The 56875-nt window shown below is 59.0% G+C and carries 53 protein-coding genes (2 of these 53 only partly in view); 33 read left to right on the top strand and 20 right to left on the bottom strand.

The genetic code is table 11. From position 1 onward, the window contains the following. The 7 genes from prfB to CKW20_RS18325 all read left to right on the top strand — a co-directional run. The gene (gene prfB / locus CKW20_RS18355) for a peptide chain release factor 2 (RefSeq protein ID WP_141228962.1) occupies nucleotides 1–775 on the top strand; it begins 321 nt to the left of the window's first position. Within the gene, nucleotides 1–775 belong to an annotated coding region that runs on past the window's edge; the region does not span the whole gene. A gap of 100 nt (nucleotides 776–875) precedes the next feature. Then, a complete protein-coding gene (gene lysS / locus CKW20_RS18350; protein WP_095054192.1) occupies nucleotides 876–2378 on the top strand; it encodes a lysine--tRNA ligase in 1503 nt (500 codons plus the stop codon). Nucleotides 2379–2481: 103 nt separating this feature from the next. Then, nucleotides 2482–3198, top strand: coding sequence for a TetR/AcrR family transcriptional regulator (locus tag CKW20_RS18345; protein WP_176466918.1), 717 nt, complete (start codon nucleotides 2482–2484; stop codon nucleotides 3196–3198). 160 nt (nucleotides 3199–3358) lie between these two features. Beyond that, on the top strand, nucleotides 3359–3913 hold the full coding sequence (locus CKW20_RS18340; RefSeq protein ID WP_095054190.1) for a hypothetical protein: 555 nt from the start codon (nucleotides 3359–3361) through the stop codon (nucleotides 3911–3913). Between the two features lie 36 nt (nucleotides 3914–3949). Then, nucleotides 3950–5227: a flavohemoglobin expression-modulating QEGLA motif protein gene (locus tag CKW20_RS18335; protein WP_052967470.1), complete on the top strand. Its 1278-nt coding sequence runs from the start codon at nucleotides 3950–3952 to the stop codon at nucleotides 5225–5227. A 147-nt stretch (nucleotides 5228–5374) separates the two neighbouring features. Continuing rightward, on the top strand, nucleotides 5375–6289 hold the full coding sequence (locus CKW20_RS18330; protein ID WP_095054189.1) for an alpha/beta hydrolase: 915 nt from the start codon (nucleotides 5375–5377) through the stop codon (nucleotides 6287–6289). After that, nucleotides 6286–6615, top strand: coding sequence for a hypothetical protein (locus tag CKW20_RS18325; protein WP_007897662.1), 330 nt, complete (start codon nucleotides 6286–6288; stop codon nucleotides 6613–6615). The genes CKW20_RS18330 and CKW20_RS18325 overlap by 4 nt, the downstream gene beginning before the upstream one ends. Nucleotides 6616–6815: 200 nt before the next feature. On the opposite strand, the gene CKW20_RS18320 is transcribed toward CKW20_RS18325, so the two are convergent. The 3 genes from CKW20_RS18320 to CKW20_RS18310 form a co-directional block, all read right to left on the bottom strand. Next, nucleotides 6816–7604 carry an OmpA family protein gene (locus CKW20_RS18320; RefSeq protein ID WP_095054188.1) on the bottom strand — a complete coding sequence of 263 codons (789 nt, stop codon included), beginning with the start codon at nucleotides 7602–7604 and terminating at the stop codon, nucleotides 6816–6818. A 56-nt stretch (nucleotides 7605–7660) separates the two neighbouring features. Beyond that, nucleotides 7661–8074, bottom strand: a complete 414-nt coding sequence (locus CKW20_RS18315; protein ID WP_052967474.1) for a DUF4398 domain-containing protein — start codon at nucleotides 8072–8074, stop codon at nucleotides 7661–7663. A 273-nt stretch (nucleotides 8075–8347) separates the two neighbouring features. Then, entirely contained in the window at nucleotides 8348–8692 is a 345-nt protein-coding gene (locus CKW20_RS18310; protein WP_095054187.1) for a pilin assembly protein, read from the bottom strand. Nucleotides 8693–9001: 309 nt separating this feature from the next. Here CKW20_RS18310 and ppc point away from each other — a divergent pair, with 309 nt between their 5' ends. From ppc to CKW20_RS18275, 7 genes are all read left to right on the top strand, one after another. Then, nucleotides 9002–11632, top strand: coding sequence for a phosphoenolpyruvate carboxylase (ppc, locus tag CKW20_RS18305; protein ID WP_095054186.1), 2631 nt, complete (start codon nucleotides 9002–9004; stop codon nucleotides 11630–11632). Between the two features lie 289 nt (nucleotides 11633–11921). After that, complete coding sequence (gene adk / locus CKW20_RS18300; RefSeq protein WP_007906266.1) at nucleotides 11922–12569, top strand: adenylate kinase; 648 nt, start codon at nucleotides 11922–11924, stop codon at nucleotides 12567–12569. Between the two features lie 93 nt (nucleotides 12570–12662). Continuing rightward, entirely contained in the window at nucleotides 12663–13337 is a 675-nt protein-coding gene (gene tsaB / locus CKW20_RS18295) for a tRNA (adenosine(37)-N6)-threonylcarbamoyltransferase complex dimerization subunit type 1 TsaB (protein ID WP_095054185.1), read from the top strand. Nucleotides 13338–13604: 267 nt separating this feature from the next. Then, nucleotides 13605–13910 carry a hypothetical protein gene (locus CKW20_RS18290; RefSeq protein ID WP_095054184.1) on the top strand — a complete coding sequence of 102 codons (306 nt, stop codon included), beginning with the start codon at nucleotides 13605–13607 and terminating at the stop codon, nucleotides 13908–13910. Then, nucleotides 13910–14770 (top strand): DUF72 domain-containing protein, encoded by an 861-nt coding sequence (locus tag CKW20_RS18285; protein WP_095054183.1) that lies wholly within the window; start codon nucleotides 13910–13912, stop codon nucleotides 14768–14770. Before CKW20_RS18290 ends, CKW20_RS18285 begins: the two co-directional genes overlap by 1 nt. A gap of 125 nt (nucleotides 14771–14895) precedes the next feature. Then, the gene (locus CKW20_RS18280; protein ID WP_095054182.1) at nucleotides 14896–15717 is read left to right on the top strand and encodes an oxaloacetate decarboxylase; all 822 of its coding nucleotides are present in this window, start codon (nucleotides 14896–14898) and stop codon (nucleotides 15715–15717) included. 2 nt (nucleotides 15718–15719) lie between these two features. Then, nucleotides 15720–16415: an extensin family protein gene (locus tag CKW20_RS18275; protein ID WP_095054181.1), complete on the top strand. Its 696-nt coding sequence runs from the start codon at nucleotides 15720–15722 to the stop codon at nucleotides 16413–16415. Between the two features lie 4 nt (nucleotides 16416–16419). On the opposite strand, the gene CKW20_RS18270 is transcribed toward CKW20_RS18275, so the two are convergent. After that, the gene (locus CKW20_RS18270; protein ID WP_095054180.1) at nucleotides 16420–17046 is read right to left on the bottom strand and encodes an energy transducer TonB; all 627 of its coding nucleotides are present in this window, start codon (nucleotides 17044–17046) and stop codon (nucleotides 16420–16422) included. Between the two features lie 93 nt (nucleotides 17047–17139). Here CKW20_RS18270 and CKW20_RS18265 point away from each other — a divergent pair, with 93 nt between their 5' ends. Next, the gene (locus CKW20_RS18265) at nucleotides 17140–17922 is read left to right on the top strand and encodes a class I SAM-dependent methyltransferase (RefSeq protein WP_095054179.1); all 783 of its coding nucleotides are present in this window, start codon (nucleotides 17140–17142) and stop codon (nucleotides 17920–17922) included. Nucleotides 17923–18042: 120 nt separating this feature from the next. Here CKW20_RS18265 and CKW20_RS18255 read toward each other — a convergent pair whose 3' ends face one another. Beyond that, nucleotides 18043–18687 carry a TetR/AcrR family transcriptional regulator gene (locus tag CKW20_RS18255; protein WP_095054177.1) on the bottom strand — a complete coding sequence of 215 codons (645 nt, stop codon included), beginning with the start codon at nucleotides 18685–18687 and terminating at the stop codon, nucleotides 18043–18045. A 93-nt stretch (nucleotides 18688–18780) separates the two neighbouring features. Between CKW20_RS18255 and CKW20_RS18250 the strand changes: the two genes are divergently transcribed. The 3 genes from CKW20_RS18250 to CKW20_RS18240 all read left to right on the top strand — a co-directional run bounded on the left by CKW20_RS18250 (nucleotide 18781) and on the right by CKW20_RS18240 (nucleotide 24128). Continuing rightward, the gene (locus tag CKW20_RS18250) at nucleotides 18781–19881 is read left to right on the top strand and encodes an efflux RND transporter periplasmic adaptor subunit (protein WP_095054176.1); all 1101 of its coding nucleotides are present in this window, start codon (nucleotides 18781–18783) and stop codon (nucleotides 19879–19881) included. Nucleotides 19882–19887: 6 nt separating this feature from the next. After that, complete coding sequence (locus tag CKW20_RS18245) at nucleotides 19888–22959, top strand: efflux RND transporter permease subunit (protein ID WP_095054175.1); 3072 nt, start codon at nucleotides 19888–19890, stop codon at nucleotides 22957–22959. A 779-nt stretch (nucleotides 22960–23738) separates the two neighbouring features. Beyond that, nucleotides 23739–24128, top strand: coding sequence for a DUF6124 family protein (locus tag CKW20_RS18240; RefSeq protein ID WP_063342627.1), 390 nt, complete (start codon nucleotides 23739–23741; stop codon nucleotides 24126–24128). A gap of 69 nt (nucleotides 24129–24197) precedes the next feature. Here CKW20_RS18240 and CKW20_RS18235 read toward each other — a convergent pair whose 3' ends face one another. The 3 genes from CKW20_RS18235 to plsB are packed head-to-tail and all read right to left on the bottom strand — an operon-like array spanning nucleotide 24198 to nucleotide 27869. Continuing rightward, complete coding sequence (locus tag CKW20_RS18235; RefSeq protein WP_095054174.1) at nucleotides 24198–24887, bottom strand: DUF4197 domain-containing protein; 690 nt, start codon at nucleotides 24885–24887, stop codon at nucleotides 24198–24200. Nucleotides 24888–24914: 27 nt separating this feature from the next. Continuing rightward, nucleotides 24915–25313, bottom strand: coding sequence for a YbaY family lipoprotein (locus tag CKW20_RS18230; protein ID WP_095054173.1), 399 nt, complete (start codon nucleotides 25311–25313; stop codon nucleotides 24915–24917). 51 nt (nucleotides 25314–25364) lie between these two features. Further along, entirely contained in the window at nucleotides 25365–27869 is a 2505-nt protein-coding gene (gene plsB / locus CKW20_RS18225; RefSeq protein ID WP_095054172.1) for a glycerol-3-phosphate 1-O-acyltransferase PlsB, read from the bottom strand. Nucleotides 27870–28033: 164 nt separating this feature from the next. Here plsB and CKW20_RS18220 point away from each other — a divergent pair, with 164 nt between their 5' ends. Next, nucleotides 28034–28243 (top strand): cold-shock protein, encoded by a 210-nt coding sequence (locus tag CKW20_RS18220; protein ID WP_007964248.1) that lies wholly within the window; start codon nucleotides 28034–28036, stop codon nucleotides 28241–28243. A 123-nt stretch (nucleotides 28244–28366) separates the two neighbouring features. Here the strand turns inward: CKW20_RS18220 and CKW20_RS18215 are convergent, their stop codons facing one another. From CKW20_RS18215 to CKW20_RS18200, 4 genes are all read right to left on the bottom strand, one after another. Beyond that, the gene (locus CKW20_RS18215; protein WP_007897129.1) at nucleotides 28367–28744 is read right to left on the bottom strand and encodes a hypothetical protein; all 378 of its coding nucleotides are present in this window, start codon (nucleotides 28742–28744) and stop codon (nucleotides 28367–28369) included. A 61-nt stretch (nucleotides 28745–28805) separates the two neighbouring features. Then, the gene (locus CKW20_RS18210; protein WP_095054171.1) at nucleotides 28806–29615 is read right to left on the bottom strand and encodes a putative RNA methyltransferase; all 810 of its coding nucleotides are present in this window, start codon (nucleotides 29613–29615) and stop codon (nucleotides 28806–28808) included. After that, a complete protein-coding gene (dapE, locus tag CKW20_RS18205; RefSeq protein ID WP_095054170.1) occupies nucleotides 29615–30766 on the bottom strand; it encodes a succinyl-diaminopimelate desuccinylase in 1152 nt (383 codons plus the stop codon). The genes CKW20_RS18210 and dapE overlap by 1 nt, the downstream gene beginning before the upstream one ends. 189 nt (nucleotides 30767–30955) lie before the next feature. Then, on the bottom strand, nucleotides 30956–33547 hold the full coding sequence (locus tag CKW20_RS18200; protein WP_095054169.1) for a glycosyltransferase: 2592 nt from the start codon (nucleotides 33545–33547) through the stop codon (nucleotides 30956–30958). A gap of 287 nt (nucleotides 33548–33834) precedes the next feature. Between CKW20_RS18200 and tcdA the strand changes: the two genes are divergently transcribed. After that, nucleotides 33835–34644 (top strand): tRNA cyclic N6-threonylcarbamoyladenosine(37) synthase TcdA, encoded by an 810-nt coding sequence (gene tcdA / locus CKW20_RS18195; RefSeq protein WP_176466917.1) that lies wholly within the window; start codon nucleotides 33835–33837, stop codon nucleotides 34642–34644. Nucleotides 34645–34744: 100 nt separating this feature from the next. Here tcdA and CKW20_RS18190 read toward each other — a convergent pair whose 3' ends face one another. The 8 genes from CKW20_RS18190 to map all read right to left on the bottom strand — a co-directional run bounded on the left by CKW20_RS18190 (nucleotide 34745) and on the right by map (nucleotide 44130). Further along, on the bottom strand, nucleotides 34745–35155 hold the full coding sequence (locus CKW20_RS18190; protein ID WP_095054168.1) for a SufE family protein: 411 nt from the start codon (nucleotides 35153–35155) through the stop codon (nucleotides 34745–34747). Next, nucleotides 35152–36357 carry an aminotransferase class V-fold PLP-dependent enzyme gene (locus CKW20_RS18185; protein WP_095054167.1) on the bottom strand — a complete coding sequence of 402 codons (1206 nt, stop codon included), beginning with the start codon at nucleotides 36355–36357 and terminating at the stop codon, nucleotides 35152–35154. Before CKW20_RS18185 ends, CKW20_RS18190 begins: the two co-directional genes overlap by 4 nt. Nucleotides 36358–36501: 144 nt before the next feature. Beyond that, complete coding sequence (dapD, locus tag CKW20_RS18180) at nucleotides 36502–37536, bottom strand: 2,3,4,5-tetrahydropyridine-2,6-dicarboxylate N-succinyltransferase (protein WP_048393760.1); 1035 nt, start codon at nucleotides 37534–37536, stop codon at nucleotides 36502–36504. A 33-nt stretch (nucleotides 37537–37569) separates the two neighbouring features. Next, nucleotides 37570–37932 (bottom strand): ArsC family reductase, encoded by a 363-nt coding sequence (locus CKW20_RS18175; protein WP_256585073.1) that lies wholly within the window; start codon nucleotides 37930–37932, stop codon nucleotides 37570–37572. Between the two features lie 351 nt (nucleotides 37933–38283). Then, nucleotides 38284–39036: a peptidase M12 gene (locus tag CKW20_RS18165; protein ID WP_095054166.1), complete on the bottom strand. Its 753-nt coding sequence runs from the start codon at nucleotides 39034–39036 to the stop codon at nucleotides 38284–38286. A 182-nt stretch (nucleotides 39037–39218) separates the two neighbouring features. Next, entirely contained in the window at nucleotides 39219–40421 is a 1203-nt protein-coding gene (dapC, locus tag CKW20_RS18160) for a succinyldiaminopimelate transaminase (RefSeq protein ID WP_095054165.1), read from the bottom strand. 178 nt (nucleotides 40422–40599) lie between these two features. After that, nucleotides 40600–43302 carry a [protein-PII] uridylyltransferase gene (locus CKW20_RS18155; protein WP_095054164.1) on the bottom strand — a complete coding sequence of 901 codons (2703 nt, stop codon included), beginning with the start codon at nucleotides 43300–43302 and terminating at the stop codon, nucleotides 40600–40602. A gap of 45 nt (nucleotides 43303–43347) precedes the next feature. Then, nucleotides 43348–44130 (bottom strand): type I methionyl aminopeptidase, encoded by a 783-nt coding sequence (gene map / locus CKW20_RS18150; RefSeq protein WP_018927020.1) that lies wholly within the window; start codon nucleotides 44128–44130, stop codon nucleotides 43348–43350. A 372-nt stretch (nucleotides 44131–44502) separates the two neighbouring features. Here map and rpsB point away from each other — a divergent pair, with 372 nt between their 5' ends. From rpsB to lpxA, 13 genes are all read left to right on the top strand, one after another. Then, the gene (rpsB, locus tag CKW20_RS18145; RefSeq protein WP_008028964.1) at nucleotides 44503–45240 is read left to right on the top strand and encodes a 30S ribosomal protein S2; all 738 of its coding nucleotides are present in this window, start codon (nucleotides 44503–44505) and stop codon (nucleotides 45238–45240) included. Between the two features lie 190 nt (nucleotides 45241–45430). Then, a complete protein-coding gene (gene tsf, locus CKW20_RS18140; RefSeq protein ID WP_095054163.1) occupies nucleotides 45431–46294 on the top strand; it encodes a translation elongation factor Ts in 864 nt (287 codons plus the stop codon). Nucleotides 46295–46504: 210 nt separating this feature from the next. Beyond that, nucleotides 46505–47248, top strand: a complete 744-nt coding sequence (gene pyrH, locus CKW20_RS18135) for a UMP kinase (protein ID WP_003172271.1) — start codon at nucleotides 46505–46507, stop codon at nucleotides 47246–47248. Next, complete coding sequence (gene frr / locus CKW20_RS18130) at nucleotides 47245–47802, top strand: ribosome recycling factor (protein WP_095054162.1); 558 nt, start codon at nucleotides 47245–47247, stop codon at nucleotides 47800–47802. The genes pyrH and frr overlap by 4 nt, the downstream gene beginning before the upstream one ends. A gap of 13 nt (nucleotides 47803–47815) precedes the next feature. Continuing rightward, nucleotides 47816–48571, top strand: a complete 756-nt coding sequence (gene uppS, locus CKW20_RS18125) for a polyprenyl diphosphate synthase (protein ID WP_095054161.1) — start codon at nucleotides 47816–47818, stop codon at nucleotides 48569–48571. Then, nucleotides 48571–49374 carry a phosphatidate cytidylyltransferase gene (locus tag CKW20_RS18120; protein WP_095054160.1) on the top strand — a complete coding sequence of 268 codons (804 nt, stop codon included), beginning with the start codon at nucleotides 48571–48573 and terminating at the stop codon, nucleotides 49372–49374. Before uppS ends, CKW20_RS18120 begins: the two co-directional genes overlap by 1 nt. Continuing rightward, on the top strand, nucleotides 49371–50561 hold the full coding sequence (gene ispC / locus CKW20_RS18115; RefSeq protein WP_095054159.1) for a 1-deoxy-D-xylulose-5-phosphate reductoisomerase: 1191 nt from the start codon (nucleotides 49371–49373) through the stop codon (nucleotides 50559–50561). The genes CKW20_RS18120 and ispC overlap by 4 nt, the downstream gene beginning before the upstream one ends. 50 nt (nucleotides 50562–50611) lie before the next feature. Continuing rightward, entirely contained in the window at nucleotides 50612–51964 is a 1353-nt protein-coding gene (gene rseP, locus CKW20_RS18110; RefSeq protein WP_095054158.1) for a sigma E protease regulator RseP, read from the top strand. A 72-nt stretch (nucleotides 51965–52036) separates the two neighbouring features. Then, nucleotides 52037–54412, top strand: coding sequence for an outer membrane protein assembly factor BamA (gene bamA / locus CKW20_RS18105; RefSeq protein WP_095054157.1), 2376 nt, complete (start codon nucleotides 52037–52039; stop codon nucleotides 54410–54412). 45 nt (nucleotides 54413–54457) lie between these two features. Further along, a complete protein-coding gene (locus tag CKW20_RS18100; protein WP_007907155.1) occupies nucleotides 54458–54961 on the top strand; it encodes an OmpH family outer membrane protein in 504 nt (167 codons plus the stop codon). Nucleotides 54962–54964: 3 nt separating this feature from the next. Continuing rightward, nucleotides 54965–56020: a UDP-3-O-(3-hydroxymyristoyl)glucosamine N-acyltransferase gene (lpxD, locus tag CKW20_RS18095; protein ID WP_095054156.1), complete on the top strand. Its 1056-nt coding sequence runs from the start codon at nucleotides 54965–54967 to the stop codon at nucleotides 56018–56020. Nucleotides 56021–56128: 108 nt separating this feature from the next. Then, on the top strand, nucleotides 56129–56569 hold the full coding sequence (gene fabZ / locus CKW20_RS18090; RefSeq protein ID WP_007907157.1) for a 3-hydroxyacyl-ACP dehydratase FabZ: 441 nt from the start codon (nucleotides 56129–56131) through the stop codon (nucleotides 56567–56569). Beyond that, nucleotides 56566–56875, top strand: the 5' end (the start) of a protein-coding gene (gene lpxA / locus CKW20_RS18085) for an acyl-ACP--UDP-N-acetylglucosamine O-acyltransferase (RefSeq protein WP_095054155.1). Its footprint extends 467 nt past the window's final position; only the first 310 of its 777 coding nucleotides appear in the window; the start codon lies at nucleotides 56566–56568; the stop codon falls past the right edge of the window. Before fabZ ends, lpxA begins: the two co-directional genes overlap by 4 nt.

Genomic DNA, 56875 nt, shown 5'->3' with positions numbered 1-56875 from the left:
GTCCCTGGAAAAACTCGAATTCCGTCGCATGTTCAGCGGTGAGATGGACGCCAACAACGCCTACCTGGACATCCAGGCCGGCTCCGGCGGTACCGAGGCTCAGGACTGGGCCAACATCCTGCTGCGCATGTACCTGCGCTGGGCGGATAAACGCGGTTTCGACGCGACCATCATGGAGCTGTCGGCCGGTGAAGTCGCCGGTATCAAAGGCGCTACCGTGCACATCAAGGGCGAATACGCCTTTGGCTGGCTGCGCACCGAAATCGGTGTGCACCGTCTGGTGCGCAAGAGCCCGTTCGACTCCGGCAACCGTCGTCACACCTCGTTCTCGGCTGTGTTCGTGTCGCCGGAAATCGATGACAACATCGAAATCGACATCAACCCGTCGGACCTGCGCATCGACACCTACCGCTCCTCCGGTGCCGGTGGTCAGCACGTAAACACCACCGACTCGGCCGTACGGATTACCCACGTACCGACCAACACCGTGGTCAGCTGCCAGAACGAACGTTCCCAGCATGCGAACAAAGACACCGCGATGAAAATGTTGCGGGCGCGTTTGTATGAGCAGGAAGTGCAGAAGCGCAACGCCGCTTCCCAGGCCCTGGAAGACACCAAGTCGGATATCGGCTGGGGTCACCAGATCCGTTCGTACGTGCTCGATGCCTCGCGGATCAAGGATCTGCGTACCAACATCGAACGTAGCGACTGCGACAAGGTGCTCGACGGCGACATCGACGAATACCTGGAAGCCAGCCTGAAACAAGGGCTCTAAGGCACGCCCTACAGGATCTCCACGATCCTGTAGGAGCGAGGCTTGCCCGCGAACCCCGGCGAATGCCGGGGGCAACGAACCTGATGGAATATTTAAAGACATGAGCGACCTAGAACTCGACCCGCAAGCCCTGCAACAGGAAGAAAACTCCCTGATCGCCCTGCGCAAGGAAAAGCTTGCTGCCGAGCGCGCCAAGGGCAATGCCTTCCCCAATGACTTCCGCCGCGACAATTACTGCGAAGATTTGCAGAAGCAGTACGCGGACAAGACCAAGGAAGAGCTGGCAGAGGCTGCAATCCCGGTCAAGGTTGCCGGTCGCATCATGCTCAACCGTGGCTCGTTCATGGTGATCCAGGACATGACCGGACGCATCCAGGTTTACGTCAACCGTAAAACCCTGTCCGAAGACACTTTGGCTGCGGTGAAGACCTGGGACATGGGCGACATCATCGCCGCCGAAGGCACCCTGGCCCGTTCCGGCAAGGGCGACCTGTACGTTGAAATGACCAGCGTGCGCCTGCTGACCAAGTCCTTGCGCCCGCTGCCGGACAAGCACCACGGCCTGACCGACACCGAACAGCGCTACCGTCAGCGTTACGTCGACCTGATCGTCAACGAAGATGTGCGCCAGACCTTCCGCGTGCGTTCGCAAGTGATTGCGCACATCCGCAGCTTCCTGATGAAGCGTGACTTCCTGGAAGTGGAAACGCCGATGCTGCAAACCATTCCAGGCGGCGCGGCGGCCAAGCCGTTCGAGACTCACCACAACGCGCTGGACATGGAAATGTTCCTGCGTATCGCGCCTGAGCTGTACCTCAAGCGCTTGGTAGTCGGCGGTTTCGAGAAAGTCTTCGAGATCAACCGCAACTTCCGTAACGAAGGCGTTTCGACTCGTCACAACCCTGAATTCACCATGTTGGAGTTCTACCAGGCTTACGCCGACTACGAAGACAACATGGACCTGACCGAAGAGCTGTTCCGCGAACTGGCTCAGCTGGTTTTGGGTACCACCGACGTGCCTTACGGCGACAAGGTGTTCCACTTCGGCGAGCCGTTCGTGCGTCTGTCGGTGTTCGACTCGATCCTCAAGTACAACCCCGAGCTGACCGCTGACGACCTGAACGACATCGACAAGGCTCGCACCATCGCCAAGAAGGCTGGCGCCAAGGTGCTCGGCTTTGAAGGTCTGGGCAAGCTGCAGGTGATGATTTTCGAAGAGCTGGTCGAGCACAAGCTGGAGCAGCCGCACTTCATCACCCAGTACCCGTTCGAAGTGTCGCCGCTGGCCCGTCGTAACGACGAGAACCCGAACGTCACCGATCGTTTCGAACTGTTCATCGGTGGCCGTGAAATCGCCAACGCCTACTCCGAGTTGAACGACGCGGAAGACCAGGCTGAGCGCTTCATGGCGCAGGTGGCCGACAAGGACGCCGGCGACGACGAAGCCATGCACTACGACGCCGACTTCGTTCGCGCGCTGGAGTACGGCATGCCGCCGACTGCCGGTGAAGGGATCGGCATCGACCGTCTGGTGATGTTGCTGACCAACTCACCGTCGATCCGCGACGTCATCCTGTTCCCGCACATGCGGCCACAAGCGTAAGTGTTTCAATTAAAAAGCCGCCTATAACAGGCGGCTTTTTATTGCCTGTCTGGTACAAACGTATCAATTGGTTACTTTTGACGTTTAGAGAGGAATACCTGTCGTGAATCGTGCAATGGCTCAAGAGGGTGCAGCAGGTATCGCCACTGCGGTCGCTGAAAGTGTTCAGTACCAAGGCCGCAAGGCCAGCCGACAGGGCAGCGAACAGCGTCGACAGGACATTCTCGACGCGGCGATGCGCATTGTCGTGCGCGATGGCGTGCGGGCCGTGCGACACCGTGCAGTGGCCGCTGAAGCGGGTGTGCCGCTGTCGGCCACTACATACTATTTCAAGGATATCGATGACCTGCTCACCGATACCTTCGCCCAATACGTGGAACGCAGCGCGGCGTACATGGCCAAGCTGTGGGTGAACAACGAAGGCTTGCTGCGCGAGATGGTGATCGGCGGCGACGGCAGCCAGGAGTCGCGCTCGCAACTGGCGGACGATATTGCACGGCTGATGGCCGACTATGTTCACCGACAATTGCTCAATCGTCGCGAACACTTGATGGCCGAGCAGGCATTCCGTCAGGAGGCGCTGCTTAACCCGCGCCTGGCGTTGTTGGTGCGCTCCCATCAGCAAATTCTCCTGCAGGGCACCTGTCAGCTTTTCGAAGTATTGGGTTCCCGTGAGCCACAACAGGATGCCAAAGTGTTGACGGCGATTATCGGACGGATGGAATATCAGGGCCTGCTCAACGATGCCGAGCCTGTGGCCGAAGAGGAAATGCTCGGCATCCTCAACCGCTACATGCATTTGGTGTTGGCGTCGGTGTAACCCGGTACTCCGAACGTTCCCACGCTCTGCGTGGGAATGCCGCCCGGGACGCTCCGCGTCCCTTGCCGACGTGACGCAGAGCGTCACCGGATGCATTCCCACGCAGAGCGTGGGAACGATCAACGCGTAAAAGTCATCGTGTATCGATAGGGAGTGTTGAATGAAAGCCTGGCGCGTCATGGTGATCGCCTTGTCGATCTTGCTGCTCAGTGGTTGCCTGGTGACTTTCAAGGAGCCGCTGCCCGCCAGCGAGCCCGCGCCCCAAGGGCTGCTCGGCAAATGGACGAGCACCAATGCCTGGGGCGAGCCGATGAACCTGGAACTGACGCGCATCGGCGACAATCGTTATCAGGCGGTCAGCTACTTCAAGGCCAAGCCCCATGAGCGTGAAGCCTATCCCTTCACCGTGTCGCGCCATGGCAATCGCTGGTACCTGTCGGCGAAGGTGCCGGCACAGTTCGGCGGGAATTTCACCATCACCGGTTTCGAGCTCAACGATAAGCACGAACTGGTGGTCTACAACCTCGACCTCGAGCAGATCAAACAGGCCATGGGCCAAGAAGCCCTCAGTGGCGAACGTTTCCAGACCGATGACGGCGACGGAGTGTTGATCAACAACAGCCTGGATCAAGTGTTTGCCTACCTCGATGACCCGGCCAATTCCGATGTTTTCGTTGAAGCGGTGCGTTACCAGCGCCTGGCAAAAACCAAATAAACCCAGCACGTAACGGTTTTACTACAGGAGTTTCGGGTGGACGAATACCAGCAGACGATACGCATTTTGTCCGATCGCATAGTGCTGGCGCAGACGCCGATTCGCGTTCTGGATGCGGTCAAGTGGGACGACAGCATTCGCAAGGGGTTCTTCAAAGGCAAGGGCAAGGAAATGCCGGCCGTGGACCGCGACTATTACCTCAATCGACCGCTGGCATTTGATTCCAGCAAAGTGAAGCTGGAATTCCAGAACATCGAGCGCGACATCACCCGCCAGCTCGGCCAGTTCAACCCGGTCGGGCAGATCATGCGCCGCATGTGCAAGGAATACCGGATGGTGGTGCGCATGCTCGAAGCGCGCGGCACCGAGGATTTCGGGCTGATTTCACAGGAATTGTATGGCGCAGCGTCCGATGCATTCCACGCTGGCGACCCGACCCTGGCCGACCTGGGCCTGATGCTCTCCGATTACCTGAACAACATCGATGGCCGTGGCGACCTCAAGGACGAACCGAAAATCCTCACCGCCAAGGAAGCCGTCGACCTGCTGCAACATCGGTTGAACAAGGTGTTTGGCGAAAACGAGGAAACCATTCGGGTATTCGAATCCGACGGGATCGTCGCCGATGCCGCAGCCGGCGCTGACTACATCAAGATCCGCGCCGACGCGATGTTCAACGATCGCGACGTGCGAGCGCTGGAAGTCCACGAAGGGCTGGTGCATGTGGGCACCACGCTCAACGGCCTTAATCAGCCGATCTGTACCTTCCTGTCCAAAGGCCCGCCATCGTCCACCGTGACCCAGGAAGGCCTGGCGATCCTGATGGAAATCATCACCTTCGCCTCCTACCCGAGCCGCCTGCGCAAACTGACCAACCGCACCCGTGCCATTCATATGGTGGAGGAGGGCGCGGACTTCTTGCAGATCTACGATTTCTTCTGTGAGCAAGGTTTCGAAATGGCCGAAAGCTATGGTAATGCCAGTCGGGTTTTCCGCGGCTCGGTGCCGACCGGTCTGCCATTTACCAAAGACTTGTCCTACCTCAAGGGCTTTATCATGGTTTACAACTACATTCAGTTGGCCGTGCGTAAAGGCAAATTGGAGCAGATACCGCTATTGTTTTGCGGTAAGACCACGCTGGAAGACATGCGGACCTTGCGCCAATTGGTGGACGAAGGCCTGGTCGTGCCGCCCAAGTACCTGCCCGACCAATTCCGCGACATGAACGCGCTGTCGGCCTGGATGTGCTTCTCCAACTTCCTTAACCACCTGAGCCTGGACCGGATCGAAGCGGATTATTCCAATATCCTTTAAGGCTGGTGAAATGATCGTTCCCACGCTCTGCGTGGGAATGCCGCCATGGACGCTCTGCGTCCTCTGTGACGCAGAGCGTCACGGGATGCATTCCTACGTGGAGCATGGGAACGATCGGTTTCACACATCATTGCGAGGCTTCACCGGATGAGAATCCTCAGCATCTTTTGCCTGCTCCTGACTCTCGGCGGTTGCGACTCGCTGCTGTTCTACCCCGAGCCCGGCCAGCCGTTCACCCCGGGAAAAGCCAAACTCGAATACCGCGACGTCACCCTGACCACCGCCGACGGCCTCAAGCTGCATGGCTGGTGGCTGCCAGCGAAAAAAGGCGTCGAGGTCAAAGGCACCGTCCTGCATCTGCACGGCAACGGCGGCAACCTGGCGTGGCATTTGGGTGGGAGCTGGTGGTTGCCGGAGCAGGGCTATCAAGTGTTGCTGGTGGACTATCGCGGGTACGGCTGGTCCGAAGGTAAACCGGCGTTGCCGGCGATCTATCAGGACATCGACGCCGCTTTCAAATGGCTCGACCAGGCCCCGGAGGTCAAGGGCAAGCCGCTGATCCTTCTCGGTCAGAGCCTTGGCGGTTCGATGGCGGTGCATTTCCTGGCCCAACATCCCGAGCGCCAGCGGCAACTCAAGGCGTTTGTGCTCGATGGCGTGCCTGCCAGCTACCGCGATGTCGGCCGTTTCGCCTTGAGTACGTCGTGGATGACCTGGCCGTTCCAGGTGCCGTTGTCCTGGTTGGTGCCGGACGGCGACAGCGCGATCCATTCCATGAAGCAGCTCAACGGCGTACCGAAACTGATCTATCACAGCATCGATGATCAACTGGTGCCCCTTTCCAACGGCATCCGACTGTATCAAGCTGCGCCGCCGCCGCGAGTGCTGCAACTGACCCGTGGCGGACATGTGCAAACCTTCGCCGACCCGGTCTGGCGAAAGGTCATGCTGCGCTACCTCGAAGACCCGCAGCATTTCAATGGCTTGCGCCGCCTGGGTGAAATCCCCAATTACCCGGCACCCCCGAATTCTGAAGATGAACCACCAGAGAGTCCGCAATGAGTGAAGAACGTAACGCCATCCCGCTGATCATCACCGGTATCTGCAGCATCCTCGGCACCGTTGGCGCCCTGTGGTGGTACGGCTACCTGCACTTCGCCAAACCCGAAGATGCGCTGCTGCTCAGCGACTTCACCATGCTCAAGACCGTGCCGGGCGAAGACTACAAGGTCTCCCTGGAACCGGCCCCGCAAGTGGCCCAGTGCATTGATGGCGTGCTGGTGCTGTTCGACACCGACCAGAAAGGCCTGACCGGCGTGCTGATCAACAGCAAGAAAAAAGCCGTGCGCTGCATGGGCGAGGAAACGCCGCAAAAACTCGAACAATAAACATCCCCGTAGGAGCGAGGCTTGCCCGCGAAGAACGATGACTCGGTGTATCTGTTAGACCGCGTCATCGTTCTTCGCGGGCAAGCCTCGCTCCTACAGTCCTGAAACAGGTGTAAACCTTATTCAGGGCGGGACAGACGCCATAAAAAAGCCCCGCCTGATCAATTCAGGCGGGGCTTTTAAGTTTCAGCGTGGCCAGCTTACTTGGCGCTGATCGCCGAACGCGGGACGACCGGCTGGTTGTCATTGGAAATGGTCACTTCCACCCGACGGTTCATCGCGCGGCCCGAAACACTGGAGTTCTCCGCAACCGGGTATTCCTTGCCATAACCCTGGGCCACGATACGCGCCGGGTCGACACCCATCTTGATCAGGGCTACTTGCACCGAGGTCGCACGACGCTCCGACAGCGACTGGTTGTACGACGCCGTGCCGGTGCTGTCGGTGTAGCCTTCGACAATCACTTTACGGTCCGGATTTTCCTGAAGGAACTGCGCCAGTTTGTTGATGTTCACCAAACCGTTGGACTTCAGGTCAGCCTTGTTGGTGGCGAACAGCACGTCACCGAAGGTCACCAGGGTGCCGCGATCGGTCTGTTTGGCGTTCAGGCTGTCTTGCAGCTGTTTGATCTGTTGGTCGCGGGCATCCAGACGAGCCTGAGCCCGTTGTGCCGCAGCGTTTTTCAGGTTGTTTTCAGCGGTGCGCAGGGCGATGGTCTGTTTGGCCACTTCAACACGCTGATTGGTCAGGTAAGCCAGTTGGTCGACCTTGGCCTGGTCTTCCCTGTCCAGGTAAGCCTTGTCGGCCTTGTCCAGGTATTCGCTGGCGTCTTTGGTTTCCAGCGCCGCGACTTTGCTGGCTTGTGGGTTGGCTTGCAGGCCGGCGTAGTTGGTACGGGCTTGCTCCAGGTTCGGGTTGGGCGGTGTGGAGCAGGCTGCCAGTGCAACACTTGCGGCCAGGAGGGCGGGGATCATCAATTGTTTGCGCATAATGGTTCGTCCTTTCTATCGATAAGAGTTTCAGGTCTGAAAATCGGGATGCGCGCTTACTGCACGGTGCGCTGACTTTCCTGACGCAGTTCCTGAACACCTTTCTGGGAGTCCTTCACAGCTTGTTCGGCTTTCATCGCCTGGGCCTTGCGCTCGGCGACACGGGCGTCCCACTCGGCTTGCTCGGCCAGCATTCTGGCTTCGTCATACTTCTTGTCGTGCATGGCGATTTCGGCTTGTTTGAGCTTGTCCTGAGCGGCCTTCATTTCTACGGCGGCGAATTCCGTACCGCCGGCGCTTACGGCGTTGTTCACGGCAGATTGGGTCACCGCGTATTGCTCGCTCGGCGGATTGCCAGCGCAACCGGCCAGAACGAAGCTGCTGCCGATGGCCAGGGCAGCCAGTTTGAGACCGCGCAGATGGGTGAACGAGGATGGGGCAGTGCTGGTCTTCATGGTCTTCAACTCCATTGGATAACTCCTGAAAAACAACTGAATCCATCCTGGGCAAGGAGCCGCAACCTTCAATTTCCAGAGTGTTTTTGAAACGGCCGTCCCAGGCGTGGTTACTGGGTGTGACCCGAGGCGTTTTTTAAAAGTTCAGAGAAGATGGCCTATCGCCCGAAAAAACTTTGACCGAACGGACAACGCTCTAAATCGGGAACTTTCGGGTTGTGCAGGGGTATTCCCGGCCCTGAGCGAACCTGGGAATACACATTTTTTGAAGGGGAGCGCGCGCGGTAGTCAGTGTTTTTGCTTGTCGTTATCGGCCGCCAAATCGTGCAAGTGCTGACGGGACAAGGCGAGAAAACGTGGGGTCGGGCCGACATCTTCGTACAGCGGGTCGCCTTCTTCATCAGTGGCCACCACCGTTGACCCTTTCACGTACGGAAAGCTCGCTTCGAGCTCCTCCAGGGCGGCGCCGATCAACTCGCCAAGCAGTTCTTCAGGGTGCCGCTTGGGGTACATCTCGATAATCGCCGCCAGCCGCGCGGCGGCTTCCACGTCCAGACGAATTGTGTAACCCGTGTCGGTCAGGCGACCCTTGGCGTTTTCTTCCCAGTGCTTGGCGAGTTCGCGGATTTTCATGATGACCTCATTGCGCACCTGCTCGTGGCAGGCCGGGTGAGTGTCCGGCGGTGGCCGGCGGCAAGCCGTTGTACGGCTTCTTTGTTGAAACTAGCTTCAGTTGAAGTCCCTTCGTCTGCTTGTAAGAAGCGCTTTACGACGGCACTCTCTATGACAGAGCTTCTAACAACAAAGCATAGCCGCCAATGCCAGTGTAGGAGCCAGGCTTGCCGGCGAAGGCGTCCTTGAGAGCGCCTTCGCCGGCAAGCCTGGCTCCTACGAAAAGCTGGCATTGAACATAGCCGCCGGATTTTCGCTGGAGAATTGCTGATGACCGATATTGATGCACGCTTGCGCGAGGACGTTCACCTGTTGGGTGAGTTGTTGGGCAACACCATTCGTGAACAATACGGGGACGACTTTCTCGACAAGATCGAGCAGATCCGCAAAGGCGCCAAGGCCGACCGTCGCGGTTCGATGGACGCCGAACTCAGCGCCAGCCTCAACCAGTTGAGCGAAGACGAGTTGCTGCCGGTGGCGCGGGCGTTCAACCAGTTCCTCAACCTGGCCAATATCGCCGAGCAATATCAACTGATTCACCGCCGCGAAGAGTCGCAGCCCGCGCCATTCGAGGCCCGGGTGTTGCCGGAATTGCTCGCTCGCCTGCTGACTGCGGGCCATGACGCCGAGTCCCTCGCCCGGCAGTTGGGGCGGCTGGAAATCGAACTGGTATTGACCGCGCACCCCACCGAAGTGGCGCGTCGCACGCTGATTCAGAAGTACGACGCGATCGCCGCGCAACTGGCCGCTCAGGACCACCGTGACCTGACCAGCGCCGAGCGCGAGCAGATCAAGACGAAGTTACAGCGCCTGATCGCCGAAGCCTGGCACACCGAAGAAATCCGCCGCACCCGCCCGACGCCAGTGGACGAAGCCAAGTGGGGCTTTGCGGTGATCGAGCATTCGCTGTGGCAGGCGATTCCCAACTATCTGCGTAAGGCCGATCAGGCCCTACATGCTGCCACCGGCCTGCATTTGCCACTGGAGGCGGCACCGATTCGCTTTGCTTCGTGGATGGGCGGCGACCGTGACGGCAATCCCAACGTCACCGCCGCCGTGACCCGCGAAGTGTTGCTGCTGGCGCGCTGGATGGCCGCCGATTTGTATCTGCGCGATGTCGATCACCTCGCCGCCGAGTTGTCGATGCAGCAGGCCAGTGACGAGTTGAAAGCCAAGGCCGGCGACAGCGCCGAACCTTACCGCGCAGTGCTCAAACAATTGCGTGAACGCCTGCGCGCGACCCGCAATTGGGCCCACGCATCCCTGACGGCAACCACGCCCGCGTCGGCCGATGTGCTGCAAAACAATCGTGACCTGTTGGACCCACTGGAGCTGTGCTACCACTCGCTGCATGAATGCGGCATGGGCGTCATCGCCGACGGCCCGTTGCTCGATTGCTTGCGCCGCGCGGTGACGTTCGGGTTGTTTCTGGTGCGCCTCGATGTGCGACAGGACTCGTCGCGCCACACGGCCGCCATGACCGAAATCACCGACTACCTCGGCCTGGGCCGTTATGAGGATTGGAACGAGGAAGAGCGCATCGCCTTCCTGATGCGCGAACTGAACAATCGCCGCCCGTTGCTGCCGGCGTACTTCAAGCCGTCTGCCGACACCGCCGAAGTACTGGCGACGTGTCGGGAAATCGCCGCGGCGCCGGGGGCTTCCCTCGGCTCGTATGTGATTTCCATGGCCGGCGCCGCCTCCGACGTGCTCGCCGTGCAATTGCTGCTCAAAGAATCCGGCGTATTGCGGCCGATGCGCGTGGTGCCGCTGTTCGAAACCCTCGCCGACCTCGATAACGCCGGCCCGGTGATCGAAAAACTCTTGCTGCTGCCGGGCTATCGCTCGCGCCTGCAAGGGCCGCAGGAAGTGATGATCGGTTATTCCGACTCGGCCAAGGACGCCGGCACTACAGCGGCGGCCTGGGCGCAATATCGGGCGCAGGAGCGTTTGGTCGACATCTGTCGCGAACAGCAAGTGGAACTGCTGTTGTTCCACGGTCGCGGTGGCACCGTGGGCCGCGGTGGTGGTCCGGCGCACGCGGCGATTCTGTCGCAGCCGCCGGGGTCGGTGGCGGGGCGTTTCCGCACCACCGAGCAGGGGGAAATGATTCGTTTCAAATTCGGCCTGCCGGACATCGCCGAGCAAAATCTCAATCTGTACCTCGCGGCGGTATTGGAAGCGACCTTGCTGCCGCCGCCTCCTCCTGAACCTGCCTGGCGCCATTTGATGGACGAATTGGCCGCCGATGGCGTCAAGGCTTACCGCGCCGTGGTGCGGGAGAATCCGCAGTTCGTTGAGTATTTCCGCCAGTCCACCCCGGAGCAGGAGTTGGGGCGTTTGCCTTTGGGCAGCCGCCCGGCCAAGCGCCGCGCGGGCGGGATCGAAAGCCTGCGCGCCATTCCATGGATCTTCGGCTGGACCCAGACGCGCCTGATGTTGCCGGCCTGGCTCGGGTGGGAAGCGGCGCTGAGCAAGGCGCTGGAGCGTGGCGAGGGCGAGTTGCTGGGACAGATGCGCGAGCAGTGGCCGTTCTTCCGTACCCGCATCGATATGCTGGAAATGGTGCTGGCCAAGGCCGACGCCGATATCGCCCAATCTTACGATGAGCGCCTGGTCGAGCCGGATCTGCTCCCTTTGGGTGCGCATTTACGCGACCTATTGTCGCAGGCCTGTGCGGTGGTCTTGGGGTTGACCGGTCAGTCGCAGCTACTGGCACATAGCCCAGCCACCCTTGAATTCATCCGCCTGCGCAACACTTATCTCGACCCGCTGCATCTATTGCAGGCCGAATTGTTGGCACGTTCGCGGCAGCAGGATGTGGCCCAGGGTAGCCCGGTAGAACAGGCGTTACTGGTGTCTGTGGCGGGGATCGCCGCCGGTTTGCGAAATACCGGCTAAGGTTTTTGTCGTGGGGGACAGGCACCCGGCGCGAGCGTCGAGTGCCTGTTGGCGAGCGGTCGAAAAGGTCTGTCACGCGACAGTTAATGATGGGGTTGCGACTTGGGTTACCCCTTCGCAGGGTCTCATCAGGCGCGGGTTTCTCCGACTTTCGGCGGCTTGTGTGGGCAGGGCCTGCTGTGTATCTTGATCAGCCTTTGGCCGTTTGGGCGGTCGCGATCCTATTTTTGAGATTGGCCCCACGAGGCGAATCTGACGTTATCTATATAAAAAATTGAGGAGCACATCGATGCGCGTCATTCTGCTGGGAGCTCCCGGGGCCGGTAAAGGTACTCAGGCTAAGTTCATCACCGAAAAATTCGGCATTCCGCAAATCTCCACCGGCGACATGCTGCGTGCTGCTGTAAAAGCCGGTACCGAGCTGGGTGTTAAAGCCAAAGGCATCATGGATGCCGGTGGTCTGGTCTCTGACGATCTGATCATCGCCCTGGTCAAGGACCGTATCGCGCAGCCTGACTGTGCCAACGGTTTCCTGTTCGACGGTTTCCCGCGCACCATTCCGCAAGCTGAAGCGCTGGTAGAAGCTGGCGTGGAGCTGGACAACGTGGTCGAAATCGCCGTCGATGATGAAGAAATCGTTCAGCGTATCGCCGGTCGTCGCGTTCACGAGGCCAGTGGCCGCGTGTACCACACCGTCTACAACCCGCCGAAAATCGCCGGCAAAGACGACATCACCGGCGAAGAGCTGGTGCAGCGCAAGGACGACACCGAAGAAACCGTGCGTCATCGCCTGTCGGTCTACCACTCCCAGACCAAACCACTGGTAGAGTTCTACCAGGGGCTGGCCTCTGCGCAGGGCAAGCCGAAATACAGCCATATTCCGGGTGTCGGCTCGGTTGAAGTGATCACCGGCAAGGTGCTTGAAGCACTGAGCTGAAAAGTCTGATCGGCTTCATCTTCTACGGCCCGCTTGCGGGCCGTAGTTGTTTATACTGGCGCACTTTTTCAGACCTCTCTTACGGAAACATCGATGAGCACCTTGCTGGCCCTGGACACCGCGACTGAAGCTTGCTCCGTTGCTTTGCTGCATGACGGCAAAGTCACGAGTCATTACGAGGTGATCCCGCGCCTGCATGCGCAGAAGCTGCTGCCGATGATCCAGCAACTGCTGGCCGATGCCGGGACCACGCTGCAAGCGGTCGATGCCATTGCGTTCGGCCGTGGTCCGGGCGCGTTCACCGGTGTGCGGATCGCCATTGGCGTTGTGCAAGGTCTGGCATTTGCGCTGGATCGTCCGGTGTTGCCGGTCTCCAATCTCGCCGTACTCGCCCAGCGGGCTTATCGCGAACACGGCGTCAGCCAGGTCGCAGCGGCCATCGATGCGCGCATGGATGAGGTGTATTGGGGTTGCTACCGCGAAACGGCGGGGGAGATGCGGTTGGTGGGCAACGAAGCTGTATTGCCACCGGAAGCCGCTGCGTTGCCGGCCGATGCCAGTGGCGAGTGGTTCGGCGCAGGTACCGGTTGGGGGTATGCCGAGCGCATTGCCGTCAATCTGAGCGGGCAAGACGCAGGCATGCTGCCCCACGCCGAAGACCTGCTGACTCTGGCTCGTTTTGCCTGGGAACGCGGTGAAGCGATCGTGGCTGATGAAGCGCAGCCGGTGTATCTGCGCGATAAAGTTGCGACCCCGAAAGCGCGTTAATCCTTGATGCCGAGTTGAGCCCTTCGCGGGCAAGTCGGATCGCCGCACCGCTCGCTCCTACAGGATATCGCTGATATTTCGATTGGCTCAAAACCTGTAGGAGCGAGGCTTGCCCGCGAAAGCAATCTCCCAGATATAAGCCAATCGTCACTTTCTACCCGCCGCTTTTAAACCTTTTCACTTTTCTGTGTTCTAGTTATCACTCGGCAGTTTGCGAAGTGGGCTATGTGCCACTAAGCTGCCATCATTGATACCGGACATGTACTCATGCGTATAGACGGCGTTTCCTCTCAGTCCTACCCCATCAAGCGCAAGCCCCGCAAAGGCCCTGTGGCGGATGACGACTACGTCGATATCGACGGCGAGCTGGAAACTCCTTCCGAAGAGCAGTTGGCCGCCCGTGCCGCCAAAGCTTCCGCGCAACGTCTGAGCAATCTTCCCGCGCGCCAACAAGACATGATCTATCACCGCGCGATGAGCAAAAGCGTGGCGATGGCACTGGCGAGTTACCTGAGCACCGCCACTTTTGTCGATTGGGATGCGGATGTACTGGGTCTCGATCTGTACATCTGATGTTGCTGCCTTACTACCTCGGCTGCCCGTCCTGGAGTGAAAACGCCTGGCGCGATTACTTGTATCCGCAGGACGCCAGACCCGCCGAGTTTCTCAATCTTTATTCTCAAGTGTTCAACGCCGTGGAAGGCAATACGACCTTCTATGCGAGCCCCTCTGCCGCCACCGTGCAGCGTTGGGCCGAAACCATGCCTGAACACTTTCGCTTCACCGCCAAGTTCCCCGGCGACATCAGTCACAGCGGTGACCTGCGCGAACAACTGACCGCTGCCGAAACCTTCCTGCAATTGCTCAGCCCTCTGGGTGAACGGGTTTCTCCCCTCTGGCTGCAATTATCGAAAAGCTTCACCCCTCAACGCTTGTCCGAGCTGGCCGGTTTTATCGACGCAGTGGACCGGCCCTTGGCGGTCGAAGTGCGGCACGATGAGTTTTTCGCCAAGGGCGATGCCGAGCGAATGCTCAATCGCCTGTTGCTGGACCGCGGTGTCGAGCGCATCTGCCTTGATCCGCGGGCGCTGTTCAGTTGCACCTCGACCGATCCTTCGGTGCTCCACGCCCAATCGAAAAAGCCCCGGGTGCCGCCTCGTCCCGCTGCGTTCACTCAATTCCCACAGGTGCGTTTCATCGGCCATCCGCAGCTGGAAGCCAACGATCCGTTCCTGGTGCCGTGGGTCGAGAAAATCGCTGTCTGGATCGAAGAGAGCCGCACGCCCTATATCTTCCTGCACACCGCCGATAACCTGCTAGCAGCGAAACTGGCACAACGTTTTCACGCACAACTGATGCTGCGTTTGCCTGGCTTGCCGCCGCTGCCTGAGCTATACAGAGAGCCCGCGGCCGAGCAACTTGGCTTGCTCTGAAGCGGCTTCGTTCCCAGCTGTAGGAGCCAGGCTTGCCGGCGAAGGCGTCCTTGAGAGCGCCTTCGCCGGCAAGCCTGGCTCCTACGAAAAGCGGTTTATCTTTCCCCCTTTTCAGGAGCCTGCCAATGGATGCGCAAACACTTCGAGCCCAGGCGTTCAAAGCACTGCACGAACGCGAGGGCGCTTTTGTCATTCCCAACCCTTGGGACGCCGGCTCGGCGAAAATGCTCGCCAGCCTGGGCTTCGAGGCGCTGGCGACCACCAGTGCCGGCTACGCCTTTTCCCGGGGCCGTCCCGATGGCGGGCTGACCCTCGACGAAACTCTGGCGAACGTTGAAGCGATTGTCGCGGCCACTGATCTGCCGGTCGCGGTGGATCTCGAAAACGGTTTTGCCGACGCCCCCGCCGACTGCGCTCAAAGTATTGTGCGGGCCGCCAAGGCCGGTGCGGTCGGCGGTTCGATCGAAGATGCCACGGGGCGTGAGGACGGTCCGATCTACTGCTTCGAGCATGCCGTCGCGCGTATCGAAGCTGCTGTCGCGGTGGCTCGCAGTTTGCCTTTTCCCTTCGTGCTGACGGCGCGTGCCGAGAACTTTCTGCACGGCAACCCTGACCTCGACGATACCATTCGCCGTTTGCAGGCATTCGCCGAGGCGGGGGCCGATGTGCTTTACGCACCGGGCTTGCGCAGCGCGGAAGAGGTCTTGGCGGTGGTTCGCGCCGTGGCGCCGAAACCGGTCAATGTGTTGATGTCCGGCGGGCTCAAACTGACGGTCGAGCAGTTGAGTGAAATGGGCGTCAAACGCATCAGCGTCGGTTCGGCCCTGGCCTTGGCGGCGTACGGCGAATTCTTCCGCGCCGCCGAGGAAATCCAGCAACACGGGACCTTCGGCTTCACCTCCCGGTCGATGCCGTTCCAGAAGGCTAATCAATTGTTCAAAGGCTGACGATGCGGTTTCGGTGGGGGCTGCTGCTGGTGCTGTTGATCATCGGCGCTGCCGGGTTGAGCGTCTGGCGCGGCTGGTTTTCCATTCCCCCGCAATGGAATCCGTGGGCGCCGCTGGACGTAAAGGCCGAACCGAACCTGCTGACCCGCTACAAACTGATGCGTCTGCGCGATAATCCGCAGTTATGCGACCAGGCGCTGAGCAGCTCAGATTTGCGGGTAGCCCGTCAGACCGACAGCCCGGACGCGGCCTGCCCGTTGACCAACACCTTGCGTGTGCAAGGTGGCGAGGCGGCGCTGAGCAGCAGTTTCCTCGCCAGTTGCAGCCTGGCGGTAGCGTTCGCCTTGTTCGAGCGCCACGCCTTGCAACCGGCGGCTCAGGCTGTCTATGGGCAGGCGGTGAAACGGGTTGACCATCTCGGCAGCTTCGCCTGTCGCAACGTTTACAACCGCGAAAACGGCAGGCGTAGCCAGCATGCCACGGCCGATGCCCTGGATATCAGCGGATTCCGGCTGGCGGACGGCCGATTCATCAGCGTGCTCAAGGATTGGCCGAAGGATAATCAGGACGCGCGATTTCTCCGTCAGGTCCGCGACGGCGCCTGCGACATGTTCAGTGTGGTATTGAGCCCGGACTACAACGCTGCCCATCGCAATCACTTTCATGTGGATGTCGGACCGTGGTGGCGGTGCCGCTGAAGGATTATGCAGCGATGCGCAGGTTCTGCAGAACGATCGGGCGTGCCCAGCCGTTATCGAAATCGAATTGTTTCTGTTGCTCCACCAGCTCTTCGGGCGAGAACGGCGGGAACGGCTTGTCCAGCAGGTCGAGTTCGAACTCGGCAATCGGCAAGTGCAGCGGCCGCGGTTGCGGTTGCGCTGCGGTGCCAGGCTCTGGCAGCGGTTGACCGGCGGTGAGCACGATCGGGCGTACCCAGCCGCTGTCGAAGTCCTGTTGTTGCTGTTGCGCGATGATTTCTTGCGGCGGGAACGGTGGGAACGGTTTGTCGGCCAAGTCCATTTCGAACTCGGCAATCGGCAGGAACAGTGGCTCTGGTGGGCGGACTACGGTTTCTTTCACATCACATTCGCGCTGGGAAATGATGTACGCCAGCAGCTCGCTGCCAACGGTCGGTTCGACCGGGCTGTCGAGATCGACCGGCGGAAAATTCAGCGATTCAGGCAGCACTTCACCCGACTGTTCGGCCAGCGCTCGGGCAAAGAAATCCTGCCAGATGTGGCTGACGCCGCTCAGTGCCTGGGTGTTTCGCAGGTTGTAGTCGCCGTAGGGCGAGATAAAACCTGTGAATGTGGATTGAATGTCTGACATTTCTCTCGGTCGACGCTCAGCTCTGGCAAAATGCTCGATAGTTTGGTTATCGGCCATTTTTGCCGATCATTAATTTTTTGAGCGTGTTTTCCCATGATTGAGCAACCTGCGGCCTGCCGCATCCATGTCGAGGCCTTGGGCACGACCTTTCAGCCACAGGCTGAGCAATGGGCCGAGCGCCTGGGGTTGCCGTTACAGGTGGATGACGGCGAGTTTGCCTTGCAGGTGGGCGAGCAGGGGTTGCAGCTGCAACAACTCGGGCCGGATGCACCAGGACCGGTGCGCGTGGATTTTGTCGAGGGCGGCGCGGCCCATCGTCGGTTGTACGGTGGCGGCAGCGGTCAGATGATCGCCAAAGCGGTCGGCGTCGCCCAAGGCGTGCGCCCGCGTGTGCTGGACGCCACGGCGGGATTGGGCAAGGACGCATTCGTGCTGGCCAGCCTGGGCTGCGAGATGAGCCTGATCGAGCGCCAGCCGCTGATCGGCGCGTTGCTTGAAGATGGCCTGGCGCGCGGCGCGGAAGATTTCGACGTGGCGCCGATTGTGGCGCGGATGCGTTTGCTCAAGGGCAATTCGATCGAGTTGATGCGCAATTGGGAAGGCGAGCCGCCGCAGGTGATCTACCTTGACCCGATGTTTCCCCATCGCGAGAAAACTGCGTTGGTGAAGAAGGAAATGCGCCTGTTCCGGCCGCTGGTAGGCGACGACCCGGACGCGCCGGCATTGCTCGAAGCGGCATTGGCCCTGGCCAGCCACCGGGTGGTGGTCAAACGCCCACGCAAGGCGCCGTGCATCGACGGGCCGAAGCCGAGTCATGCGCTGGATGGCAAGTCCAGCCGATACGACATTTATCCGAAGAAAGCGCTCAAGCCCTGATTTGATACTGATCGTTCCCACGCTCTGCGTGGGAATGCCTCAATGGATGCTCTGCGTCCGCTTCGAAAGGGACGTGGAGCGTCCCGGGCTGCATTCCCACGAAGAGCGTGGGAACGATCATCAGACCGACCCCGGCCGATAAGCCCGCATAAATAACCCCACCACTTCCCGCACATGGGCTTCGGCCGCATCCCCGGTCACCGGCTCGCCGCAGCCGTACAGCAAGCGGAAATTCCCCGCGCCCTTAAGCAGGCAAAAGAAATGCTCAGCCGCATTACGCGGTTTATCGATGCTCAACACGCCGCTCTGATCGATCTTGCTCAGCAACCGTTCCATGCCGTGCAGCACGCGCTCTGGCCCTGCCTGGAAGAAAATCAGCGCGAGTTTCGGGTCCTGGCTGCCCAGCGTCATCATCAGCCGGTGCAGGTTCACCGATTCGTCGCTGTTGACCAGTTGATGAAAGCCGCGCGCGATGTTCAACAGCACGGTGTCCACCGCCACGCCGTCCGGCAACTCGAAAAACAGCGTCGGCAGTTGTTCCTCACATTTGGCCACCACGGCGGAGGAAAACAGCGTCTCCTTGTCGTTGAAATGGCTGTAGACCGTCAGCTTCGACACGCCGGCCTCGGCCGCCACAGCATCCATGCTGGTATTGGCGTAGCCCTTACTCAGAAACAGGATTTTCGCCGCATCGAGGATGGCCTGGCGTTTGGCCAGATCCTTGGGACGGCCCGGACCGTTGGGTGCTGAAAGATTGTTCGACATTCTTCGCTTTAATACTGGACTGGTGAGTTTGCTATTAATAACATACCGGTCAGTATAAATATTCCAAGCATCATTAGCGAAAGGTCCTTCACCATGTTCCGCTATGCCTTGTCCCTCGCATTGCCGGTCAGTCTGGCTTTTTTATTGTCTGCGTGTGGCCATGAAGAGGCGCCTCAAGTCACCGTTCGCCCGGCCATGGTCGTACAGCCAGAGCCTTCGGCTCAGGCCATGGAAAGTTATCCCGGTGAAGTTCGCGCCCGCTATGAGCCCGATCTGGCCTTCCGCATTGGCGGCAAAGTCAGCCGACGACTGGTCGAGGAAGGTCAGCGGGTCAAGGCTGACCAGCCTCTGGCGGAACTCGATCCTCAGGACGTGCGCCTGCAACTGGAAGCCACCCGTGCCCAAGTCGCGGCCGCCGAAGCCAACCTGAGCCTGGTGCGCGCCGAGCGTGATCGCTACAAGACCCTGATGGAGCGGCAGATGGTCAGCCGTTCGCAGTACGACAATGCAGAAAACCTCTACCGCTCCGGTGAAGCACGCCTCAAGCAAATCAAAGCCGAATTCAACGTCTCGACCAACCAGGCCAGTTACGCGGTGCTGCGCGCGCCCCAGGATGGCGTAGTGGCCAAACGTGCGGTTGAAGTCGGGCAAGTGGTCGCGGCCGGGCAAACCGTGTTTACCCTCGCCACTGATGGCGAGCGCGAAGTGTTGATCAGCCTGCCGGAGCAGAGCTTTGGGCGCTTCAAGGTCGGCCAGCCGGTCTCGGTAGAACTCTGGACCCAACCCGATCAACGTTTTCCCGGACGCATCCGTGAGTTGTCACCCGCGGCCGACCCGAAATCCCGCACCTTCGCTGCCCGCATCGCTTTTACCGCTGGCAAGGTTCCCGCCGAACTCGGCCAGAGCGCCAGGGTGTTCATCCAGACCGCCGAAGTAGTGGCGTTGTCGGTGCCGCTGTCGGCGGTCACCGCGGAAAACGGTGCCACTTATGTGTGGGTGGTCGGCGCCAACAACACCTTGAAAAAAGCCCCGGTGCGGGTCGGTGCATTCGGTGAGAAAACCGTGCCGGTGCTAGAAGGCTTGAACGCCAGCGACTGGGTGGTGGCGGCGGGTGTTCATGTGCTTCACGACGGGCAGCAAGTGCGCCCGGTGGATCGCTCCAACCGCGTGGTCAATCTGGCGCACAAGGAGTAATCCCCGATGGGTTTCAATCTTTCCGAATGGGCGCTGCGTAACCGCCAGATCGTACTGTTCCTGATGCTCTTGCTGGCCGTCGTCGGCGCGTTGTCCTACACCAAACTCGGCCAAAGCGAAGACCCGCCGTTCACCTTCAAGGCCATGGTGATTCGCACCAACTGGCCGGGGGCCACGGCCGAGGAAGTGTCGCGCCAGGTCACCGAACGTATTGAAAAGAAACTGATGGAGACCGGCGAGTACGATCGGATCGCTTCGTTCTCTCGCCCGGGCGAGTCTCAGGTGACGTTCATCGCTCGGGATTCGATGCATTCGGTAGAAATCCCGGAGCTCTGGTATCAAGTCCGCAAGAAGATCAGCGACATTCGCCACACCCTGCCACCGGGCATCCAGGGGCCATTCTTCAACGATGAGTTTGGCACCACCTTCGGCAACATCTACGCCCTGACCGGCGAAGGTTTTGATTACGCGGTGCTCAAGGACTACGCCGACCGTGTCCAGATTCAGCTGCAACGGGTCAAGGATGTGGGCAAGGTCGACCTGCTCGGGCTGCAGGACGAGAAGATCTGGATCGAGCTTTCCAACGTCAAACTGGCCACCCTCGGGTTGCCGTTGGCGACGGTGCAGCAGGCGCTTGAAGAGCAGAATGCGATGTCCACCGCAGGTTTCTTCGAAACCACCAGTGAGCGTTTACAGCTACGGGTTTCGGGGAATTTTCAGACGGTCGACGAGATCAAGAACTTCCCGATCCGTGTCGGTGATCGCACGTTCCGCATCGGCGATGTGGCGAACGTTCGTCGTGGCTTCAACGATCCACCGGCGCCGCGCATGCGCTTCATGGCTGAAGACGCCATCGGTCTGGCCGTGGCCATGAAGGGGGGTGGCGACATTCTGATTCTGGGCAAAGCGCTGGAAGTCGAATTCGCCCGGATCCAGAAGAACCTTCCGGCCGGCATGCAGTTGCGCAAGGTGTCTGATCAACCCGCCGCGGTGAAAACCGGTGTCGGTGAGTTTGTTCAGGTGCTGGTGGAGGCTCTGGCGATTGTATTGCTGGTGAGCTTCTTCTCCCTCGGTGTGCGCACCGGCATGGTGGTGGCGCTGGCGATTCCGCTGGTGTTGGCGATGACGTTTGCCTGCATGTACTACCTTGGCATCGGCTTGCACAAGATTTCCCTCGGCGCGCTGGTATTGGCGTTGGGGTTGCTGGTGGACGACGCGATCATCGCCGTGGAAATGATGGCGATCAAAATGGAGCAGGGCTTCGACCGGGTCAAAGCCGCCAGCTATGCCTGGACCAGCACCGCGTTCCCGATGCTCACCGGCACGTTGATCACCGCTGCCGGCTTCCTGCCGATTGCCACCGCGCAATCGGGCACGGGTGAATACACCCGTTCGATCTTCCAGGTGGTAACCATCGCGTTGGTGGCGTCGTGGGTTGCCGCCGTGGTCTTTGTGCCTTATCTGGGGGAAAAACTCCTGCCGGACCTGGCGAAAATTCACGCAGCCAAACATGGTACCGGCGACGGCCAACCCGACCCCTATGGCACGCCGTTCTATCAGCGGGTAAGACGGCTGGTTGAATGGTGCGTGCGCCGGCGCAAAACGGTGATCATTCTGACGATCGTGATGTTCGTCGCGTCAGTGGTGCTGTTCCGTTTCGTGCCGCAGCAATTCTTCCCGGCTTCGGGGCGGCTGGAGTTGATGGTCGATCTGAAACTGGCCGAAGGGGCGTCTTTGAGTAACACCGCCGAGGAGGTTAAACGCCTCGAAGGCCTGCTCAAGGATCACGCCGGGATCGACAACTACGTGGCTTACGTCGGCACCGGTTCGCCGCGTTTCTACCTGCCGCTGGATCAGCAACTTCCGGCAGCGAGCTTCGCCCAGTTTGTCGTCCTGGCCAAAACCATCGAAGATCGCGAAACCCTGCGCACCTGGCTGATCGAAACCCTCAACGAACAATTCCCGGCCCTGCGTTCACGTGTCACGAGGCTGGAGAACGGCCCGCCGGTTGGTTACCCGGTGCAGTTCCGGGTGACCGGTGAGCACATCGAGGAAGTCCGCGCATTGGCCCGTAAAGTCGCGGCCAAGGTTCGCGAGAACCCACACGTGGTCAACGTGCACCTGGACTGGGAAGAGCCGAGCAAAGTCGTTTACCTGAACGTCGATCAGGACCGCGCGCGCGCGCTGGGTGTGAGCACGGCGAACCTCTCGGGTTTCCTGCGAAGCTCGCTGACCGGTGCCAGCGTCAGCCAGTACCGCGAAGACAACGAGTTGATCGAGATCCTGCTGCGCGGCACGGTGCATGAGCGCACCGAGCTGGGGTTGCTGCCAAGCCTGGCCGTGCCGACTGACAACGGTCGCAGTGTGGCGCTGTCGCAGATTGCAACGCTGGAATACGGCTTTGAAGAAGGCATCATCTGGCACCGTAACCGCCTGCCCAACGTGACGGTTCGTGCCGACATCTACGGCAAGGAACAACCGGCGACGCTGGTGCAGCAAATCATGCCGACCCTCGATCCGATTCGCTCCGAGCTGCCAGACGGCTATCTGCTGGACGTCGGCGGTACGGTGGAAGACTCGGCCCGCGGGCAGAACTCGGTGAAGGCTGGCGTGCCGCTGTTCATCGTGGTGGTGCTGACGTTGCTGATGCTGCAACTGCGCAGTTTCTCACGCACGGTGATGGTGTTTCTGACAGCTCCGCTGGGGCTGATTGGTGTGACGCTGTTTCTGATGGTGTTCCGCCAACCGTTCGGTTTTGTGGCAATGCTCGGGACCATCGCCTTGTCCGGGATGATCATGCGTAACTCGGTGATTCTGGTGGATCAGATTGAGCAGGATATCGCTGCCGGGCTTAAGCCTTGGCAGGCGATTATCGAGGCGACGGTGCGTCGGTTCCGACCGATTGTGCTGACGGCGTTGGCGGCGGTGTTGGCGATGATTCCATTGTCACGCAGTGTGTTTTTCGGGCCGATGGCGGTGGCGATCATGGGCGGGCTGATTGTGGCGACGGCGTTGACGTTGCTATTTTTGCCGGCGTTGTATGCGGCTTGGTTCAGGGTCAAGCAAGAGCCGCAGTGATCTTTTGATCTTGGCGGCCTTCGGGCCGACCATGTTCTTGGTTGGTGGGGTACATATCCGTTTCTTGGGTTACGGCGGCTGGCGGTTTCGCCCTTACGGCGAGTCACTTGGAAAAGCCCCAAGTAACCAAGGGCTCTTGCCCCTGTCGTTCGGTGCCTCGCTTAGGCTCGGCATGCCCTCGCTCCGGTCCTGCTCCGTGGGCCCGCCGCGATCGGCCATCCATGGCCGTGCGCGGCTAACCCGGCATCCATGCCGGGTTGCCCACTGCGCAGAACCTCCGCTCGGCCTCTCGAGGGGGCGGTGCGTCAAGATCAAAAGCTGCAGGCGAGCTAACGCTCGGCCTGTTGAGTGGTGAGGGGCGGGTGTACACCGCTCCGCTGTGGGAGCGAGCCTGCTCGCGAAGGCGGCCTGACAGCCGACCAGTTTCTTGCGGATGCACCTGATCACTCATCGCTCCAGGCATTGTTTATAAACGATCAAAGATAAAGGAAACATCCGACAAGTTTTTCAGGTTGTCTGTCGGAAGCGCGACCTCTAGCCTTGGACCGTCGCTGCAAAAAGCAGCGACCGGGTTTCGCAGCCCGGTTAAACTTCAGACGCACAGCGTCCACCATCCGAAAAGCGGGCGCTTTTTATGCCTGTGTTATGGCGGCTGTGCGCGGGATACCTTCGGGTATGCCGGGTTCCTGAAGTCCCGGTCTGCGAACCTGCGTACAGCTGCCACCTTGAATTCGTTTCGCAGCGATCGGTGGCAGCTCCATTACTTCAGGAGCTACACAATGATCAAAGACAGTCCAAATCCCCCCGAAGCAGAACCAGAAATAGAAACAGAAACTGATCCCGTTTCCCCCTACGCTTTCCTCAATTCCAGGAAACTCCACGACGCGGCGATCCGCGCGCTCGATCACTACCTCGCCCCTGCGGCCGAAAAAAAGGCCAAAGCCGATCGTCGTCCCAGTACGATTTTCGTCATCGGTCCAAACGTCGATTCCGAAACTCTCCTGGCTCATGCCTGTGAAACCCTTGCCACGGCCAATGTCATGGCAAGTGAGTTAGCCTTCGACCTGACCGGCCCCACGTGCAACTTGGTGCTGGGGATTCAACAGATGATTTCACTAGCGGAGTTGTCAGTGAATCGCGTGCTGGATAATCTGGATCCGCAACAGTAGCGCAAAAGAAAAAGCCCGCTGAACCTTTAAAGGTCAGCGGGCTTTTCGTGATGAGTTGCACTTGGAAAATTACAACGTACCAAACACCTTCTTCGCCAAACTGGTCGCCGCCGCTGCAGGGTTCTGGCGGATGGTTTCTTCCTGCTTGCCGATCATCTCGAACAAACCGTTCAACGCCTGCTCGGTCACGTAGCTTTCGATGTTGGCGTTTTTCGCATCCAGCACACCCAGAGTCGCCGCTTGCCCGGCGAACGAGTTGTACTGCTGGGCCAAACCCACCTGGTCGGTGGCTTGTTTGACGATCGGCAGGAACTTGGTGCGGATCTGCTCGCGGCTGGTTTTGCTCAGATACTGAGTCGCCGAGTCCTTGCCGCCGCCGAGAATCCCCTTGGCATCTTCCACGGTCATCTTCTTCACCGCATCCACCAGAATCGGCTGAGCCTGCGTCACGGCCGTTTCAGCCGCTTTGTTCATGCTGGTCTCCAGTTGATCGACCTGATCGCCCATGCCGAACTGTTTCATTTTCTTGGCGACCTTACCCAGCTTGCCTGGCAGCTCGATCTTCACCTCCGGGTTGTTGCTGAAGCCGCCGGGTGTGCCGAGTTGTTTGACGGCCAGTTGCGCGCCTTGTGTCAGGGCGTCCTTGAGACCGCCGGTGGCGTCTTGTTGCGACAGGTCATTGAGCGACAGAGCCAGGGCGTTGGCGCAGATCATCAAGCCTGCGCACAGGCCGGCGAAGCGAAGGGTAGGGCGGAGCATGGCGGCTTCCTTGTTCATAAAAGAGAGTTAGCGGGCTGCGTCGACGCGGATTTTCAGTGGCTGCGGGTCTTTGCCGTCCAGTTGCACGGGGTGGTTTTCAGTGGTGATGAACATCAGCTCGCCATTGACTTCGATGCGGGCGCTGACCGAGTAGCGATGGCCGGGTTTGACCTGCGCCGGATCGTAGCTCAAATGGAATGGCAACGGCACTTGGCCTTTGACCGGGCCTTTCTGCTCGTCGAGCACTACCGCCGGAGCGTCGGCCAGGGACACATCTTGCAAGCTGACGCTTAAGATCGCGTTCGGTGGCAGAGCAATGCGTTGCAGGTAGAACACTTCACCGTCGAGGCTGGCGTTGGCGGTCGGTGGTGTCGACTGGCAGGCACCGAGCAGGGCAGTCAGCAGGACGAGAGAGATTTTTATCATCGAAGATCTCCGTATCGAAGGCGCCAGAAGAAGCCTGGCGCCTGTAGGAATTTAGACGCTCTGCGCTGGAGCCGCGACTTGGTCCGCCGCATCTTCACTGCGATGCAGCGCCACCTGACGGATCGACAAGCGAATCTCCGCCGGCAATACCCGTTTGGCGGCGCCTTCGGCCAGTTCGCCTAACAATTCGTGATAGCTCAACTTGCCGGCTTCGTCGCGGCGCAGCACGTCGAGGTCCAGCATTGTCTGGATGAAGTGACGGAACAGGCTCTTGTCGAAGAACTCCGGGGCGTTCAGGCCGTGGAGGATCGACAGGCGCTGGGCCATGACCGTGCACAGGTCTTCGAGTTCTTCGGCGCTGATGCTGTTCTGGCCGCTGTTGAGCAGCAAGGAAACGGTCATGTAGAAGCGCTGCAAGGTCTGGGCGATGCTTTTCGACAGCAGCGTCAGCAGCACGAAATGCCGTGAGCTCGGCGCGGGGCGCAGGTAAACGTTTTTCTCGAAACGCAGCAGGCCTTGCTCGACGAAGGCTTCGAGCCATTGATCGATCACGCCATCCAGTTCCTCCAGCGACCAGCGAATGAACAGCTCCGATTGCAAGTACGGGTACAGCGCGCGGGTGTAGCGCAGGATTTGCTCGCGGCTCATGCGCGAGGTGCTCTGGAAGAAACTCGCCAGCAACGACGGCAACGCGAAGATGTGCAGCACGTTGTTGCGGTAGTAGGTCATCAGGACGGCGTTTTGTTCGTCCAGGTACAGAATCTTGCCCAGCGCATCGCTTTGTTCGGACAGCAGGTCCATGTCCTTCACGTGCTCGATCAGCGCCCGGCCGTCACCTTCCGGCAGGGTGGTATGAGGCGAGTAGGGGACTTTGCGCAACAGCGCCAGGTACAAATCGAGCACCCGCGCCATGGCGCGATCGTCCAGGGCCAGACGGCTGGTGGACAGCAACGCCAGGGCCACCAGATTCACCGGGTTGATCGCCGCCGCTTCATTCAAATGCTGTGCGACTTTCTCGCCGAGGCGGTTGGTGGTTTCGTTGAGCCAGGCCGGTTTGAACTGCGGACCGAGTTCCTGTTGGCGCCAGTCTGGCTGTTCGCTGTCGAGGAATTCCGCCAGTTTGATCGGCTCACCGAAGTTGACCGCAACCTGACCGAAGCGCTGTTTGAGCGCGCCGATGACTTTGAAAATGTCGAAGATCGATTCTTTCTTCTTGCTCGCGCCACGCAATTCGCCGAGGTAGGTGCGTCCTTCCAGCACGCGCTCATAGCCGATGTACACCGGCACGAAGACGATCGGCATGCGTGACGAACGCAGGAAGCTGCGCAGGGTGATCGCGAGCATCCCGGTTTTCGGTTGCAACATGCGCCCGGTGCGCGAACGGCCGCCCTCGACGAAGTATTCGACCGGGAAGCCTTTGGTGAACAGGGTGTGCAGGTATTCGTTGAACACCGAGGTGTAGAGCGGGTTGCCCTTGAAGGTGCGGCGCATGAAAAACGCGCCGCCGCGACGCAGCAAGCTACCGATCACCGGCATGTTGAGGTTGATCCCGGCGGCGATGTGCGGCGGGGTCAGGCCGTTGCGGAACAGCAGATAAGAGAGCAGCAAATAGTCGATGTGGCTGCGGTGGCACGGCACGTAGATCACTTCGTGACCCTGGGCGACTTTCTGCACACCTTCGATGTGGTTGACCTTGATCCCGTCGTAGATCTTGTTCCAGAACCAGCTCAGCACCACTTCCAGAAAGCGGATCGCGGTGTAGGTGTAGTCCGAGGCGATCTCGTTGCCATAGCGCAAGGCTTGGGCCTTGGCTTTTTCCGGCGAGATGTTCTCGCGCTCGGCTTCGTCGAGGATCGCCTGTTTGACCGAGGGCTGATTGAGCAGGCCTTTGACCAGGTTGCGGCGGTGGGAAATGTCCGGGCCGATCACCGCGGCTTTCAGGTTGCGAAAGTGCACCCGCAGAATTCGCTGGGCCATGCGTACAGTGCGCTCGTGGCCTTTGTTGTGTTCGATCAGTTCACGCAGATGAATCGGTGCCGAGAACTGCACCCGGGTCTTGCGCCCCAGCACAATGATGCTCAGCAGCCGGCGCAAACGCCCGGTGACCGCCCAGCTGTCGGCGAACAGCAGTTTCCAAGGGCTCGATTCGCTGTCCGGCGACTGGCCCCAGAACACGCTGACCGGAATGATCTGCGCGTCTTCGGCGGCGTTCTGGCTCAGGGCGTTGACCAGACGGGTCAGGGTCGGTGGCGCACCGCGCTTGTCCTGACGGCCGAGCCAGTCGGGCTCTGGCGTCAGGTAAAAGAACGCGGCGGGCTCCACCAACGCACCCACCGATACCGGCAACACCGGGCGGGGCAGGCCGGCCTTGCTGCATTCGGTATCGACCACGGCGAGGTCGGTCAATGAAGGATTTTGCAGGACGTAGAACACCGGTCGGCTGCGGTCGAGGTTAAGGGTGAACGACGACTGATTGATCGTCTCCGAGCGAACCCAGAGGTACAGCAGTCGGCGCAAGGTGCCAAACACAAGACGGCGGAACGGGGAACGGGTCATACGGCTTCTGCGTGAGTGGATAAAACCAAGCAATCGCTTGGGCGGTCGATAGTGTGCCGTATTCGCCGAAAATCGGCAAAAAAGCGCCTAAGTAAACTTGAGTTGAGAGTTTTCGCGGCTGTCATATACTCGGCCGTTCAAAATAAAAACAAGGGGTATTAGATATGGCAACACGCGAAACCGGCAATGTGAAGTGGTTCAACGACGCCAAGGGCTATGGCTTCATTCAGCGCGAGGATGGGGTGGACGTGTTCGTGCACTACCGCGCGATCCGCGGCGAAGGGCATCGCTCGCTGACTGAAGGTCAGCAGGTTGAGTATGCAGTGGTGACCGGCGAGAAGGGCTTGCAGGCTGAGGATGTGGTGGGTCTCTGAAGATCGTTCCCACGCTCTGCGTGGGAACGCCTGAACGGACGCTCTGCGTTCGGCTTTTGAAGGGACGCGGAGCGTCCCGGGCTGCATTCCCACGCAGAGCGTGGGAACGATCAAGTTCAGGCCTTAAGCGGTTTTCCAGGTGATTTCTTCTTCACCATCGGCGCTGATGCGCATCCAGCGATCGGCCGTCTCTTCACCTTCTTCCTCGACCCAGCTACCTGGTGCGCAACGCACTTCTACGTTCAGCGCGGCAAAGGCTGCGCGGGCGCAGGCGATGTCGTCTTCCCAAGGGGTCTGGTCGCTTTCCAGGTACAGGCTGTTCCATTTGCCGACGGCTTTCGGCAGCCAGGTGACCGGCACGTTGCCGGCCTTGCACTTGTAAGTCTGGCCTTTCTGCACCCAGTCGGTGCACGGGCCTAAAGCCGCGCCGAGCCAGGCCGCGATGGCCTTGTAGTCGACGTCGGCGTCTTTCAGGTAAATCTCGATATCGGGTTGGCGCATGGATGTCCTCACTGCGGGTCTGAAAAATCCATTCGCGGATTTAGCGGGTCAAAATTTGGGGTTATTGAAGAACAAAATAATCGTAGCGCATCGACACGGTGACCTCGAACGGCTCGGCCTGTTCGATGACTGCCGCCCGGCGTTCGGAACTTGCGCGCCAGCCATGGGGTGTCATGGCCAACAGGTTCGCGCGATCCTGACCACTAACCAGCGTCAGTTTGAATTCCAGGGTTTCGCTGTGCTGCAGCGCCATGCCTTCCGGCACCAGAGCCAAGTGCTTGTCGTCGGTGTACTCGCGCACTTCGTCGTACAGCCGCTCGCGCAATTCCATCAGATGGCCGCTGGTCGGCCCGACTTTCATCAAGCCGCCGCCGGGGCTCAGCAGGCGTTTGGCCTCTTCCCAGTCCAGCGGGCTGAAAACGCTGGCGAGAAACTGGCAGCTGCCTGACGCCAACGGCACCCGCGCCATGCTCGCGATCAACCAGGTCAGCTGCGGATTGCGTTTGCAGGCGCGTTTGACCGCTTCCCGGGAAATGTCTAGCGCATAGCCGTCGGCGTTGGGCAATGCTTCGGCGATTTGCGCGGTGTAGTAACCCTCGCCACAACCGATGTCCAGCCAGCGCTGGGGCGCGTACTGCGCCGCCAGTTCCGCCAGACGCTTGGCCACCGGCGCGTAATGGCCGGCGTTCAAAAAGTCGCGACGGGCTTCGACCATCGCCAGGTTATCCCCAGGGTCGCGGCTGTTTTTGTGCTGCACCGGCAACAGGTTCAGGTAACCCTGCCGCGCACGGTCGAAACGATGCCCGGCGGGGCAGACCACGCCGTTGTCCACCGCATTCAGCGGTTCACTGCAGATCGGACACGCAAGCATCAGGCGAGCAACTTGATCAGGGTCTGGTAGTAGATTTCGGTCAGCACGTCGAGGTCGGCCGCCAGCACACGCTCGTTGACCTGGTGGATCGTCGCGTTGACCGGGCCCAGTTCGACAACCTGAGTGCCCATGGTCGCGATGAAGCGCCCGTCGGACGTACCGCCGCTGGTGGAGGCTGTGGTTTCGCGACCGGTGATGTCCTTGATGCTTGCCGACACTGCGTCGAGCAGGGCGCCCGGTTCGGTGAGGAACGGCAGGCCGGACAGCGCCCAGTCGATGTGCCAGTCCAGACCGTGCTTGTCGAGGATATCGGCGACGCGTTTTTGCAGGCCTTCGACAGTGGATTCGGTGGAAAAACGGAAGTTGAACACCGCCACCAATTCACCCGGAATCACGTTGGTCGCGCCAGTGCCGGAATTCACGTTGGAAATCTGGAAGCTGGTCGGCGGGAAGAAGTCGTTGCCGTGGTCCCAATGCTCGGCGGCCAATTCGGCCAGCGCCGGGGCAGCGAGGTGGATCGGGTTCTTCGCCAGGTGTGGATAAGCCACGTGACCCTGCACACCGCGCACGGTCAATTTGGCGCCGAGGGAGCCGCGACGGCCATTCTTGACCACGTCACCCACCAGGGTAGTGCTCGACGGTTCGCCGACGATGCACCAATCCAGACGTTCCTTGCGGGCGACGAGGCGTTCGATCACAGCCTTGGTGCCGTGATGCGCCGGGCCTTCTTCGTCACTAGTGATCAGAAACGCAACCTTGCCCTTGTGATCCGGGTAGTCGGCGACAAAGCGCTCGGCCGCCACCGTCATGGAGGCGAGGCTGCCTTTCATGTCTGCCGCGCCACGGCCGCAGAGCATACCGTGTTCGTCGATCACCGCGTTGAACGGCTCGATCTGCCAGGCGCTTACCGGGCCGGTCGGGACTACGTCGGTATGACCGGCGAAGCACAGCACCGGACCTTCATGTTTACCGTGAGTCGCCCAGAAGTTATCCACATCTTCGATGCGCATCGGTTCCAGTTTGAAACCAGCATCGCCCAGGCGCTGCATCATCTGCTTCTGGCAATCGGCGTCGACCGGCGTCACGGACGGACGGCGGATCAGGTCGATGGCGAGTTGAAGGGTCGGCGAAAGGTCGGCGTGGGCCGTCATGGAAAAACTCCGGTGCAAGACATTTTGTAGGAGCCGGCTTGCCGGCGATGGCGGTGTATCAGGTAGACCGCGTTGTTTTGTTCGCTGGCAAGCCAGCTCCTACAGGAATTGGGGCAAGGCGCGCAAAATGGCGGTTATCTTAAAGCAAAACGGCGGCCATTGGCCGCCGTTTAGTGCATCTGTACTGATTTAGACAGCCGGTGCGGTCTCGGCTTTGGCCACCGGTTTTGGCAACGACGACAGGAACGCCATGATCAGCGCCGCCAGGTACGGCAGCGACTGCACCAGCAACATGGTCACCCAGAAGCGCATGTCGTTGCTCGGCAAACCGTTCACCAGGAAGATTCCCAGTGCCGCGCCCCACAACAGCAGCATGATGAACACCTCTTCGCGCGCTTCCGAAATGGCTACCCAGAAGCCGTGGTTATCGGCGTTTTTCGGGGTGCGGAAGAACGGAATGCTGCTGGTGAAGAAACCGTACAGCACGGCTTTGGCGATGGTGTGCGACAACGCCAGCCCGGCCAATGCCGCGCAGAACGCATCCTTGAGGTTGACCCCCACAGCACGGCGGTACAGGAAGATGATCTTGCCGACCTTGAACACGAACAGCGCCAACGGCGGGATAGCGAAAATCAGCAGCGGTGGATCGACCCGTTGCGGCACGATGATCATCGCCGCCGACCACAACAGTGCGCCGATGGTGAAGAAAATGTTCATGCCGTCTGCGACCCACGGCAACCAGCCCGCGAGGAAGTGGTAACGCTGGCCTCGGGTCAGTTCGGTGTCCTTGCCGCGCAGCAGGCTGGCGGTGTGACGCTTGATGATCTGAATCGCTCCGTAGGCCCAGCGGAAACGCTGTTTCTTGAAGTCGATAAAGGTATCGGGCATCAGGCCCTTGCCATAACTGTCGTGGTAGTACGCAGCCGACAGGCCTTTCTCGAACACGCGCAGACCCAACTCGGCATCTTCACAGATGCACCAGTCGGCCCAGCCCAGTTCTTCGAGCACCGAACGACGGGTCATGGTCATGGTGCCGTGCTGGATGATCGCGTCGCGGTCGTTACGGGTGACCATGCCGATGTGGAAGAAACCTTTGTATTCCGCATAGCAGAGCTTCTTGAAGGTGCTTTCGTTCTGGTCGCGATAATCCTGCGGCGACTGCACCACGGCGATTTTCGGGTCGACGAAGTGCGGCACCATGTGCTTGAGCCAGTTCGGGTCGACGCAGTAGTCCGAGTCGATCACCGCAATCACTTCGGCATCTTTGGCAGTGTGCGGAATCAGGTAATTCAACGCGCCGCCCTTGAAACCGGCCAACGGTGCCACGTGGAAGAACTTGAAGCGCGGGCCGAGGGTTTCGCAATAATCGCGCACCGGTTCCCAGACCGCCGGGTCTTTGGTGTTGTTGTCGATGATCAGGACTTCGAAGTCCGGATAGTCGAGGTTGGCCAAGGCGTTGAGGGTCTGTTTGACCATCTCCGGCGGCTCGTTGTAGCAAGGTACGTGGATCGACACTTTCGGTCGGTAGTGCGAATCGCCCACCACTGGCAGGAATTCACGCCGGCGTTTGTGGGTCCAGACCGCTTCGGCCAGTTCATGAGCCTCGGTCAGCAGAACGATAAACACCCCGAGTGCACCGAGGGCGAGCAGGAAGCCCACCGTCAGGCTGAACCAGGTGCTGTATTGCTGGCTGTAGTCGTAACCGATCCACACCAGCACCGAACCGCAGAGGAACGCGATAAAGGTCAGGAAGGTGCGGCCGCGTTGACGCAGGGCCGAGCCGTCGATCATCAACAGGGTCAGCGACAGCAATGCCAGCACTACCGAGCCGATAGCCAGTACCCGCCATTGCGGGATCGCGACGACCGGGCCTTCGAAGTTGAATTTCTGCTGACGCGCGGCGTTGAACACGCCCCAATACGCGCCCACCGAACCTTCGTCACTGGCCTTCCACGGTTGGTCGAACGCTTCGATCACGAAGTAGTTGAAGCCTTGGCGGTTGAGCTTGTTGACCAACGTGCGCAGGTAAATCGCCTGGTCCGCCGGCGACGCATCGGCGCCACCGCGCATGCGGCCGTTGCTCGGCCAGCCTACTTCGGAAAGCAGCAGCGGTTTTTTCGGGAACATCTTTTTCAGGTCACGGGCGCGGTCGAGAACGAATTGTCCCGACTGCTCCATCGGAATGTGTTCCCAGTACGGCAGGACGTGAGCGGCAATCAAATCGACGTGCTTGGCCAGGCTCGGGTTTTCTTCCCAGATGTGCCACTGCTCGGAGGTGGTCACCGGAACTTTCACCGCGGCGCGCACGCGATCCAGAATAATGCTGAGTTCCGCCGCCGTAATTTCCTTACGGAAAATCGCCTCGTTACCTACAACCACTCGAACCACACTGCGCGAGCTGTTGGCGATTTCGATGGCGCGGGTGATTTCGCGCTCGTTGCGCTCTTCGTCCGGGCTGATCCAGATCCCCAGGGTTACCCGCAGGCCGAATTCTTCCGCCAGTTTGGGAATGTTCTCCAGCGTGCCGTCGACCGAGTAGGTGCGGATGTTGTCCGTCAGCTTGCTCATGATCTCCAGGTCGCGACGCATATCATCGTCGGTCGGGTACTGAGCTTTTTGTGGGTACTGGCCTTGTTGAAACGGCGAGTACGAAAAGCCGGAGATCTGTTCAGGCCAGTTGGGGGCGGTGACCGGGCGATTGACCAGCGCCCAGAAACCGGTGAACAAGGCGGCGATTGCAAGAACCACGACCAGGTTGAGTCCAAATTTACGCGATGACATAGCTATTTCAGGTTCCAGGGGCTGCAGAACGAAGGAACGGTCGGCGGCCGGCTGCCAAGGGGCGGGGGCGCGCATCCTACACTGGGCATTCACTGATCGTATAGCGGACAGGGAAATGCCGGACGTTGGGCACTTTAAGTCGACTTAAGTTCTTTGACCGGGGCGGTATATCCCAATTCCAATAAATTTGTAGTCAATTGAAGCCCTCAAGACTGCCGTCCATAGCCCAAAGGTGCTCTTGACCGCCGACGGCCCTATAATGCGCGCCGGTTTTTGGGGTAATGGTCATGAGTACAGAAGATCCACGGTTTGCTGGCATCGCCCGCTTGTATGGCATCGAAGGTCTTGAGCGCTTGCGCGCAGCCCATGTGGCGATCGTCGGCGTCGGTGGCGTCGGTTCCTGGGCGGCGGAAGCGGTTGCCCGGTGTGGCGTGGGCGAGATTTCGCTGTTTGACCTGGACGACGTTTGTGTCAGCAACGTCAATCGTCAACTGCATGCGCTGGACAGCACCGTCGGCAAGCCCAAGGTCGAGGTGATGGCCGAGCGCCTGCGCGGGATCAACCCGGACTGCACGGTGCATGCGGTGGCGGACTTCGTCACCCGCGAAACCATGGCCGAGTACATCACGCCGAACATCGACTGCGTGATTGACTGCATCGACAGCGTCAACGCCAAGGCTGCGCTGATCGCCTGGTGCAAGCGACGCAAGATTCAGATCATCACCACTGGCGGCGCAGGCGGGCAGATCGACCCGACGCTGATCCAGGTCTGCGACTTGAACCGCACGTTCAACGATCCTCTGGCGTCGAAAGTGCGCTCCACGTTGCGCCGCGACTACGGTTTCTCCCGCACCGTGACCCGCCACTACAGCGTGCCCTGCGTGTTTTCCACCGAGCAACTGCGCTACCCGAAACCGGACGGCAGTATTTGCTTGCAGAAGAGTTTTGTCGGTGATGGCGTGAAGCTCGACTGCGCCGGGGGCTTTGGCGCGGTGATGATGGTGACGGCGACGTTCGGTATGGTCGCGGCGACCAAGGCTGTGGATAAGATTGTGGCTGGGGTTAGACGCCCGGCGGATCGCATCAAGCCTGCCTGACCGCGGCCTGGCAAATCTGTAGGAGCGAGGCTTGCCCGCGAAGGCGTGGTACCTGACACACCGCTTTCGCGGGCAAGTCGGATCGCCGCACCGCTCGCTCCTACAGGGCCGTAGCCAATTCACGCATCCGCTGTAACACCGCATTGAGGCCATTGCTGCGCGACGACGACAACTGCCGCGACAACCCCAACTGATCAAACCAATCCGGTAAATCCACCTGTTGCAGTTCGGCAGCGGATAACCCATTGACCCGTGCCAGCAGCAACGCCACCAACCCGCGAATCAACCGCGCATCGCTGCTGGCGCTGAACTGCCAATGACCGTCCTGCAACGCACCGACCAGCCAAACCTGGCTTTCACAGCCATGCACGCGGTTGGCCTCGACTTTATCCACATCGCTCAACGCAGGCAGGCGGTCGCCCCATTGCATCAGCAACCGCGCCCGCTGTTCCCAACTCGCAGTCTTCTGAAAAGTATCCAGCGCGGTGACGGCATCGGCGGGCAAGGTCATCGCAACAACTCCAATGCCTGATCCAGCGCTTCAAAAAAGCGCTCAAGATCCTCGGAGTCGTTGTACAACGCCAATGACACCCGAATTGCCCCGGCCAGCTCAAAGCTTTTGAGCAGCGGCATGGCGCAATGATGACCGGCGCGAACGGCGACCCCTTGTTCGGTCAACAAATGCGCCAGATCAGAGTTATGCACACCCTCGACGAAAAAACTGGCCAGTGCCAGTTGCGGCTTGCCCAGCAGATGAATGCCGTTGCGCGCTTCAAGGCCTTTGAGCAAATAGTCATGCAACGCCGCTTCGTGGGCGGACACGGCGTCCTGATCGAGCCCGGCCAGATAATCCAGGGTCGCGCCCAGGCCAATCACGCTGGAAATCGGCGGGGTACCAGCCTCGAACCCCAACGGCGCAGGTCGAAAGCGGGCGTCGTGGTAGTTGGCATCCAGCACCATTTCGCCGCCGAACTGCCACGGATGCAGTTGCGCGAGCGCGTCATGACGACCGAACAGCACACCCAGGCCATCCGGGCCGTAGAGCTTGTGGCTGGAAAACACATAGAAGTCGCAACCCAGCGCCTGCACGTCATGCCGGCCATGGACCACGCCTTGAGCGCCATCGACGACGGTCAGCGCGTTGTGCGCTTTGGCCATCGCCAGTAGCGAGGGTAACGGTTGCCAGGCGCCGAGCACGTTGGACAGCTGACTGACTGCCAGCAAACGGGTGCGCTGACCGATCAACGATGCGGCGGTATCAAGATCGATCAAACCGTCGACATTCAGCGGCAGAATCACCAGTTTCAGATCGCGACGGCGGGCCAGTTGCTGCCATGGCAACAGATTGGCGTGATGCTCCAGAGCGCTGATGACAATTTCATCGCCCGGATTGAATACGTGTTCCAGGCCATAGGCCAGGAGGTTCAGCGCGGACGTCGCGCCGTGGGTGAAGATGATCTGCCCGCAATCGCCGGTATTGAGCCATTGCGCAACTTTTCTGCGGCTGTCCTCGAATGCCTGAGTCGCGTGGGCGCCGGGCAAGTGTTGCGCCCGATGCACGTTGGCCGCGCCGTTGGCGTAGTAATGCGCCAGGGCATCCAGCAGGGCTTGAGGTTTTTGCGTGGTGGCGGCGTTGTCCAGATACGTCTGGTCTTGCCGTTGCAAGGCGGCGATGGCCGGAAAATCGGCGCGCCAGGGAGAGGGAATCATCATGCTATTGGGCCCTGGTGAACATGGGCGGGTGTTCGCCTGACCTGTGTAGGAGCGAGCTTGCTCGCGAAGGGGCCCTTGAGACCGCCAAAAGCTTCGCGGGCAAGCCCGCTCCTATACAACACAGGTGATCGTGTGACGCCCTGCTTAGTTGTGAGCGTGCAGCGCTTCGTTCAGTTCGATGGCCGATTTGTGGGTTTTGCACTCCACAGCACCGGTCTCCGAATTGCGACGGAACAGCAGGTCAGGCTGACCGGCCAGCTCACGGGCTTTAACGACCTTGACCAGCTTGTTGTGCTCGTCCAGCAGCGCAACCTTGGTACCGGCCGTCACATACAGACCCGACTCAACGGTGTTGCGGTCGCCCAACGGGATACCGATACCGGCGTTGGCGCCGATCAGGCAGCCTTCGCCAACCTTGATCACGATGTTGCCGCCACCCGACAGGGTGCCCATGGTCGAGCAACCGCCGCCCAGATCCGAGCCCTTGCCAACGAACACGCCCGCCGATACACGACCTTCGATCATGCCCGGGCCTTCGGTACCGGCGTTGAAGTTGACGAAACCTTCGTGCATGACGGTGGTGCCTTCGCCCACGTAAGCGCCCAGACGAATACGCGCCGCGTCAGCGATGCGCACGCCGGCCGGTACCACGTAGTCGGTCATTTTCGGGAACTTGTCCACCGAGAACACTTCCAGCAGCTCGCCGCGCAGACGGGCTTCCAGTTGATGCTCGGCCAGTTCGGCCAGATCGATCGCACCTTGGCTGGTCCAGGCCACGTTCGGCAGCAGCGGGAACACGCCAGCCAGGTTCAGGCCATGCGGCTTGACCAGGCGATGAGAGAGCAAATGCAGCTTGAGGTAAGCCTCAGGCGTGGAAGTCAGCTGAGCGTCTTCGGCCAAAATAGTCGCGACCAGCGGCTTGTGGCTCTCGGCCAGACGGGTCAGCAGTGCCGCTTGTGCAGCGTCGACACCTTTCAGCGCCTCAGCCAGTTGGGACGCCTGAGCAGTGCTGAAGGCGATGGCCTGATTGCCGTCGGTGTAGCCAAGAACCGGCGCAATGGCAGCGACCAGTTCGGCCGACGGGTTGAGCAGTGGCTGCGCGTAAAACACTTCCAGCCATGCGCCTTGACGGTTTTGAGTGCCGACACCGAAGGCCAGGCTGAACAGGGTAGTGGACATGTTGATACCTCTAACAAAATGGAACGGGCTGCCTTACTTGAGTGCGGCCGCGTAGATATCTGGCTTGAAGCCAATCAGGGTTCGGTCACCGAGATCAAGCACCGGGCGCTTGATCATCGAAGGTTGTGCGAGCATCAGTTCGATGGCTTTCGGCTGGTCGAGATCGGCTTTGCGTTCGTCGTCGAGCTTGCGAAAGGTCGTGCCTGCGCGGTTCAACACCACTTGCCAGCCGTGCTCGTCGCACCATTGGCGCAGGTGTTCACGGTCGATTCCGACCGTTTTGTAATCGTGAAAGTCATAGCTGACAGCGTGTTCATCGAGCCAGGTGCGCGCCTTTTTCATGGTGTCGCAGGCTTTGATGCCGAAAAGGTGCAACGTTTTGCTTGAAACGGTCAAGGAATTGCCCCTTTTGCAGGTACTGAAAATAAAAGGTGACGGATTATGCCATGACCGGGCGGTTTCGCGGCGGCTGTGGTCGGGTTTGTCTGTCCGCGCTGCAGTTTGTCTGGGTGCAGGGTATCTGGCGCTTGTCAGTTCTGCTGGGCAGTGGCGTGGCAAGCGCGAGATGACGCAAGCACCCACGGTGCGTTTCTGACTGTGGCTGGCATAGGGGCAGTGACCACGGCGGGTTTTTTATCCGGGCCACTGCTAATGGGCGGCAATGGGGTTGCCGAACGAGACTTGTCGATTTTTATCGCTGCCAGAGTGATTCAGCTGTCGCTCGCGGCCTATGTTGCTCCAAGGGGTTTATGGATAAATACTGCGCATAAATGCAATATCACCTGCGCTGATGTTTGTATTTAGGGGTTGATGCCAGTCGCCAATCGTTAGTTCGTTGTAGATTTGATAATGCATTACTGAATGTCGGTCGTAAGCGGCATATGTTCGATCCGCGCTGCGCTCGAGAGGAAAGACGTTGGCGTCAACTTCTGATCTGGAATATCCCGCAGTCGCAGAGAAATGGTAATAAGCTTTTTCTCGGTCCCAGGGTATTGCTGCATCGGGATGTTGATGTTCATGGTCCAGACCCAACGCATGCCCAAACTCATGAATGATCAACGCTTCGTAATCCGGGGAAGAGAAGTTAGTTGATAACTGCATCGATTCGCTATCAGGCGCTCCTGTAAGCGAGTCCGTACCCATCGCTGAACGCCCACCACTAATAAGTGGATTGAAATTGATCCGAATGTCACCTAGAAACTCATTGGGATGCTGATAGATGTCCCCTTCATCCATTTCGAGAAATTCGAAATTTAGATTGACGTAAGGTTGCCATCTATTTATGCCGTTTTTAACGGCTTCGAAAGAATGTTCGTTATAACTGAAGACAAGGATTTTCAGGGTTCTTCCCGGGTTCCAATACTTGGTGTGTTCACCGACACTGCGTTTCTGCCTTCCGCCGCTGCTGATAGTTCTGTTATCGGGTCGCTCGTTTATTGCGACATTGTAAGAGGCTATTGGGTCGGTGGGTATAATGGTTCTGCAGTATTGTGGATTCATGTTGTTGTGTGAACTCTTTTGTTAAGGAGTTCTAACGGTATTTGGAAGTGGTGTGGATTTCTATCTTGTTAGTTGTTCTGGATGTTGCGTTTGTATGAAGTTGATATGTGTTGGGGTGACGATCCGGGAAGTTTACTTTCGGAGTGCCCCGCACCGCATTGCACGGTACAGGGCAGTTTCAATTAATTGTTGCGAGTGGATATGAAATCGCGAATTCGCTCAGCCGCTTCTACACATTCCGCCAAAGGCGCAACCAGTGCCATGCGTACACGCCCGGCACCCGGATTGACGCCATCGACCTCCCGGGACAAGTAAGAGCCAGGTACTACAGTCACATGCTCCTGTTCGAACAGGTCGCGGCAAAATGCAGCGTCGTCGCCGTTCACATTTGGCCACAGGTAGAAACCACCATCGGGGCGTTGCACATCCATCACCGGACTGAGAATCTCCAGCACCGCATCATACTTCTCGCGATACAGCGCACGGTTGGCGCGTACATGCACTTCGTCATTCCATGCGGCAACGCTGGCCAGTTGTGTTTGAACCGGCATCGCACAGCCGTGGTAGGTGCGATAGAGCAAAAAGCCTTTGAGGATGTCAGCATCACCGGCCACAAATCCCGAACGCAGGCCCGGCAGGTTGGAGCGCTTGGACAGGCTGTGGAACACCACGCAACGCTTGAAATCCTTGCGGCCCAGTTCCACGCAGGCGCTGAGCAGGCCGGCCGGCGGGGTTTGTTCGTCGAAGTACAATTCGCTATAGCATTCGTCGGCAGCGATCACGAAGTCGTATTCGTCGGCCAGGGCGATCAGCTTCTTCAGGGTTTCGACCGGAATCAACGCACCGGTCGGGTTGCCTGGCGAGCACAGGAACAGGATCTGGCAGCGCTTCCAGATGTCCGGCGATACGGCGTCGAAGTCCGGGTTGAAGCCGTTTTCGTCCAGGCACGGCAGGTAATGCGGCTTGGCCCCGGCCAGGAACGCCGCGCCTTCGTAGATCTGATAAAACGGGTTCGGGCTGACCACCAGTGCATCATCACCCCGGTTGACTACGGTCTGGGTGAAGGCGAACAGCGCTTCACGGGTGCCGTTGACCGGCAGCACGTTGCGCGCCGGGTCGAGCCAGCCGTTCGGGACGCTGAAGCGACGTTCGCACCAGGCGGCAATGGCTTCACGCAGGGCCGGGATGCCGAGGGTGGTCGGGTATACGGCCATCTGATCCAGATTGCTTGCCAGCGCTTCGGCGACGAAGCTTGGCGAGCGGTGTTTCGGCTCGCCGATGGACAACGCAATGGCGCGCTTGTCCGGGTTTGGCGTGACGCTGCCGAGCAGGGCGCGGAGCTTTTCGAACGGGTAGGGCTGCAACTGGTTCAGAGCGTTGTTCATCGATGAGTCTCGTTCGGTGCGGGAGCAGACAAGCTCAGATTCCTGTAGGAGCTGGCTTGCCAGCGATGGTCGTTAACGATAACGCGTGCTACCGGGTGAGCGCGGCGCATTTGAATTCATCGCTGGCAAGCCAGCTCCTACAAAGGGCAGGTTCGCGCTCCCATGGCGGTTTGTTAATTCAGAAACTGATTCGTGACAGTTTGATATCGGGTTCCTGGCTGACGCTCAGTTGCTTGACGATTGCATCCTGCAAACGGCTGCACAGCAATGGGTCGGACAGCGGCTGATTGTTCGCGTCGGTGATAAAGAACACGTCTTCCACGCGCTCGCCCAAGGTGGCGATCTTGGCGTTCTGCAGCGACAGGTCGAACTCGAGGAAGATCGTGCCGATCCGTGCCAGCAGGCCGGGGCGATCCGGGGCGCTTAGCTCCAGTACCGTCACCGGACGCTGAGCGTCGTTGTGAATTGTCACTTGTGGCGCAAACGCGAAATGCTTGAGCTGGCGCGGCACTCGACGCTGGATGATGGTCGGGTAGTTATCCGGATTGCGCAGGGCTTCGGTCAGGCCTTCGCGGATCTGCTTGACCCGTGCCGGGTTATCGCCGATCGAGTCGCCATCGGTGTCGAGCACGATATAGGTGTCGAGGGTGAACTGGCTGCTGGAGGTGATGACCCGGGCGTCGTGAATGTTCAGATTGAGCTGGTCCATCGCCGCCACGGTCACGGCGAAGAAATCATGCTGGTCCGGTGCATAGATGAAGATCTGCGTACCGCCCTCGAACTCGCGCTGGGTGGTTTCCTTGATCAGCACCAGCGGGCCACCGTCGGCCGGCTGCTGCAGAATCGCGTCAGTGTGCCAGGCCACGTCGCCGGCGGTGTGGCGCAGGAAATAGTCATCGCCCAATTGCGCCCACAACTGCTCGACATCGTCCGGGTCGTTGCCGCCACGTACCAGGATGTCCAGTGCCGCGCTCTGGGTCTGGCGGATCTGCTCTTCGCGATCCACCGGGTTTTCCAGGCCACGACGCAAGGCACGCTTGGTCTCGGTGTAGAGCTGACGCAACAGGCTCGCGCGCCAGGAGTTCCATAGCGTCGGGTTGGTGGCGTTGATGTCCGCAACGGTCAGCACGTACAGATAATCGAGGCGGGTTTCATCGCCGACGGTCTGCGCGAAATCGTGGATCACGTGCGGGTCGGACAGATCCTTGCGCTGGGCCGTGGTCGACATCATCAGATGGTTCTGCACCAGCCAGACGATCAGGCGGCTGTCCCAGATCGGCAACTGGTGGCGCTGGCAAAAAGCTTCGGCATCCACGGCACCGATTTCCGAGTGATCGCCATGTCGGCCCTTGCCGATGTCGTGGTACAGACCGGCGAGGTAAATCAGCTCGGGTTTGGGCAGTTTGGCCATTAGCTTGCTGGCCAGCGGGAATTTTTCCGACACCTGGGTGTACTGCAACTTACGCAGGTGCTTGATCAGGTTCAGGGTATGCGCGTCGACCGTATAGATGTGAAACAAGTCATGTTGCATCTGCCCGACAATGAAACCGAACTCCGGCAGATAGCGCCCAAGGATGCCGTAACGGTTCATCCGCCGCAGATTGCGGTGGATGCCGATCTTGCACTTGAACAACTCGATGAACAGGCTGGTGTTGCGGATGTCATTGCGAAAATCGTCATCGATCAGATGACGGTTCTCGCGTAGCAGACGGATGGTATCGGCGCGTACGCCTTTGATCTCCGGTTGCTGGGCCATCAGCACGAAAATTTCGAGCATGGCGAATGGCGTCCGGCGGAACACGTTATCGTTGCGCGCCTCGATGTAGCCGTCATGCAGCTGGAACCGCGAGTTGATCGGTTGTGGCGGTGCTTCGTCTTCGGGCGCCAGGATCACTTCTTCGAAGTGCTGGATAATCAGGTCGCTGAGCTGGGCAATGCTCATGACTACCCGGTAGTACTGCTGCATGAAGTTTTCGATGGCGTGCTTGGCGTCATTGCCTTCGAAACCCAGCAGCCCGGCAATCGTGCGCTGGTGATCGAACAGCAAACGGTCTTCGGAACGGCCGGCGAGCATGTGCAGCGCATAGCGCACCTTCCACAGAAACTCCTGGGACGAGGCCAGCAGGGCATTTTCGCTCTCTACCAGGAAACCTTCGCCCGCCAGGGCCCGCAGGTTCAGGGTGCCGTACTGACGACGGGCGACCCAGAGAATCGTCTGAATATCCCGCAGTCCGCCGGGCGAACCTTTGACGTTGGGCTCCAGGTTGTACTCGGTGTCGTTGTACTTGTGGTGTCGGGCTTTCTGCTCGGCGCGTTTGGCCAGGAAGAACTCCTTGCTGGGCCACATGTGCTCGGTGCTGGTGACGTCCAGCATGCGCTGACGCAGGCGTTCAGGGCCGCAGATGGTGCGGCTTTCCATCAAGTTGGTGACTACCGTCAGGTCTGCGCGGGCTTCTTCGGAGCATTCATCCACCGAACGAACGCTCTGGCCGACTTCCAGGCCGATGTCCCACAGCAACGTCAGAAAGCGCTCGATGGAATCGCGAAAAATTTCGTGATCGGCGTTGTCCAGTAAAATCAGCAGATCGATGTCGGAATAGGGGTGCAACTCGCCACGACCGTAGCCGCCGACCGCCACGAGGGCGATATCGGCATCTTCGCTCCAGTTAAACTGTTCCCAGGCTTGTTGCAGGATGTTGTCGATAAACCAGGCGCGATCCTCGATCAGCCGGCGAATGTCCCGACCACTGCGAAACCGTTCGTCAAGTACCTCGCGGGCTTGACGGATGGCCTTCTTGAAAGCAGCAATAGGGCTTGCCTTCAGGGCCAGTTCAGCCTGGAACTGGCCGCGGTCGAAGAGTTCGGGATCCACCTGCGGCATCGATTGGCTTTCCTTTCTATAAGGCTGGGAACGGAGCGGGCGGGATCAGGCCGAAACGCGCGGGATGGTATCGTCGCTGCGCAAAGTGAAGATCTCGTAACCGGTATCGGTCACCAGCAGGGTGTGTTCCCACTGTGCCGACAGTTTGCGGTCCTTGGTAATGGCGGTCCAGCCATCGCCCAACACCTTGGTGTCGGCTTTGCCCTGGTTGATCATCGGCTCGATGGTGAAGGTCATGCCGGCTTTCAGTTCCATGCCGGTGCCGGCGCGGCCGTAGTGCAGGATCTGCGGCTCTTCGTGGAACACCTTGCCGATGCCATGGCCGCAGAACTCGCGAACCACCGAGAAGCCGTTCTTTTCCGCGTGCTTCTGGATCACTTCACCGATATCGCCCAGGCGGCAGCCGGGTTTGACCAGTTCGATGGCCTTGTACATGCATTCCTGAGTCACCTGGGACAGGCGCTCGGCCCAGACCGGCACGGTACCGACGTGGAACATGCGGCTGGTATCGCCGTGGTAACCGTCCTTGATCACGGTGACGTCGATGTTCAGCGTGTCGCCATCCTTCAACGGTTTCTCGTTCGGGATGCCGTGGCAGACCACGTGGTTGATCGAGGTGCAGATCGACTTCGGGAAGCCCTTGTAGTTGAGCGGCGCAGGGATGGCTTTCTGCTCATTGACGATATAGTCGTGGCAGATGCGGTCCAGCTCTTCGGTGGTGACACCCGGTTTGACATAATCGGCAATCATTTCCAGCACATCGGCGGCCAATTTGCCGGCGATCCGCATTTTTGCGATGTCCTCTGGGGTTTTGAGGGTGACGGTCATACAGGCTCTCTCTGCGCTCAATGGCGCCTTCTAAAACGAAATGGGCATTTCGCGAACAAACATCACGCCCTGAAAAACGCGATTCTACCAGACGATCAGCGCAAATCTGAGCCTCTGTGCATCGCTTCTCTTTATAGGATGGCGCATTCTGTGGGGATTCCAAGGTGGGGCTCCAAAGCATTCGCCAGGTTTTCAGAATCCGGGTTCCGTTTTTGCCTGCCCTATGGTATAAAATGCGCCGCTTTCCGGGGATACCCTGAAAAGCTTAAATCCACACACGTGTCGACACGATGACCTGGGTGCCTTCAGCTGATGCTGCTGGTTGGTCATTGGGATACGTGGAGGCCAAACCCGACTTATTAAGGAACTATCATGTCCCAAGTCAACATGCGCGATATGCTGAAGGCCGGTGTGCACTTCGGTCACCAAACCCGTTACTGGAACCCGAAAATGGGTAAATACATTTTCGGCGCGCGTAACAAGATCCACATCATCAACCTTGAAAAAACCCTGCCAATGTTCAACGAAGCTCTGACTTTCGTAGAGCGTCTGGCCCAGGGCAAAAACAAGATTCTGTTCGTCGGCACCAAGCGTTCCGCTGGCAAGATCGTTGCTGAAGAAGCAGCACGTTGCGGTTCGCCGTACGTCGATCACCGCTGGTTGGGCGGCATGCTGACCAACTTCAAAACCATCCGTGCTTCCATCAAGCGTCTGCGTGACCTTGAAGTGCAAGCCGAAGACGGTACTTTCGCCAAGCTGACCAAGAAAGAAGCGCTGATGCGCTCCCGTGACCTGGAAAAGCTGGATCGTTCCCTGGGTGGTATCAAGGACATGGGCGGTCTGCCAGACGCTCTGTTCGTTATCGACGTTGATCACGAGCGCATCGCGATCACCGAAGCCAACAAGCTGGGCATCCCGGTTATCGGCGTAGTCGATACCAACAGCAGCCCGGAAGGCGTTGACTACATCATCCCAGGCAACGATGACGCAATCCGCGCTATCCAGCTGTACATGGGTTCGATGGCTGACGCTGTTATCCGCGGTCGCAACCACGTTGCTGGCGGCACCGAGCAGTTCGTTGAAGAAGCTCCGGCAGCAGCAGCTGAGTAATTGACGCCCTGGCGTTGACTCAGTAAGCAAAAAGGGGGCTTGGCCCCCTTTTTGCCACCTCGAAAACCGTTTGTCGGCCCCGCACTTGCAGAGCTGTAACGTGCAGCGGCTTACAACGGTGGTTCGGGAAGAATTGATCGCCCGTTCGATCGGGTGGAATGGTTGAAAACCTATCCAAGAGGATTTTGAAATGGCAGAGATTACTGCAGCGTTGGTCAAAGAACTGCGCGAGCGTACTGGCGAAGGCATGATGGATTGCAAAAAGGCCTTGACCAAGGCTGGCGGCGACATCGAAAAAGCCATTGATGACATGCGTGCTTCGGGCGCCATCAAGGCTGCCAAGAAAGCAGGCAACGTGGCTGCTGAAGGCGCAATCGCTCTGAAGGAAGACGGTAAATCCGCCGTTCTGCTGGAAGTGAACTCGCAGACCGACTTCCTGGCCCTGCAGGACGACTTCAAGGAATTTGTTGCTGCAAGCGTTGAAAAAGCGTTCGCCGACAAACTGACTGACGTTGCTCCGCTGATCGAAGCTCAAGAAGCTGCTCGCCTGGTACTGGTCGGCAAGGTTGGCGAAAACGTCAACATCCGTCGTCTGACACGCGTTGAAGGTGACGTTGTCGGTGGCTACCTGCACGGCAACAAGATCGGTGTTGCAGTTGTTCTGAAAGGCGGCGACGTTGAGCTGGCCAAGGACATCGCTATGCACGTAGCGGCCACCAACCCTGAATTCCTGCTGCCATCGGAAGTTTCCGCTGAAGCGATCGAGCGCGAGAAAGGCGTGTTCCTGACGCTGAACGCTGACAAGATCGCCGGCAAGCCGGAAAACATCGTTGAAAATATGGTCAAAGGCCGTATCAGCAAGTTCCTGGCCGAAGCCAGCCTGGTTGAGCAGGCGTTCGTCAAGAACCCTGAAATCAAGGTCGGTGAACTGGCCAAGAAAGCCGGCGCTGAAATCGTTTCCTTCACCTACTTCAAAGTAGGCGAAGGCATCGAGAAGCCGGTAGACAACTTCGCTGAAGAAGTTGCTGCCCAGCTGGCTGCTGCCAAGTCGTAAGACAGTTTTTTAACTGTCGCCCTGAAGAGGCTGCCCGCTCACGCGCGCAGCCTCTTTTCAGATGGGTTACCAACTTTTATTTGGTTTCCATTTGGAACTGGCTTACAAAGTCATGTTCCGATGGCGCTGAAGCAGCGCCAAGCTAGAGTGAACGCCAGCTGTAAACAGCTCGCAAAGAATTTTTAAAATACGCCGCAGGAGAGATTCGCAATGGCTCAGCAGGGCAGTGGTTATCAGGCTCGCTATAAACGCATTCTACTCAAGCTTAGCGGCGAGGCCCTGATGGGCTCGGAAGAGTTCGGGATCGACCCCAAAGTTCTGGATCGCATGGCGCTGGAAGTTGGCCAACTGGTCGGCATCGGTGTTCAGGTCGGTCTGGTGATCGGTGGCGGCAACTTGTTCCGCGGTGCGGCGCTCAGCGCGGCCGGCATGGATCGGGTAACTGGCGACCACATGGGCATGCTGGCCACTGTGATGAACGCCCTGGCGATGCGCGATGCGCTGGAACGTGCCAATATCTCGGCCATCGTGATGTCGGCCATTTCCATGGTTGGCGTGACCGATCACTACGATCGCCGCAAAGCCATGCGTCACCTGAACGCCAAGGAAGTCGTGATTTTTGCGGCCGGTACCGGTAATCCGTTCTTTACCACGGATTCGGCAGCCTGCTTGCGTGCAATCGAAATCGACGCTGACGTCGTGCTCAAGGCAACCAAGGTCGATGGCGTTTACACGGCTGATCCATTCAAAGACCCGCATGCCGAGAAGTTCGATCATCTGACTTACGATGAAGTGCTGGATCGCAAGCTGGGTGTAATGGATTTGACGGCTATTTGCTTGTGTCGCGACCACAAGATGCCGTTGCGCGTATTTAACATGAACAAGCCCGGCGCCCTGCTGAACATCGTACATGGCGGCGCTGAAGGGACCCTGATCGAGGAAGGCCAACAATGATCAACGAAATCAAAAAAGACGCTCAAGAGCGCATGAAAAAATCCGTCGAATCGCTGGCGCACAACTTTGGCCGTATTCGTACCGGTCAGGCACACCCAAGCATTCTTGAAGGCGTGATGGTGCCGTATTACGGTTCCGACACTCCGATCAAGCAAGTGGCGAACATCACCGTTAAAGACGCCCGTACCCTGCAAGTGGTTGCCTTTGAGCGCAACATGCTCGGTGCTGTCGACAAGGCTATCGGTAGTGCTGGTCTGAACCTCAATCCGACCAACCTGGGTGAGTTGCTGCTGATCTCCATGCCGGCCCTGACCGAAGAAACCCGCAAGGGCTTCACCAAGCAGGCTCGCGATGTCGCCGAAGATGCCCGCGTTGCTGTACGGAACATCCGTCGTGATGCGAACAGCCAGCTCAAGGATCTGGTCAAGGAAAAGGAAATCAGCGAAGACGAAGAACGTCGCGCCACCGGCGAGATCGACGATCTGACCAAGAAGTTCGTAGCTGAAATCGACGCTAAGTTGGCGGAAAAAGAAAAAGACCTGATGGCCGTATAAGGGTCGAGTTTCAATGGATAAGACAAAGCAGACTGCGCCGTCCGCGGTGCCGCGCCATGTCGCGATCATCATGGATGGTAATAATCGTTGGGCGAAAAAACGCTTTATGCCGGGTGTCGCCGGGCATAAAGCGGGTGTGGATGCAGTACGTGCAGTGATCGAGGTGTGTGCCGAGGCCAAGGTTGAAGTACTGACCCTGTTCGCCTTCTCCAGCGAAAACTGGCAGCGCCCGGTCGATGAGGTCAGTGCCTTGATGGATTTATTCTTCAGGGCGTTGCGTCGCGAGGCCAAGCGCCTCAACGACAACAACATCAGTTTGCGCATCATTGGCGATCGTTCGCGTTTTCACCCGGAGCTTCAGGCCGCCATGCGCGAAGCCGAGGCAATGACCGTCGGCGCCAATCGCTTTATCTTGCAGATCGCCGCCAACTACGGCGGTCAGTGGGATATCGCGCAAGCCGCGCAGCGTCTGGCTCGCGAAGTTCAGGCCGGGCATCTGCGTCCGGAGGACATTACCCCTGAGCTTTTGCAAACCTGTCTGGCGACCGGTGATCTGCCGTTGCCGGACTTGTGCATCCGTACCGGTGGCGAGCATCGCATCAGCAACTTCCTGCTGTGGCAACTGGCCTACGCCGAGCTGTACTTCTCCGACCTGTTCTGGCCGGACTTCAAACACGACGCCATGCGCAACGCGCTGGCAGATTTCGCTTCTCGCCAGCGTCGCTTCGGTAAAACGAGCGAGCAGGTCGAGGCTGGAGCCCGGGTTTAATGCTTAAACAACGAATCATCACGGCGCTGATCCTGCTGCCGATTGCCCTGTGCGGGTTTTTCCTGCTTGAAGGGTCCGGTTTTGCGCTGTTCATCGGGCTGGTGGTAACGCTCGGCGCGTGGGAGTGGGCGCGCCTGGCGGGTTTTGCTGCTCAGTCGATTCGCGTTGCCTATGCGGCTGTGGTCGCGTTGGTGCTGTTTGTCATGCACGTCCTGCCGGGGCTCGCGCCTTGGGTGTTGGGCGCTGCAGTGCTCTGGTGGGGTGTGGCCACGTACCTGGTCTTGACCTATCCACAGTCCAGCGAACACTGGGCCAGTGCTGCCTGCAAACTGGTGATCGGTCTGTTGATTCTGTTACCGGCCTGGCAAGGTCTGATCCTGATCAAGCAGGAGCCCTTGGGCAATTGGCTGATCATGGCGGTGATGGTGCTGGTCTGGGGTGCCGATATCGGTGCGTACTTTTCCGGCCGGGCCTTCGGCAAGCGCAAGCTGGCGTCACAGGTCAGCCCAGGCAAGAGCTGGGAGGGCGTTTACGGCGGCTTGCTGGTGAGTCTGGTGATTACCGCCATCGTCGGTTTTGTGCGGGACTGGAGTTTCGCTCAACTGTTGATGGGCCTGTTCGGTGCTGCGGTAATCGTGTTCATTTCAGTGGTGGGCGACCTCACCGAAAGCATGTTCAAGCGCCAGTCGGGGATCAAGGACAGCAGTAATCTGCTGCCTGGCCACGGCGGCGTGCTGGACCGCATCGATAGTCTGACGGCGGCGATTCCGGTATTCGCCGTGCTGCTGTGGATGGCAGCATGAGCCGCCCACAACAGATTACCGTGCTGGGTGCGACCGGTTCGATTGGTCTGAGCACCCTCGACGTGATTGCCCGTCATCCCGAGCGTTATCAGGTTTTTGCCTTGAGCGGTTTCACTCGTTTGAGTGAGTTGCTGGCGCTGTGTGTGCGTCATGTGCCGCGCTTCGCCGTCGTGCCGGAATCTGGCGCTGCCTCAGGGTTGCAGGACGATTTGCGCGCTGCCGGTCTGCCGACCCGCGTTCTGGTGGGGGAGGAGGGCTTGTGTCAGGTCGCCTCCGATCCGGAAGTCGATGCGGTGATGGCGGCCATTGTCGGTGCGGCGGGCTTGCGTCCGACCCTGGCGGCGGTCGAAGCCGGCAAGAAGATTCTTCTGGCCAATAAAGAAGCGCTGGTGATGTCCGGTGCGCTGTTTATGCAGGCCGTGCGCAAAAGCGGTTCAGTGCTGTTGCCGATCGACAGCGAACACAACGCGATTTTTCAGTGCATGCCACAGGATTTCGCTCGTGGACTTGGCGCGGTCGGTGTGCGTCGGATTTTACTGACAGCCTCTGGCGGCCCGTTCCGGCAGACACCGATGGCCGAATTGGCGCATGTTTCCCCCGAGCAAGCGTGTGCGCACCCGAATTGGTCCATGGGGCGCAAGATTTCGGTGGATTCGGCCAGCATGATGAACAAAGGACTCGAGCTGATCGAGGCCTGCTGGCTGTTCGACGCCACGCCCTCCCAGGTCGAAGTGGTGATTCATCCGCAGAGCGTGATTCATTCGCTGGTCGACTACATCGATGGTTCGGTATTGGCGCAGTTGGGCAATCCGGACATGCGCACGCCAATCGCCAATGCCCTGGCCTGGCCAGAGAGAATCGACTCGGGTGTTGCGCCGCTGGACCTGTTCGCCATCGCTCGCCTGGATTTTCAGTCGCCAGATGAAGAGCGTTTCCCTTGCCTGCGCCTTGCACGTCAAGCCGCCGAGGCTGGCAACAGCGCACCGGCCATGCTCAATGCCGCGAATGAGGTAGCTGTGGCGGCGTTTCTCGACGGACGGGTTCGCTACCTGGAAATCGCGAGTATTATCGAGGAAGTGTTGAACCTCGAGCCTGTGGTTGCGGTAGATGATCTCGAGGCAGTGTTTACGGCTGATGCGAAAGCACGGGTACTGGCCGGGCAATGGTTGAGCCGTCACGGGCGATAAGTGCTGCAATACGTTGCCCCATGCAGCACCGATAGTTGCGGAGAAAATACATGAGCGCGCTCTATATGATTGTCGGCACCCTGGTAGCGCTGGGTGTGCTGGTTACCTTCCACGAATTCGGCCATTTCTGGGTCGCGCGTCGCTGTGGGGTCAAAGTGCTGCGTTTCTCCGTGGGCTTCGGTATGCCGCTGCTGCGCTGGCACGACAGCAAAGGCACTGAATTCGTGATTGCCGCCATCCCGCTGGGTGGCTACGTGAAAATGCTCGACGAGCGCGAAGGCGAGGTCCCGGCCGATCAGGTCGATCAATCGTTCAATCGCAAATCTGTCCGTCAGCGCATCGCCATCGTCGCCGCCGGCCCGATCGCCAACTTTCTATTGGCGATGGTGTTTTTCTGGGCGTTGGCAATGCTCGGCAGCGAGCAGGTGCGGCCGGTTATCGGAGCGGTCGAGTCCGGCAGTATTGCCTCCAAGGCAGGTTTGAGCCCGGGTCAGGAAATTATCGCCATCGATGGTGAGCCAACCTCCGGCTGGGCCGCGGTGAATCTGCAGCTGATCCGTCGTCTGGGTGAGAGCGGTTCCCTTCAATTGCTGGTCCGCGAGCAGGGCTCCACGGTGGACTCACCCCGTGAGCTGGTGCTGGACAAGTGGCTCAAGGGCGCTGAGGAGCCAGATCCGATTCGCTCGCTGGGTATTCGTCCCTGGCGTCCGGCGTTGCCTCCAGTCCTGGCCGAATTTGATCCGAAAGGGCCGGCGAAGGCTGCGGGCCTGAAGGCGGGTGACCGCTTGTTGGCCCTTGATGGCAAGGCGCTGGACGACTGGCAGCAAGTAGTCGACATCGTCCGTATGCATCCAGATACCAAAATCATGCTGCGCGTCGAGCGCGATGGTGCTCAAATCGACGTCCCTGTGACGTTAGCCGCTCGCGGCGAGAGCAAGTCGCCCAGTGGTTATCTGGGCGCCGGGGTGAAAGCGGTCGATTGGCCACCAGAGATGATTCGCGAAGTCAGTTATGGCCCGGTGGCTGCGATTGGCGAGGGTGCCCGACGCACCTGGACCATGAGCGTACTGACCCTCGATTCGCTCAAGAAAATGTTGTTCGGCGAGCTCTCGGTAAAAAACTTGAGTGGACCGATAACCATTGCTAAAGTGGCGGGCGCTTCTGCCCAGTCGGGCGTCGCTGATTTCCTGAATTTCCTTGCTTATCTGAGTATTAGCCTGGGGGTTCTGAATTTGCTGCCCATTCCTGTACTGGATGGGGGGCATTTGTTGTTTTATCTGATCGAGTGGGTGCGTGGTCGCCCCTTGTCGGATCGGGTGCAAGGTTGGGGGATACAGATCGGCATCAGTTTGGTTGTCGGGGTGATGTTGCTTGCTCTGGTCAATGATCTGGGTCGACTGTAACGCTTCGCTGAATTGCGAATCTGCCGCATTTTGCGGCAGTTTTTATTGCCAGTTGGAATAAGAAAGGACTTCATGAAACGTCTGCTGCTAACTGCGGTTCTCACCGTATTGATGATCGCCGAAGTTCACGCCGAGTCCTTCACTATCTCTGATATTCGCGTCAATGGCCTCCAGCGGGTCTCCGCGGGTAGTGTCTTTGGTGCCTTGCCGTTGAACGTCGGCGAACAGGCGGACGATCGTCGTCTGGTGGAATCCACTCGTGCATTGTTCAAAACCGGGTTCTTTCAAGATATCCAGCTGGGTCGCGATGGCAACGTCCTGGTCATTACTGTAGTCGAGCGTCCATCGGTCGCCAGTATCGAGATCGAAGGCAACAAGGCGATCTCCACTGAAGACCTGATGAAGGGCCTGAAACAATCCGGCCTGGCCGAAGGCGAGATTTTCCAGCGCGCCACCCTCGAAGGTGTGCGTAACGAGCTGCAGCGTCAATACGTCGCTCAGGGTCGCTACTCGGCGACAGTCGACACCGAAGTGGTGCCGCAGCCACGTAACCGTGTCGGGTTGAAGGTCAATATCAACGAAGGCACCGTTGCGGCTATCCAGCACATCAACGTGGTGGGTAACACTGTCTTCCCTGATGAAGACCTGATCGACCTGTTCGAACTCAAGACCAGCAACTGGCTGTCGTTCTTCAAGAACGATGACAAGTACGCCCGTGAAAAACTCTCCGGTGACCTGGAGCGTCTGCGTTCCTACTATCTGGATCGCGGCTATATCAATATGGATATCGCTTCGACCCAGGTGTCCATCACCCCGGACAAGAAACACGTCTATATCACCGTCAACGTCAACGAAGGCGAGAAGTACACCGTTCGTGACGTCAAGCTCAGCGGCGACCTGAAAGTGCCTGAAGACCAGGTCAAGTCCCTGCTGCTGGTTCAGAAAGGCCAGGTATTCTCGCGCAAGCTGATGACCACCACCTCCGAATTGATCACTCGTCGTCTGGGTAACGAGGGTTACACCTTCGCCAACGTCAACGGCGTGCCTCAGCCTCATGATGACGACCACACGGTCGACATCACCTTCGCTGTTGATCCGGGTAAACGTGCTTACGTGAATCGCATCAACTTCCGGGGCAACACCAAGTCCGAAGACGAAGTGCTGCGCCGTGAAATGCGTCAGATGGAAGGCGGTTGGGCTTCGACTTACCTGATCGATCAATCCAAGACCCGTCTGGAACGCCTGGGCTTCTTCAAGGAAGTCAACGTTGAAACACCGGCTGTGCCGGGTGTCGACGACCAGGTAGACGTGAACTATAGCGTTGAAGAACAGGCGTCCGGTTCGATTACCGCCAGCGTCGGTTTCGCCCAGAGTGCCGGCCTGATCCTCGGTGGCTCGATCACCCAGAACAACTTCCTCGGTACCGGTAACCGAGTCAGCGTCGGCTTGACTCGCAGCGAATACCAGAGCCGTTATAACTTCGGTTATGTCGACCCCTACTGGACTGCTGACGGTGTGAGCCTGGGTTACAACGCGTTTTACCGCACCACCGACTACGACGAGCTCGACGTCGACGTGGCCAGCTATGCCGTAGACAGTCTGGGTGCGGGCGTGAGCGTCGGTTACCCGATCAGCGAGACTTCGCGTCTGACCTTCGGCCTGACCGCGCAACAGGACGAGATCAAGACTGGCCGATACACCGTTGACGAGATTTTCGACTTCGTTGAACGCGAGGGTGACAACTACCTGAACTTCAAGGCTTCGGCCGGTTGGTCCGAGTCCACGCTGAACAAAGGTGTATTGGCGACCCGTGGTCGTTCCCAGAGCCTGACTCTGGAAGCCACCACCCCTGGCAGTGACCTGTCGTTCTTCAAACTCGATTACCGTGGCCAGTTATTCCAGCCGTTGTCTGAGAACTACACCATGCGCCTGCACACTGAGCTGGGTTATGGCGACGGTTACGGTTCGACCGATGGCTTGCCGTTCTATGAAAACTACTATGCTGGTGGTTTCAACTCGGTTCGTGGCTTCAAGGACAGCACTCTGGGGCCTCGTAGTACACCAAGCCAAGGCACTAACCCGGGGACGCTCAAAGATCCAGACCAGGATCCACTGCCATTTGGTGGTAACGTTCTGATCCAGGGCGGTGTAGAGGTTCTGTTCCCTCTACCATTCGTCAAGGATCAGCGCTCCCTGCGTACTTCGGTATTCTGGGATGTGGGTAACGTGTTCGACTCGACGTGCAAAGAGACGAGGAACGCTGACGGTTCGAAGTCCAATACGCAGTGCAACGACATTAGCCTGAGCAACATGGCCAGTTCTGTTGGTATCGGCGTGACATGGGTTACCGCGCTCGGTCCTTTGAGCTTCGCACTGGCGATGCCGGTCAAGAAACCGGATGACGCTGAAACTCAAGTGTTCCAATTCTCCCTCGGCCAGACGTTCTAAGCGTCTGACCCAAGATAACGACAATGGATTTTGTAGGAGTGCATCGTGCGTAAGTTGACTCAATTGGTTCTCCTGGCGACCGTACTGGTAGCAGGTCCGGCTTTTGCCGACATGAAAATCGCCGTTCTGAACTATCAGATGGCACTGCTGGAATCCGACGCGGCGAAAAAATACGCCGTGGATGCCGAGAAGAAGTTCGGCCCGCAACTGACCAAGCTCAAAAGCCTGGAAAGCAGCGCCAAGGGTATCCAGGACCGTCTGATGGCCGGTGGCGACAAAATGCAACAAGGCGAGCGTGAGCGTCTGGAGCTCGAATTCAAGCAAAAGGCCCGTGATTTCCAGTTCCAGTCCAAGGAACTGAACGAAGCCAAGGCCGTTGCCGACCGTGAAATGCTGAAACAGCTCAAGCCGAAACTGGACAGCGCTGTGGAAGAAGTCATCAAGAAAGGTGCTTTTGACCTGGTCTTCGAGCGTGGCGCAGTGATTGATGTCAAACCGCAGTACGACATCACTCGCCAGGTTATCGAGCGCATGAATCAGCTGAAGTAACCCATGACAGCGACTATAAAGCTCGGCCAGTTGGCCGAGTTCCTCGGCGCCACCTTACGTGGCGACCCGAAGAAAGAAATTACTGGGCTAGCCACTTTGCAAGAGGCTGGCCCAGCTCAGTTGAGCTTTCTGGCAAATCCTCAATACCGTAAATACCTGGCTGGCAGTCAGGCCGCAGCTGTATTGCTGAAGGCCGCTGACGCTGAAGGTTTTACCGGTGATGCACTGGTGGTGCCGGATCCGTATCTGGCCTACGCGCGCGTTTCCCACCTGTTCGATCCAAAGCCCAAGGCGCCTGCCGGTATTCATCCGACAGCGGTGGTGGCGGCGGATGCAGTGGTCGATCCGGCGGCGAGCATCGGTGCTTTTGCGGTGATCGAAAGTGCAGCGCGTATTGGCGCAGATGTGACCGTTGGGGCTCATTGCTTCATCGGTGCGCGCAGCGAAATCGGCGAGGGCGGCTGGTTGGCTCCGCGCGTCACGCTGTATCACGACGTGCGCATCGGTAAACGGGTGGTGATTCAGTCCGGTGCCGTGCTCGGCGGTGAAGGCTTCGGTTTTGCCAACGAGAAAGGTGTCTGGCAGAAAATCGCCCAGATCGGCGGCGTCTCGATCGGCGATGACGTGGAAATAGGCGTAAATACCGCTATCGATCGTGGCGCGCTGGCCGATACCGTTATCGGCAATGGTGTGAAGCTCGACAATCAGATTCAGATTGCCCACAACGTTCAGGTCGGTGACCACACCGCCATGGCCGCCTGTGTAGGGATTTCCGGCAGCACCAAAATCGGCAAGCATTGCATGCTCGCCGGTGGCGTAGGGCTGGTGGGGCATATCGAGATTTGCGACAACGTTTTCCTGACCGGGATGACCATGGTGACCCACTCGATTACCGAGCCGGGTTCCTATTCTTCCGGTACGGCGATGCAACCGGCAGCCGAATGGCGCAAAAGCGCGGCACGTATCCGTCAGCTCGATGACATCGCGCGACGTCTGCGACAGCTGGAAAAGCGTGTAGGGGACGTGACCCCTGACGGTAATGCTTCATCAGATGGCTGATACCATTTCCATATCAAGTGTGCACAGCCGTTAGACTGCCTCCTTGATTTGCTAGAGGAGTGCGCGTCAGTCGCGCGCTCCCAATCTTTACATAGGCTTCCCCCCGAAATGATGGACATCAACGAGATTCGCGAATACCTGCCTCACCGTTACCCGTTCCTGCTGGTGGATCGGGTCGTGGATCTGGATGTGGAAGGCAAGCGCATTCGCGCCTACAAGAATGTCAGCATCAACGAACCGTTCTTCAATGGTCATTTCCCTGCGCATCCAATCATGCCGGGCGTATTGATCATCGAAGCGATGGCTCAGGCTGCCGGGATCCTTGGTTTCAAAATGCTCGACGTGAAGCCTGCCGACGGCACGCTTTATTACTTCGTCGGCTCCGACAAGCTGCGCTTCCGCCAGCCCGTACTGCCAGGCGATCAGCTGATCCTGGAAGCCAAGTTCCTGAGCTGCAAGCGTCAGATCTGGAAGTTCGAGTGCCAGGCTTCGGTCGATGGCAAGCCAGTCTGCTCCGCTGAAATCATCTGCGCGGAACGCAAACTATGAGTTTGATTGACCCTCGCGCAATCATCGATCCGACGGCCGTTCTGGCCGACGACGTCGAAGTCGGCCCTTGGTCGATCATCGGCGCAGGTGTGGAAATCGGCGAGGGGACAGTGATCGGGCCGCATGTGATTCTCAAAGGCCCGACCCGAATCGGTAAGCATAATCGTATCTACCAGTTTTCTTCGGTAGGCGAGGACACGCCCGATCTGAAATACAAGGGCGAAGAAACCCGTCTGGTCATCGGTGACCACAACGTCATCCGCGAAGGCGTGACGATTCACCGCGGGACCGTTCAGGACCGTTCGG

Origin of the sequence: Pseudomonas sp. Irchel s3b2 (assembly GCF_900187445.1) — a bacterium.
GTDB lineage: Bacteria > Pseudomonadota > Gammaproteobacteria > Pseudomonadales > Pseudomonadaceae > Aquipseudomonas.
This window is presented reverse-complemented; position numbering and strand designations above follow the sequence as displayed.

Bases quoted from the DNA above. Each gene is read 5' to 3' on its own strand.
- lysS (WP_095054192.1), top strand. From the start codon at position 876: ATGAGCGACCTAGAACTCGACCCGCAAGCCCTGCAACAGGAAGAAAAC.
- CKW20_RS18340 (WP_095054190.1), top strand. From the start codon at position 3,359: ATGAAAGCCTGGCGCGTCATGGTGATCGCCTTGTCGATCTTGCTGCTC.
- CKW20_RS18330 (WP_095054189.1), top strand. From the start codon at position 5,375: ATGAGAATCCTCAGCATCTTTTGCCTGCTCCTGACTCTCGGCGGTTGC.
- CKW20_RS18325 (WP_007897662.1), top strand. From the start codon at position 6,286: ATGAGTGAAGAACGTAACGCCATCCCGCTGATCATCACCGGTATCTGC.
- CKW20_RS18320 (WP_095054188.1), bottom strand. From the start codon at position 7,604: ATGCGCAAACAATTGATGATCCCCGCCCTCCTGGCCGCAAGTGTTGCA.
- CKW20_RS18315 (WP_052967474.1), bottom strand. From the start codon at position 8,074: ATGGAGTTGAAGACCATGAAGACCAGCACTGCCCCATCCTCGTTCACC.
- CKW20_RS18310 (WP_095054187.1), bottom strand. From the start codon at position 8,692: ATGAAAATCCGCGAACTCGCCAAGCACTGGGAAGAAAACGCCAAGGGT.
- ppc (WP_095054186.1), top strand. From the start codon at position 9,002: ATGACCGATATTGATGCACGCTTGCGCGAGGACGTTCACCTGTTGGGT.
- adk (WP_007906266.1), top strand. From the start codon at position 11,922: ATGCGCGTCATTCTGCTGGGAGCTCCCGGGGCCGGTAAAGGTACTCAG.
- tsaB (WP_095054185.1), top strand. From the start codon at position 12,663: ATGAGCACCTTGCTGGCCCTGGACACCGCGACTGAAGCTTGCTCCGTT.
- CKW20_RS18290 (WP_095054184.1), top strand. From the start codon at position 13,605: ATGCGTATAGACGGCGTTTCCTCTCAGTCCTACCCCATCAAGCGCAAG.
- CKW20_RS18285 (WP_095054183.1), top strand. From the start codon at position 13,910: ATGTTGCTGCCTTACTACCTCGGCTGCCCGTCCTGGAGTGAAAACGCC.
- CKW20_RS18280 (WP_095054182.1), top strand. From the start codon at position 14,896: ATGGATGCGCAAACACTTCGAGCCCAGGCGTTCAAAGCACTGCACGAA.
- CKW20_RS18275 (WP_095054181.1), top strand. From the start codon at position 15,720: ATGCGGTTTCGGTGGGGGCTGCTGCTGGTGCTGTTGATCATCGGCGCT.
- CKW20_RS18270 (WP_095054180.1), bottom strand. From the start codon at position 17,046: ATGTCAGACATTCAATCCACATTCACAGGTTTTATCTCGCCCTACGGC.
- CKW20_RS18265 (WP_095054179.1), top strand. From the start codon at position 17,140: ATGATTGAGCAACCTGCGGCCTGCCGCATCCATGTCGAGGCCTTGGGC.
- CKW20_RS18255 (WP_095054177.1), bottom strand. From the start codon at position 18,687: ATGTCGAACAATCTTTCAGCACCCAACGGTCCGGGCCGTCCCAAGGAT.
- CKW20_RS18250 (WP_095054176.1), top strand. From the start codon at position 18,781: ATGTTCCGCTATGCCTTGTCCCTCGCATTGCCGGTCAGTCTGGCTTTT.
- CKW20_RS18245 (WP_095054175.1), top strand. From the start codon at position 19,888: ATGGGTTTCAATCTTTCCGAATGGGCGCTGCGTAACCGCCAGATCGTA.
- CKW20_RS18240 (WP_063342627.1), top strand. From the start codon at position 23,739: ATGATCAAAGACAGTCCAAATCCCCCCGAAGCAGAACCAGAAATAGAA.
- CKW20_RS18235 (WP_095054174.1), bottom strand. From the start codon at position 24,887: ATGCTCCGCCCTACCCTTCGCTTCGCCGGCCTGTGCGCAGGCTTGATG.
- CKW20_RS18230 (WP_095054173.1), bottom strand. From the start codon at position 25,313: ATGATAAAAATCTCTCTCGTCCTGCTGACTGCCCTGCTCGGTGCCTGC.
- plsB (WP_095054172.1), bottom strand. From the start codon at position 27,869: ATGACCCGTTCCCCGTTCCGCCGTCTTGTGTTTGGCACCTTGCGCCGA.
- CKW20_RS18220 (WP_007964248.1), top strand. From the start codon at position 28,034: ATGGCAACACGCGAAACCGGCAATGTGAAGTGGTTCAACGACGCCAAG.
- CKW20_RS18215 (WP_007897129.1), bottom strand. From the start codon at position 28,744: ATGCGCCAACCCGATATCGAGATTTACCTGAAAGACGCCGACGTCGAC.
- CKW20_RS18210 (WP_095054171.1), bottom strand. From the start codon at position 29,615: ATGCTTGCGTGTCCGATCTGCAGTGAACCGCTGAATGCGGTGGACAAC.
- dapE (WP_095054170.1), bottom strand. From the start codon at position 30,766: ATGACGGCCCACGCCGACCTTTCGCCGACCCTTCAACTCGCCATCGAC.
- CKW20_RS18200 (WP_095054169.1), bottom strand. From the start codon at position 33,547: ATGTCATCGCGTAAATTTGGACTCAACCTGGTCGTGGTTCTTGCAATC.
- tcdA (WP_176466917.1), top strand. From the start codon at position 33,835: ATGAGTACAGAAGATCCACGGTTTGCTGGCATCGCCCGCTTGTATGGC.
- CKW20_RS18190 (WP_095054168.1), bottom strand. From the start codon at position 35,155: ATGACCTTGCCCGCCGATGCCGTCACCGCGCTGGATACTTTTCAGAAG.
- CKW20_RS18185 (WP_095054167.1), bottom strand. From the start codon at position 36,357: ATGATGATTCCCTCTCCCTGGCGCGCCGATTTTCCGGCCATCGCCGCC.
- dapD (WP_048393760.1), bottom strand. From the start codon at position 37,536: ATGTCCACTACCCTGTTCAGCCTGGCCTTCGGTGTCGGCACTCAAAAC.
- CKW20_RS18165 (WP_095054166.1), bottom strand. From the start codon at position 39,036: ATGAATCCACAATACTGCAGAACCATTATACCCACCGACCCAATAGCC.
- dapC (WP_095054165.1), bottom strand. From the start codon at position 40,421: ATGAACAACGCTCTGAACCAGTTGCAGCCCTACCCGTTCGAAAAGCTC.
- CKW20_RS18155 (WP_095054164.1), bottom strand. From the start codon at position 43,302: ATGCCGCAGGTGGATCCCGAACTCTTCGACCGCGGCCAGTTCCAGGCT.
- map (WP_018927020.1), bottom strand. From the start codon at position 44,130: ATGACCGTCACCCTCAAAACCCCAGAGGACATCGCAAAAATGCGGATC.
- rpsB (WP_008028964.1), top strand. From the start codon at position 44,503: ATGTCCCAAGTCAACATGCGCGATATGCTGAAGGCCGGTGTGCACTTC.
- tsf (WP_095054163.1), top strand. From the start codon at position 45,431: ATGGCAGAGATTACTGCAGCGTTGGTCAAAGAACTGCGCGAGCGTACT.
- pyrH (WP_003172271.1), top strand. From the start codon at position 46,505: ATGGCTCAGCAGGGCAGTGGTTATCAGGCTCGCTATAAACGCATTCTA.
- frr (WP_095054162.1), top strand. From the start codon at position 47,245: ATGATCAACGAAATCAAAAAAGACGCTCAAGAGCGCATGAAAAAATCC.
- uppS (WP_095054161.1), top strand. From the start codon at position 47,816: ATGGATAAGACAAAGCAGACTGCGCCGTCCGCGGTGCCGCGCCATGTC.
- CKW20_RS18120 (WP_095054160.1), top strand. From the start codon at position 48,571: ATGCTTAAACAACGAATCATCACGGCGCTGATCCTGCTGCCGATTGCC.
- ispC (WP_095054159.1), top strand. From the start codon at position 49,371: ATGAGCCGCCCACAACAGATTACCGTGCTGGGTGCGACCGGTTCGATT.
- rseP (WP_095054158.1), top strand. From the start codon at position 50,612: ATGAGCGCGCTCTATATGATTGTCGGCACCCTGGTAGCGCTGGGTGTG.
- bamA (WP_095054157.1), top strand. From the start codon at position 52,037: ATGAAACGTCTGCTGCTAACTGCGGTTCTCACCGTATTGATGATCGCC.
- lpxD (WP_095054156.1), top strand. From the start codon at position 54,965: ATGACAGCGACTATAAAGCTCGGCCAGTTGGCCGAGTTCCTCGGCGCC.
- fabZ (WP_007907157.1), top strand. From the start codon at position 56,129: ATGATGGACATCAACGAGATTCGCGAATACCTGCCTCACCGTTACCCG.